Annotated in this window: 53 protein-coding genes and 2 tRNA genes (2 of these 55 running past the window's edge); 25 read left to right on the top strand and 30 right to left on the bottom strand. The window is 68.1% G+C overall.

Annotated features, from left to right (window positions below):
• From DI276_RS50585 to tig, 6 genes are all read right to left on the bottom strand, one after another.
• A protein-coding gene (locus DI276_RS50585) for a serine hydrolase domain-containing protein (protein WP_157985347.1) crosses the window boundary here: on the bottom strand, positions 1-910 show its beginning. It extends 1,667 nt beyond the left edge of the window; 910 of the gene's 2,577 nt are visible here — the first part of the coding sequence; its start codon is at positions 908-910; the stop codon falls past the left edge of the window.
• Positions 911-934: 24 nt separating this feature from the next.
• Positions 935-1,513, bottom strand: a complete 579-nt coding sequence (locus DI276_RS44835; protein WP_112275595.1) for an RBBP9/YdeN family alpha/beta hydrolase — start codon at positions 1,511-1,513, stop codon at positions 935-937.
• A 64-nt stretch (positions 1,514-1,577) separates the two neighbouring features.
• A complete protein-coding gene (gene clpX, locus DI276_RS44830) occupies positions 1,578-2,858 on the bottom strand; it encodes an ATP-dependent Clp protease ATP-binding subunit ClpX (protein WP_112275593.1) in 1,281 nt (426 codons plus the stop codon).
• A gap of 243 nt (positions 2,859-3,101) precedes the next feature.
• Positions 3,102-3,716, bottom strand: coding sequence for an ATP-dependent Clp protease proteolytic subunit (locus DI276_RS44825; RefSeq protein ID WP_112275787.1), 615 nt, complete (start codon positions 3,714-3,716; stop codon positions 3,102-3,104).
• A 35-nt stretch (positions 3,717-3,751) separates the two neighbouring features.
• Positions 3,752-4,339 carry an ATP-dependent Clp protease proteolytic subunit gene (locus DI276_RS44820; RefSeq protein ID WP_112275785.1) on the bottom strand — a complete coding sequence of 196 codons (588 nt, stop codon included), beginning with the start codon at positions 4,337-4,339 and terminating at the stop codon, positions 3,752-3,754.
• Between the two features lie 177 nt (positions 4,340-4,516).
• The gene (gene tig / locus DI276_RS44815; RefSeq protein ID WP_112275591.1) at positions 4,517-5,857 is read right to left on the bottom strand and encodes a trigger factor; all 1,341 of its coding nucleotides are present in this window, start codon (positions 5,855-5,857) and stop codon (positions 4,517-4,519) included.
• A gap of 232 nt (positions 5,858-6,089) precedes the next feature.
• On the opposite strand from tig, the gene DI276_RS44810 reads away from it, so the two are divergent.
• Together DI276_RS44810 and DI276_RS44805 are read left to right on the top strand one after the other, a co-directional pair.
• A complete protein-coding gene (locus DI276_RS44810) occupies positions 6,090-6,833 on the top strand; it encodes a hypothetical protein (RefSeq protein ID WP_112275589.1) in 744 nt (247 codons plus the stop codon).
• Positions 6,834-7,120: 287 nt separating this feature from the next.
• Positions 7,121-8,020 carry a LysR family transcriptional regulator gene (locus tag DI276_RS44805; protein ID WP_112275587.1) on the top strand — a complete coding sequence of 300 codons (900 nt, stop codon included), beginning with the start codon at positions 7,121-7,123 and terminating at the stop codon, positions 8,018-8,020.
• 108 nt (positions 8,021-8,128) lie between these two features.
• Here DI276_RS44805 and DI276_RS44800 read toward each other — a convergent pair whose 3' ends face one another.
• A complete protein-coding gene (locus tag DI276_RS44800) occupies positions 8,129-9,154 on the bottom strand; it encodes a LacI family DNA-binding transcriptional regulator (RefSeq protein WP_112275585.1) in 1,026 nt (341 codons plus the stop codon).
• A 113-nt stretch (positions 9,155-9,267) separates the two neighbouring features.
• On the opposite strand from DI276_RS44800, the gene DI276_RS44795 reads away from it, so the two are divergent.
• From DI276_RS44795 to DI276_RS44775, 5 genes are read left to right on the top strand one after another with little or no spacing between them, the layout of a single operon-like run.
• Positions 9,268-10,536: an ABC transporter substrate-binding protein gene (locus DI276_RS44795; RefSeq protein WP_112275583.1), complete on the top strand. Its 1,269-nt coding sequence runs from the start codon at positions 9,268-9,270 to the stop codon at positions 10,534-10,536.
• A 10-nt stretch (positions 10,537-10,546) separates the two neighbouring features.
• Positions 10,547-11,416, top strand: coding sequence for a carbohydrate ABC transporter permease (locus DI276_RS44790; RefSeq protein WP_112275581.1), 870 nt, complete (start codon positions 10,547-10,549; stop codon positions 11,414-11,416).
• Positions 11,413-12,219 carry a carbohydrate ABC transporter permease gene (locus tag DI276_RS44785; RefSeq protein ID WP_112275579.1) on the top strand — a complete coding sequence of 269 codons (807 nt, stop codon included), beginning with the start codon at positions 11,413-11,415 and terminating at the stop codon, positions 12,217-12,219. Before DI276_RS44790 ends, DI276_RS44785 begins: the two co-directional genes overlap by 4 nt.
• A 16-nt stretch (positions 12,220-12,235) precedes the next feature.
• Positions 12,236-13,357, top strand: a complete 1,122-nt coding sequence (locus DI276_RS44780; protein WP_198681292.1) for a glycoside hydrolase 5 family protein — start codon at positions 12,236-12,238, stop codon at positions 13,355-13,357.
• 4 nt (positions 13,358-13,361) lie between these two features.
• Positions 13,362-16,271 carry an alpha-mannosidase gene (locus DI276_RS44775; RefSeq protein ID WP_112275575.1) on the top strand — a complete coding sequence of 970 codons (2,910 nt, stop codon included), beginning with the start codon at positions 13,362-13,364 and terminating at the stop codon, positions 16,269-16,271.
• Here DI276_RS44775 and DI276_RS44770 read toward each other — a convergent pair.
• Entirely contained in the window at positions 16,268-17,404 is a 1,137-nt protein-coding gene (locus tag DI276_RS44770) for a cytochrome P450 (protein ID WP_112275573.1), read from the bottom strand. The genes DI276_RS44775 and DI276_RS44770 overlap by 4 nt on opposite strands.
• Positions 17,405-17,572: 168 nt before the next feature.
• On the opposite strand from DI276_RS44770, the gene DI276_RS50580 reads away from it, so the two are divergent.
• Positions 17,573-17,749, top strand: a complete 177-nt coding sequence (locus tag DI276_RS50580; protein WP_157985346.1) for a hypothetical protein — start codon at positions 17,573-17,575, stop codon at positions 17,747-17,749.
• Positions 17,750-17,821: 72 nt separating this feature from the next.
• On the opposite strand, the gene DI276_RS44765 is transcribed toward DI276_RS50580, so the two are convergent.
• The 3 genes from DI276_RS44765 to DI276_RS44755 are packed head-to-tail and all read right to left on the bottom strand — an operon-like array spanning position 17,822 to position 21,733.
• Positions 17,822-18,775, bottom strand: coding sequence for an ABC transporter substrate-binding protein (locus DI276_RS44765; RefSeq protein ID WP_198681291.1), 954 nt, complete (start codon positions 18,773-18,775; stop codon positions 17,822-17,824).
• Positions 18,776-18,786: 11 nt separating this feature from the next.
• Complete coding sequence (locus tag DI276_RS44760; RefSeq protein WP_112275571.1) at positions 18,787-20,709, bottom strand: ABC transporter permease; 1,923 nt, start codon at positions 20,707-20,709, stop codon at positions 18,787-18,789.
• Between the two features lies 1 nt (position 20,710).
• Positions 20,711-21,733, bottom strand: coding sequence for a quaternary amine ABC transporter ATP-binding protein (locus DI276_RS44755; protein ID WP_232837352.1), 1,023 nt, complete (start codon positions 21,731-21,733; stop codon positions 20,711-20,713).
• Between the two features lie 252 nt (positions 21,734-21,985).
• Here DI276_RS44755 and DI276_RS44750 point away from each other — a divergent pair, with 252 nt between their 5' ends.
• Positions 21,986-22,927, top strand: a complete 942-nt coding sequence (locus DI276_RS44750) for an ABC transporter substrate-binding protein (RefSeq protein WP_112275567.1) — start codon at positions 21,986-21,988, stop codon at positions 22,925-22,927.
• 12 nt (positions 22,928-22,939) lie between these two features.
• Here DI276_RS44750 and DI276_RS44745 read toward each other — a convergent pair whose 3' ends face one another.
• Complete coding sequence (locus DI276_RS44745) at positions 22,940-24,697, bottom strand: hypothetical protein (RefSeq protein ID WP_112275565.1); 1,758 nt, start codon at positions 24,695-24,697, stop codon at positions 22,940-22,942.
• Between the two features lie 19 nt (positions 24,698-24,716).
• On the opposite strand from DI276_RS44745, the gene DI276_RS44740 reads away from it, so the two are divergent.
• Complete coding sequence (locus DI276_RS44740; protein WP_112275563.1) at positions 24,717-25,478, top strand: alpha/beta hydrolase family protein; 762 nt, start codon at positions 24,717-24,719, stop codon at positions 25,476-25,478.
• Positions 25,479-25,525: 47 nt separating this feature from the next.
• Here DI276_RS44740 and DI276_RS44735 read toward each other — a convergent pair.
• Positions 25,526-25,599, bottom strand: a tRNA-Pro gene (locus DI276_RS44735).
• 61 nt (positions 25,600-25,660) lie between these two features.
• On the opposite strand from DI276_RS44735, the gene DI276_RS44730 reads away from it, so the two are divergent.
• Positions 25,661-25,731: transfer RNA gene (locus DI276_RS44730), tRNA-Gly, on the top strand.
• 191 nt (positions 25,732-25,922) lie between these two features.
• Here DI276_RS44730 and DI276_RS44725 read toward each other — a convergent pair.
• A complete protein-coding gene (locus DI276_RS44725) occupies positions 25,923-26,477 on the bottom strand; it encodes an NAD(P)-dependent oxidoreductase (protein WP_112275561.1) in 555 nt (184 codons plus the stop codon).
• Positions 26,478-26,534: 57 nt separating this feature from the next.
• Here DI276_RS44725 and DI276_RS44720 point away from each other — a divergent pair, with 57 nt between their 5' ends.
• The 3 genes from DI276_RS44720 to DI276_RS44710 all read left to right on the top strand — a co-directional run bounded on the left by DI276_RS44720 (position 26,535) and on the right by DI276_RS44710 (position 27,803).
• The gene (locus DI276_RS44720; RefSeq protein ID WP_232837351.1) at positions 26,535-26,849 is read left to right on the top strand and encodes a winged helix-turn-helix transcriptional regulator; all 315 of its coding nucleotides are present in this window, start codon (positions 26,535-26,537) and stop codon (positions 26,847-26,849) included.
• Positions 26,846-27,181, top strand: coding sequence for a VOC family protein (locus DI276_RS44715; RefSeq protein WP_112275557.1), 336 nt, complete (start codon positions 26,846-26,848; stop codon positions 27,179-27,181). Before DI276_RS44720 ends, DI276_RS44715 begins: the two co-directional genes overlap by 4 nt.
• Before the next feature lie 253 nt (positions 27,182-27,434).
• A complete protein-coding gene (locus DI276_RS44710; protein WP_232837350.1) occupies positions 27,435-27,803 on the top strand; it encodes a histidine triad nucleotide-binding protein in 369 nt (122 codons plus the stop codon).
• Here the strand turns inward: DI276_RS44710 and DI276_RS44705 are convergent, their stop codons facing one another.
• Both DI276_RS44705 and DI276_RS44700 read right to left on the bottom strand, forming a co-directional pair.
• Positions 27,804-28,424, bottom strand: coding sequence for an MBL fold metallo-hydrolase (locus tag DI276_RS44705; RefSeq protein ID WP_112275555.1), 621 nt, complete (start codon positions 28,422-28,424; stop codon positions 27,804-27,806).
• On the bottom strand, positions 28,421-29,101 hold the full coding sequence (locus DI276_RS44700) for a 2-phosphosulfolactate phosphatase (protein WP_112275779.1): 681 nt from the start codon (positions 29,099-29,101) through the stop codon (positions 28,421-28,423). Before DI276_RS44700 ends, DI276_RS44705 begins: the two co-directional genes overlap by 4 nt.
• 27 nt (positions 29,102-29,128) lie before the next feature.
• Here DI276_RS44700 and DI276_RS44695 point away from each other — a divergent pair, with 27 nt between their 5' ends.
• Entirely contained in the window at positions 29,129-29,581 is a 453-nt protein-coding gene (locus tag DI276_RS44695) for a ribose-5-phosphate isomerase (RefSeq protein WP_112275553.1), read from the top strand.
• Positions 29,574-30,374: an Fpg/Nei family DNA glycosylase gene (locus DI276_RS44690; protein ID WP_112275551.1), complete on the top strand. Its 801-nt coding sequence runs from the start codon at positions 29,574-29,576 to the stop codon at positions 30,372-30,374. Before DI276_RS44695 ends, DI276_RS44690 begins: the two co-directional genes overlap by 8 nt.
• A gap of 57 nt (positions 30,375-30,431) precedes the next feature.
• Here the strand turns inward: DI276_RS44690 and DI276_RS44680 are convergent, their stop codons facing one another.
• From DI276_RS44680 to DI276_RS44660, 5 genes are all read right to left on the bottom strand, one after another.
• Positions 30,432-31,163 (bottom strand): hypothetical protein, encoded by a 732-nt coding sequence (locus DI276_RS44680; RefSeq protein WP_198681290.1) that lies wholly within the window; start codon positions 31,161-31,163, stop codon positions 30,432-30,434.
• 56 nt (positions 31,164-31,219) lie between these two features.
• Complete coding sequence (locus tag DI276_RS44675; protein ID WP_112275549.1) at positions 31,220-32,437, bottom strand: GNAT family N-acetyltransferase; 1,218 nt, start codon at positions 32,435-32,437, stop codon at positions 31,220-31,222.
• A 41-nt stretch (positions 32,438-32,478) separates the two neighbouring features.
• Positions 32,479-33,831, bottom strand: coding sequence for an aldehyde dehydrogenase family protein (locus tag DI276_RS44670; protein WP_112275546.1), 1,353 nt, complete (start codon positions 33,829-33,831; stop codon positions 32,479-32,481).
• 221 nt (positions 33,832-34,052) lie between these two features.
• Entirely contained in the window at positions 34,053-34,898 is an 846-nt protein-coding gene (locus DI276_RS44665; protein ID WP_112275543.1) for a DNA-3-methyladenine glycosylase family protein, read from the bottom strand.
• 36 nt (positions 34,899-34,934) lie between these two features.
• Entirely contained in the window at positions 34,935-35,543 is a 609-nt protein-coding gene (locus tag DI276_RS44660) for a mycothiol-dependent nitroreductase Rv2466c family protein (protein WP_112275541.1), read from the bottom strand.
• Between the two features lie 164 nt (positions 35,544-35,707).
• On the opposite strand from DI276_RS44660, the gene pepN reads away from it, so the two are divergent.
• The 3 genes from pepN (at position 35,708) to DI276_RS51660 (ending at position 40,388) form a co-directional block, all read left to right on the top strand.
• A complete protein-coding gene (pepN, locus tag DI276_RS44655) occupies positions 35,708-38,269 on the top strand; it encodes an aminopeptidase N (RefSeq protein ID WP_112275539.1) in 2,562 nt (853 codons plus the stop codon).
• 71 nt (positions 38,270-38,340) lie between these two features.
• Entirely contained in the window at positions 38,341-39,750 is a 1,410-nt protein-coding gene (locus DI276_RS44650) for a barstar family protein (RefSeq protein ID WP_112275537.1), read from the top strand.
• Positions 39,747-40,388: a GNAT family N-acetyltransferase gene (locus tag DI276_RS51660; RefSeq protein WP_198681288.1), complete on the top strand. Its 642-nt coding sequence runs from the start codon at positions 39,747-39,749 to the stop codon at positions 40,386-40,388. Before DI276_RS44650 ends, DI276_RS51660 begins: the two co-directional genes overlap by 4 nt.
• Before the next feature lie 25 nt (positions 40,389-40,413).
• On the opposite strand, the gene DI276_RS44640 is transcribed toward DI276_RS51660, so the two are convergent.
• From DI276_RS44640 to DI276_RS44630, 3 genes are read right to left on the bottom strand one after another with little or no spacing between them, the layout of a single operon-like run.
• Complete coding sequence (locus DI276_RS44640; RefSeq protein ID WP_112275535.1) at positions 40,414-40,893, bottom strand: DUF5130 family protein; 480 nt, start codon at positions 40,891-40,893, stop codon at positions 40,414-40,416.
• On the bottom strand, positions 40,880-41,125 hold the full coding sequence (gene ctaJ / locus DI276_RS44635) for an aa3-type cytochrome oxidase subunit CtaJ (RefSeq protein WP_112275532.1): 246 nt from the start codon (positions 41,123-41,125) through the stop codon (positions 40,880-40,882). Before ctaJ ends, DI276_RS44640 begins: the two co-directional genes overlap by 14 nt.
• 20 nt (positions 41,126-41,145) lie before the next feature.
• Entirely contained in the window at positions 41,146-42,315 is a 1,170-nt protein-coding gene (locus DI276_RS44630) for an MFS transporter (RefSeq protein WP_157985345.1), read from the bottom strand.
• A 12-nt stretch (positions 42,316-42,327) separates the two neighbouring features.
• Between DI276_RS44630 and DI276_RS44625 the strand changes: the two genes are divergently transcribed.
• Positions 42,328-43,044, top strand: coding sequence for a DUF2345 domain-containing protein (locus DI276_RS44625; protein WP_332874761.1), 717 nt, complete (start codon positions 42,328-42,330; stop codon positions 43,042-43,044).
• 15 nt (positions 43,045-43,059) lie between these two features.
• Here the strand turns inward: DI276_RS44625 and DI276_RS44620 are convergent, their stop codons facing one another.
• Complete coding sequence (locus DI276_RS44620; RefSeq protein WP_112275528.1) at positions 43,060-43,632, bottom strand: HNH endonuclease; 573 nt, start codon at positions 43,630-43,632, stop codon at positions 43,060-43,062.
• Positions 43,633-43,879: 247 nt separating this feature from the next.
• Here DI276_RS44620 and DI276_RS44615 point away from each other — a divergent pair, with 247 nt between their 5' ends.
• The 4 genes from DI276_RS44615 to DI276_RS44600 all read left to right on the top strand — a co-directional run bounded on the left by DI276_RS44615 (position 43,880) and on the right by DI276_RS44600 (position 49,023).
• Positions 43,880-45,976: a prolyl oligopeptidase family serine peptidase gene (locus DI276_RS44615; protein ID WP_112275526.1), complete on the top strand. Its 2,097-nt coding sequence runs from the start codon at positions 43,880-43,882 to the stop codon at positions 45,974-45,976.
• Between the two features lie 74 nt (positions 45,977-46,050).
• Positions 46,051-46,902 (top strand): mechanosensitive ion channel family protein, encoded by an 852-nt coding sequence (locus DI276_RS44610; protein ID WP_112275773.1) that lies wholly within the window; start codon positions 46,051-46,053, stop codon positions 46,900-46,902.
• A gap of 87 nt (positions 46,903-46,989) precedes the next feature.
• Entirely contained in the window at positions 46,990-47,373 is a 384-nt protein-coding gene (locus tag DI276_RS44605) for a globin (RefSeq protein WP_112275524.1), read from the top strand.
• Positions 47,374-47,430: 57 nt separating this feature from the next.
• On the top strand, positions 47,431-49,023 hold the full coding sequence (locus tag DI276_RS44600; protein WP_112275522.1) for a glycoside hydrolase family 13 protein: 1,593 nt from the start codon (positions 47,431-47,433) through the stop codon (positions 49,021-49,023).
• Positions 49,024-49,027: 4 nt separating this feature from the next.
• Here DI276_RS44600 and DI276_RS44595 read toward each other — a convergent pair whose 3' ends face one another.
• From DI276_RS44595 to DI276_RS44585, 3 genes are read right to left on the bottom strand one after another with little or no spacing between them, the layout of a single operon-like run.
• Positions 49,028-50,149: a low temperature requirement protein A gene (locus DI276_RS44595; protein WP_198681285.1), complete on the bottom strand. Its 1,122-nt coding sequence runs from the start codon at positions 50,147-50,149 to the stop codon at positions 49,028-49,030.
• A 33-nt stretch (positions 50,150-50,182) separates the two neighbouring features.
• Entirely contained in the window at positions 50,183-50,809 is a 627-nt protein-coding gene (locus tag DI276_RS44590; protein ID WP_112275771.1) for a hypothetical protein, read from the bottom strand.
• Positions 50,802-51,233, bottom strand: coding sequence for an acyl-CoA thioesterase (locus DI276_RS44585; RefSeq protein ID WP_112275518.1), 432 nt, complete (start codon positions 51,231-51,233; stop codon positions 50,802-50,804). The genes DI276_RS44590 and DI276_RS44585 overlap by 8 nt, the downstream gene beginning before the upstream one ends.
• A gap of 370 nt (positions 51,234-51,603) precedes the next feature.
• On the opposite strand from DI276_RS44585, the gene DI276_RS44580 reads away from it, so the two are divergent.
• Positions 51,604-52,101, top strand: coding sequence for a DUF2975 domain-containing protein (locus DI276_RS44580; RefSeq protein WP_112275516.1), 498 nt, complete (start codon positions 51,604-51,606; stop codon positions 52,099-52,101).
• 19 nt (positions 52,102-52,120) lie between these two features.
• On the opposite strand, the gene DI276_RS44575 is transcribed toward DI276_RS44580, so the two are convergent.
• Positions 52,121-57,064 carry an NAD-glutamate dehydrogenase gene (locus DI276_RS44575; protein ID WP_112275514.1) on the bottom strand — a complete coding sequence of 1,648 codons (4,944 nt, stop codon included), beginning with the start codon at positions 57,062-57,064 and terminating at the stop codon, positions 52,121-52,123.
• A 314-nt stretch (positions 57,065-57,378) separates the two neighbouring features.
• Positions 57,379-57,671, bottom strand: the end of a protein-coding gene (locus DI276_RS44570) for an ATP-binding protein (protein WP_112275513.1). It continues 3,757 nt past the right edge of the window; only the last 293 of its 4,050 coding nucleotides appear in the window; its start codon lies beyond the right edge, outside the window — the gene reads right to left on this strand; the stop codon is at positions 57,379-57,381.

The raw sequence follows: 57,671 nt of genomic DNA, 5'->3' as shown, positions 1-57,671 counted from the left end.
CCGCCACGCCGGTCTCCGGCACAACGCACAGGTTCGACTCGAAGCCCTTGTTGCCGCCGTTGTGGCCGATCACGGTGGTGTCCACGGCGTCGACCAGCTTCCAGCCGAGGCCCCACGAGGAGTGCTCACCGACGTCGGGCAGCTGGACCTGCGGCTCGCGCATCGCGGCTAGACCGGGCGTGCCGAGGTGCATGCGGACGAACGCGAGCAGGTCGCGCGCGCTCGTGGCCAGTGATGCGCCGGCCGGGAAGTCGGACACCGGGCCGTAGTCGGTCACCGGCTTCATCACGTCGTCTTCCCGCACGTGGCCGTCAGCCATGTGTGGCCCCGGAACGATGGTCGTCTCGACGGTGAGGCCCAGCGGGACGGCCAGACGTTCGCGGAGGACCGTGTTGAACGGCTTGCCGCGCAACACTTCCACGATCCGGCCGAGCACCGAGAAGCCGCTGTTGCAGTACGACCAGAGCTCGCCCGGCGGACTGACCTGCTGGGCGTCGGCGAGCAGCGCCACGAACTTCTCGAGGGCGTCGTCGCCCGTGCCGGTGTCGAAGAAGAGGTCGCCGTCGAAGCCCGCGGTGTGGGTCAGCAGCTGGCGAGGTGTGACTCTGCCGGCTGCCCGCTCGTCGGCGAGCCGGAAATCCGGCAGGACGTCGCGCACCGGCCGGTCGAGGTCCAGCAGGCCCCCGTTCACCAGCTCCTGCACGAGCGTCGCCGTCCAGATCTTGGTGATGGACGCGATCTGGAACGTCGAGTCCGCCGTGACCGGCGCGCCGGTCTCGACGTTGAGGACGCCCGCGGACGCCTCGATGATCTCGCCGTCGGTCAGCACGGCCGCCTGGGCGCCGACGACGCCGTGTTCGGCCAGGAGTTCGGGCAGCCTGCGGTTCAGCCAGGCGGCTGTGGTGTTCACGTTCCCCCCAGAAGTGAAGCTCCGTCAGCGTGGTGAGAGCGGCACCGTCTTCGACCGCACCCACTTGAGCACCGCGGGCCACTCCCCGTAGCCCGCGTCGGTGTTGATGTGCGCCGCGCCGGGCAGCACGTCGATCTCGATCCGCAACGCCTCGGCGAGCTGCTTGGCGACCGGCATCGAGCAGTACGGGTCGGCATCGCCCACGACCAGCCGGGTGTCGGTGGCGGCACGACGCAGGCCGGCCGGGTCGAGCGGGGCCGGGAAGAACGACTTGATGGCTCGCTCCGGGTAGTCCGGCGCGGGCGGAGCCACCAGCAGCACGCGGTCGACGTGGCCGATGCTCTGCCGGGCGGCGTGGTGCAGCCACAGGTAGCAGCCGAGCGAATGGGCGACCACGACCCGTTCGCGGTCGGTCGGCGCCGCTTCGAGGTGCGTGTCCAGCTCGCGCAGCCACGTGGTCAGGTCAGGCTCGTCCGGGTCGCTGAAGTGCGGCATGTCCGCGAGGCCGCCGTGCTCCGAGACCGTGCGGGCGAGCAAGCTCTGCCAGTGGTCCGGGCCGGAGCCGGTCCAGCCGTGGAGGATGAGCACGTGAGGCAGCGACATGTCTCCACCTTAGAACGCCGAAAGGGCGCCGGTGTGATCACCGACGCCCTTTCGGAAAGATCGCTTACGCCGACTTTTCTCGACGCTCCCGGCGCGAGGGCTGCCGGGCCACGATCGTCGGGTTCACGTTCTCCTTCACCGTCTGCTCGGTGATGACGACCTTGGCGACGTCCGTGCGGCTCGGGATGTCGTACATCACCGGGAGCAGGACCTCTTCCATGATCGCGCGCAGACCGCGGGCACCGGTTCCGCGCAGGATCGCCTGGTCGGCGACCGCCTCGAGCGCGGTCTTGGTGAACTCCAGCTCGACGCCGTCCATCTCGAACAGCTTCTGGTACTGCTTGACCAGCGCGTTCTTCGGCTCGGTGAGGATCTGCACCAGCGACGGCTTGTCGAGGTTCGTCACGGAGGCGACCATCGGCAGACGCCCGATGAACTCGGGGATCAGGCCGAACTTGATCAGATCCTCCGGCATGGAGTCGGAGAAGAAGTCCGACGCCTCCACCTCGGCCTTGGAGCGAACCTCGGCACCGAAGCCCAGGCCGCGCTTGCCGACCCGGTCCTGAATGATCTTCTCCAGGCCCGCGAAGGCACCGGCCACGATGAACAGCACGTTCGTCGTGTCGATCTGGATGAACTCCTGGTGCGGGTGCTTGCGGCCGCCCTGCGGGGGCACCGATGCGGTGGTGCCTTCCAGGATCTTGAGCAACGCCTGCTGAACGCCCTCACCGGACACGTCGCGCGTGATCGACGGGTTTTCACTCTTTCGAGCGATCTTGTCGACCTCGTCGATGTAGATGATGCCCGTCTCGGCGCGCTTCACGTCGTAGTCGGCGGCCTGGATGAGCTTCAGGAGGATGTTCTCGACGTCCTCACCGACGTACCCGGCCTCCGTCAGCGCGGTCGCGTCGGCGATGGCGAACGGCACGTTCAGCATCTTCGCGAGCGTCTGCGCGAGGTAGGTCTTGCCGCAGCCCGTGGGGCCCAGCATGAGGATGTTCGACTTCGCCAGCTCGACACCGTCGTCCCTACCCTCGCGTCCGCGGTCGCCCGCCTGGATGCGCTTGTAGTGGTTGTAGACGGCGACGGAGAGGGTGCGCTTGGCATCACTCTGGCCGATGACGTACTGGTCGAGGAACTCGTGGATCTCGGCGGGCTTCGGCAGCTCGTCGAGCTTCACGTCGCCGGCTTCGGCCAGCTCCTCCTCGATGATCTCGTTGCAGAGATCGATGCACTCATCGCAGATGTAGACGCCGGGGCCGGCGATGAGTTTCTTCACCTGCTTCTGGCTCTTTCCGCAGAAAGAGCACTTCAGCAAGTCGCCGCCGTCACCGATACGCGCCATGACCGCTGACCTATGTCCCCTCCGGCGCACACCTGCTGTAGTGCGCCTGCTGACTTGCTGTGGCAGTCCCACTGGCTGTGGGTGCTGAGCCCGTTCTCCTGACGGTACCTGGCCTACCCCGTTTCAGGGGAGGACCAGCGTCCCCCCGACGCGCCGATCAGGCCAGTTAACCGGTCACATCGGCGTGTCGGGTGGGTCTGCGATGCCCGGACTCTGGGGTTTCCCACAGTCCGGACATTCGCATCAGGACTTGGCCGAGAGCTTGCGGTAGGGCAGCACCGAGTCGACGATGCCGTACTCCTTGGCCTCCTCGGCCGTGAGGATCCGGTCGCGCTCGATGCTCTCGCGGACCTCCTCTGCCGTCCGGTTCGTGTGCCGCGCGAGGGTGGACTCCATCAGGCGGCGCACACGCTGGATCTCGTTCGACTGGATCTCCAGGTCGGACACCTGACCGTACGCGCCCTCCATCGAAGGCTGGTGGATCAGGATTCGCGCGTTCGGCAGCGCGTGGCGCTTGCCGGGCGTGCCGGCGGCCAGCAGCACCGCGGCGGCCGAGGCGGCCTGGCCGAGGCAGTACGTCTGGATGTCCGGACGCACGAACTGCATGGTGTCGTAGATGGCCATCAGCGAGGTGAACGAGCCACCCGGCGAGTTGATGTACATCAGGATGTCGCGGTCCGGGTCCTCGGACTCGAGCACCAGCAGCTGCGCCATGACGTCGTTGGCCGAGGCGTCGTCAACCTGCACGCCGAGGAAGATGATGCGCTCCTCGAACAGCTTGTTGTACGGGTTCGACTCCTTCATGCCGTAGCTCGTGCGCTCGACGAAGGACGGCAGCACGTACCGCGACTGAGGCATGTGGAACTGGCTCACTTCAGGTCTCCTAGCTGACGTCAGATGTTCGAGTCGCCGACGGGCTGCGACCGCGTGACGACCTTGTCGACGAAGCCGTACTCCAGCGCTTCCTGCGCCGTGAACCAGCGGTCGCGGTCGGAGTCCTGGATGATGCGCTCGACCGGCTGACCGGTGTGCTCGGCGATCAACTCGGCCATCTCGCGCTTGGTGCGCGTCAGCATGTCCGCCTGGATCGCGATGTCCGCGGCGGTACCACCGACACCGGCCGACGGCTGGTGCATGAGGATGCGTGCGTGCGGGAGCGCCTGGCGCTTGCCGGGGGCACCCGCGGAGAGCAGGAACTGCCCCATCGAGGCCGCGAGACCCATCGCCACCGTCGCCACGTCCGGCTCGATGAGCTGCATCGTGTCGTAGATGGCCATGCCCGCCGTGACGGAGCCACCCGGCGAGTTGATGTAGAGGGTGATGTCCTTCTCGGGGTCCTCAGCGGCCAGCAGCAGCAGCTGCGCGGTGATCTGGTTGGCGATGCCCTCTTCGACCTGCGATCCCAGGACGATGATCCGCTCGCGGAGCAGCCGCTCGTACACCGAGTCGTTGAGGTTCATCCCGGCGGTGGCCGACCGCATCTCGGGGGTCGGGAAGGAGTGCTGCGTCACGTCTGCCTGCCTAACTCCAGGTGGAACGAATCTGGATGCCAAAACCTTCTGCAACCGACCTTAACGAAGGCGGGCGGCGTCAGATGCCCGACACCGCCCGCGTTCGCTCAGGGCTGTATTTCCGGTGTTCGCCAGCTCACGCGGCGACTACTCGGAGTCGTCCGCCTTCGTCTCGCCGAAGAGCTCGTCGAGGTCCAGCTTGGTGCCCGAGGTGTCGGACACCGAAGCCTGCCGCACGACGCTCGCGAGCGCCTTGCCCCTGCGGACGTCGGCGAAGATCGCGCCGAGCTGACCCGACTGCTGGGCGCGCTTGACGTACTCGTCCGGGCTGATGCCGAAGCGCTGGGCCTGGTAGATGATCCGCTCGGTCAGCTCGCCGTCGGACACCGTGACCTGCTCGGCGTCGGCGATCGAGTCGAGCACCAGCTGCGTCTTGACGGCCTGCTCGGCCGCCTTGCGCAGCTCGGCGTCGAACTCCTCCTCCGACTGCCCCTGCTCGGTCAGCCACTCGGCGAACTTCGCCTCGTCGTGGTCGAAGGCGTGGACGGCGTCGTGCTTCCGCGCGTCGATCTCGCCCTGGACGATGCCCTCGGGCAGCGGGACCTCGGTGGTCTCGAGCAGCGCCTCGAGGACCTTGTCGCGCGCCTGGACGCCCTGCTGCATCTTCTTGACGCGACCCAGGCGGGTCTGCAGGTCGGCCTTGAGCTCGTCGAGCGTGTCGAACTCGCTGGCGAGCTGGGCGAACTCGTCGTCCAGCTCGGGGAGCTGACGCTCCTTGACGGTGTTCAGCACCACGGTGACCTCGGCCTCGCGGCCCTGGTGCTCACCGGCGACCAGCGTGGTGTTGAAGGTCTTGGTCTCACCCTCGGACGCGCCGACGAGCGCGTCGTCGATGCCCTCGACGAGCTGGCCGGAGCCGATCTCGTAGGACAGGCCGGCGGTGCGCGCCTCCTCGACCTCTTCGCCGTCGACCGTGGCGGACAGGTCGACGATGACGAAGTCGCCGGTCTCGGCCGGGCGGGTGACGCCGGTCAGCGTGCCGAAGCGGGCCCGCAGCTCGTCGAGCTGCGTGGTCACGTCCTCGTCGGTGACCTCCTGCTCGTCGACCGTGACCTCGAGCTCGCCGAACGCGGGCACGGTGATCTCGGGACGAACGTCGACCTCGGCGGTGAACTCGAGCGTCTCGCCGTCCTCGATCTTGGTGACCTCGAAGTCGGGACGGCCGAGCGTGCGCACCTCACCGGCGTTGACCGCCTCCAGGTACTTGGCCGGGATGGCCTCCTGGATGACCTCGTCCAGCACCGGAGCGCGGCCGATGCGGCTCTCCAGCACCTTGGCGGGGGCCTTGCCCGGACGGAAACCGGGGATGCGGACCTGCTTCGCGAGCTTCCGGTACGCCTGGTCGAAGTTCGACTTGAGCTCGTCGAACGGCACCTCGACGTTGATCCGGACCCTCGTCGGGCTCAGGTGCTCGACGGTGCTCTTCAACGTGGACTCCTCGTAACGAACAAGAACGTGCAGACAGCCGGTACCGCCTTAGCTGGCGCCCGGATTCCCAGCGAGTCTAGGCGAGACCCGCGCTGTGACCGCCGCCACCCCTGCCAGCCGGACCTGTTCCCCACCACGTGACCGAACCGTGAGCCTCACCCGGTTGACTCCCCGGCGGTGCTGGCCGACACGACCACCACCGCTGGGGATTCGACTTCACTTGGGGATCACGATGTTGCGCAAGGACGCAAGACTTCTCGCCGCTGCGGCCACGAGCGCGGCGCTGCTCGGTGTCATCACCACGCCCGCACTCGCCGCACCGGCACCGGAAGCCACCGTCATGGCCTACTTGTTCGAGAGCGCCGGAAGCCCCGAATGGCTCCGCGGCCAGAACGCCGAGTACCGCCAGCCGCAGTACGTGTCGGGCCTCACGTCCGCACACCCCGGCTGGAGCGTGCACCTGTCCGACGAGACGGTGGGCGCGGGCCTGCCGAAGCAGGAGATCCGCGTCGCCGCCAAGCACGACGAGACGAGCGCCTCCGCTGCGACCTCCGGTTTCCTCTCGCTGACCGACCAGGACCCGCGCGAGGTCCCGTTCCTCGTGCTGAAGATGGGCAGCTCCAGTGTGTCCTGCACGATCGACGGCCCGGTCTGGCGCAACGGCAGCAGCCCCACCCGCCTGTTCGTCCGCCAGCAGGCGGGCGAGCTGTACGAGGTCGACATCACCCAGGAGGCCGGCACGCAGGGCGTGGCGGCGGCCGACCGCGGCACCCGCGACGGCCTCCTGCCCACCACGGTGAAGGCCACCCGGATCAACTCGATCGACCAGCTCGCCCAGTACGACCACTTCGCGCGCTACCAGGGCCGTGAGAAGTCGGGCGCGATCGGCTACGAGCTCACCATCACCCAGACCGAACGCGACGGTGCCGCGAAGACCTACCGCGTCCTCGCCGGAGTCTCCGCTGCCTCCTGCTGACCCCCGCTCAAGGCGCCGTCGCACCCGCGTGCGACGGCGCCTTTTGTTTCGCCAGGCGAACAACTTCACCGAAAAGAGTCACCCAACTACCGCCCGTAAAAGCACCCGTCTCAATTTCACTCTTTCGGCCGCAACGACCTTTCGCGACCGATCAAGTTGACTCCATAAGCACCAATCGGCGCCGCGCAGCAGACAGGTAGCGTTACTGCTCCCGCACCATCCGTAACAGGACCACGGGAACGAACGAGAAAAAGTCGTCGCACTGTTTTACCCCGAGGATCCGCCTGATGGAGACACGCCAGCTTCTCGCGTTCACGACCGTGGTTCAGACAGGGAGCTTCACCAAGGCCGCTGCCACGCTCAACTGCTCGCAGCCGACCATCACGACCCGCATCAAGGCGCTGGAGGAGGCCCTGGGGGTCGTCCTTTTCCGCAGGCTCCCCCGAGGTATCCAGATGACGTCAGCGGGCGTGGAACTGCTCCCGTTCGCGCGAAACATCATCAACCTCACCGAAAAGGCCCGAAAAGCCATAACGATGAACGGCGAGCCACACGGCAAACTAGTCATCGGCTCCGCACAGAGTTTGACCGACTACCGTCTGCTACCACTCATCGAATACATGTGCTGGCGCTACCCGTCGGTCCAACTCTCACTGCACTCGCGGAACACGCTCAACAACCTGAACTCAGTCCGCGACGGAACACTCGACTGCGCCTTCTTCATCGGCGCCATCGAACCAAGAGACGGCCTCGAAACAACGGTCCTGTGCCCAGAGCCCCTGGTGATGGTCGCGGGCCCGAACCACATGCTCACGCAACGCCAGTCCCTCTCCGAGGACGACCTCACCAGCAGCACCCTGATCCGAGCCGAGAACGGCGCCTCCTACCACGAACTCTTCGAACACCAACTCGGCTACGACGACACCCGCGCCCCCGTCCTGGAACTCGACTCGGTGGACGCCGCCAAACGCGCCGTCGCCTCAGGCCTGGGCATCGCTCTGATGCCCGAGGTGACCGTGGCCAGCGAGCTCTCCGACGGCAGGTTGGTCCGCTTGCCCTGGTCCCCGACCTTCCGCGTCTACACGCAGTTCGGCTGGCGCCAGGACAACTCGACGAACCCGGCGGTGACCGCCCTGGTCTCGGCAGCGGCCCAAGTGGTGAGCGACCAGGTCGCCTCGCTGACCTGACGAAGCCGAACTGCTTTGGCGACGCCGTAGGCGAGCTGCTCGAACGCTTGAAACGCGGTGCGGGCGGGTCGCCGTCACGGACCGCACCATCTACGCAACAGGGGAACGCTACGAAACCGAAGCGCCCGCCGAAGGCGGCACACCCCCAGTACTCCCCCGAACCACCAACTCAGGCAACACATCCTCAACGTCAGTAGGCGATGCCCCCTCCAACACCGCCAACAAAGCCCGAGCAGCCCGAGCCCCAAACGCAAACGTGTCCCGAGACAACGCAGTCAACCGCCCGTGCTGACACAACACCGAGTCGTCCCAAGCCACGATCGACAGCTCACCAGGCACAGCAACCCCAAGCGAAGCAGCCACCTCAGCCCCAGCGACAGCCATCACATCGTTGTCGTAAACGATCGCCGTGGGCGGCTCCCCACCCCACCCCGACAACTCCCCGGACAACAGTGACCGAGTAGCCAAGGCTCCAGCCTCAGCCGTGTAATCCCCAGCCACGATCACACCGTCCACAACAGACGACAAGAACGCTTGATCCCGCCGCACCGTGTGCAACAACGAAGACAACCCAGCCACCCGGGCAATCCGCCGATGCCCCAACGACTTCAGATACAACACCACCGAAGTCATGGCCGCGTAGTCATCAGCCCACACCGAAGCCAGCGACCCGTGGTGCCCAGCTCCACCCACGACAACAGCCGGCAACCCGAGCGACGACATCAACGAGACCCGAGGATCATCCACCAGCAGATCCACGAGGAACACCCCGTCAACCCGGTGCTCGGCCCACCACCGCCGATACAACTCGATCTCGTCCGACCGAGAAGAAACCACCTGCAGCAACAAAGCGGACGACATCTCCGACTGTATACCGGCGATCAGCTGGAAGAAGAACGCCTCGTCCCCCAACGCCCGCGGCGGCCGCACCAGCACCAGCCCCACCGCGTCGGCAGACGCTGACGACAGCGCCCGAGCGGTGACAGAAGGCCGGTACCCCAACGAGGAAGCCACCGCCAGAACACGCGCGCGGGTCTCCTCCGACACCCCGGACCGCCCGTTCAACGCCAACGACACAGCACCTTTGGACACGCCCGCCGCAGCCGCGATGTCCTTGATCGTTGGCCTCTTCACCCAGCGCCCTTCCGCAACCCGCTCCCTGTCCGGAACGAGACAACAAGACGTTCGGAGGCTAGCCGGAGATAAACCGGTTTAGCTAGGGTCCGCGACCAAGGAGGTGGGTGTCAATGAAGAGGCGCACGTTCCTCGCGGGCCTGGCAGCACTCCCGGTCGCAGGGCCCCTCGCCGGCTGCGGACTGGGCGGCAGCACCGGGTCGGGCTCATCGGCGAGCGGGCAGGTCACCGGCGAGATCACGTTCCAGACGTGGTCGCTGAAGCCCAAGTACACCGACTACGTCAACGGTGTCATCGACGCGTTCCAGAAGCAGCACCAGGGCACCTCGGTGAAGTGGGTCGACCAGCCCGCGGACGGGTACCTGGCCAAGGTCATGGCCGACGCGAGCGCGGGCAGCCTGCCCGACGTCATCAACGTGCCGCCGGATCTCAGCTTCCCGCTCGCCAAGGCCGGCCAGCTGGTCGACCTGGACCAGAATCTCAAGGAAGCCAAGCCCGAGTACCTGGAGAACGCCTGGCAGGCGTTCGAGATCCCCGGCAAGGGCGGCTGCTACGGCTTCCCCTGGTACCTCAACACCGGGCCGATCTTCTACAACAAGGCCCTGTTCACCCAGGCGGGCCTCGACCCGGACAAGCCGCCGAAGACGTTCAAGGAGCTCGAAGAGCAGGCGCTGAAGCTCGCCCAGAGCAAGAAGATCGCCATGCTCGGCCAGACGCCGACGATCGCCGACTTCGGGCTGTACGGCGTGAAGGTGTTCGAGAACGACAAGTTCACCTTCAACGACGCCAAGGGGGTCGAGTTCGTCGAGAGCTACAAGCGGATGTACGACGCGGGCGCGCTGATCCCCGAGGCGCTGACGCAGAACTACACCGGCGCCGGCGCCAAGTTCATGGCGCAGCAGACCGCGCTCAACCCCGGCAGCGCGTACGACCTCGGCAAGTTCAAGACCGACGCGCCCAGCCTCTACGCGAACATCGGCATCTCCACGCCCATCACGAACACCGGCAGCGCCAACATGTTCCTGCACGGCGTGAGCGTGCCGAGGAGCAGCAAGAACCAGGCGACGGCGCTCGCGTTCGGCCGGTTCGTCACCAACGCCGAGAACCAGGTGAAGTTCGCGAAGCTCGCGTCGATCTTCCCGAGCACCAGCAAGGGCGGCGACGACCCGTACTTCACCACGGAGGACGGCACCGACGAGGCGCGCGTGCGGGTCGCGGCGGCCAAGCAGCTCAAGACCGCGGTGAACTACACGCCGGTGCAGTTCAGCGACCAGATGCGCGAGGCGCTGCTGCAGCAGCTCGCGGACGCGATGCTCGGCAAGAAGTCCGCGAAGCAGGCGCTCGACGACGCCGTCGCCGAGTGCAACAGGCTCCTCAAGTGACCACGGAAAAATGACGCACAGGCCCTACACGCCGTGGCTGTTCCTGTTGCCAGGACTGGCCGTCTCCTTCATGTTCGTGATCTTCCCGTTCCTGAACATGATCGTGCTCTCGTTCACCGACGCGAGCGCGCTGGGCGGCGGCCAGTTCACCGGTGTGGACAACTTCGTGCGGATGGCGGAGGACCCGAAGTTCTGGCTGGCCGCCCGCAACAGCCTGCTCTACATGGTCGGCGTGGTACCGCCACTGGTGCTGTTGCCGCTGTTGATCGCGATGCTCGCGCAGAAGATCGTGCCGGGCATCGGGATCTTCCGCACGGCGTTCTTCACACCGGTGATCGCGTCCGCGGTCGTGGTCGGGCTCATCTGGACGTGGCTGCTCGACAGTCGCGGCCTGGTGAACAACGTGGTGGAAGCGTTGGGCGGCACCAGGATCGGGTTTCTCACCGACTCGACGCTGCTGTTGATCAGCTCGATGGTCGTGACGATCTGGCGCGGCCTCGGCTACTACATGGTGATCTACCTGGCCGCGCTCGCAAACGTGCCCAAGGACCTGCACGAGGCAGCGATGGTCGACGGCGCCGGTCCGATCAGGAGGTTCTGGTCGGTCACCGTGCCCGCACTGCGCCCGACCATGGTGCTCGTCGCGGCACTGAGCGCGGTCAACGGGTTCCGCGTGTTCTCCGAGATCTACCTGCTGTCGGGCGGATCCGGCGGGCCGGGCGGGGCGAGCACCACGATGGTGATGCTCATCCAGCTCACCGGCCGCGGCCTCACCGGTGAGGTCGGGTACGCCTCGGCGCTGAGCCTCGTGCTGTTCGTGATCCTGCTGGGGCTGCTGCTGATCACCCTCAAGCTCAACCGCAGGGAGGACCAGCTGTGAAACTCGCCCTCCGGTACATCGCACTGCTGGCCGTCCTGGCAATCAGCGTCGGGCCGTTCCTCTGGCAGTTCGCCACCAGCATCAAGGGACCGAACGAGGACGTCTTCGTCCCCGACTTCATCCCGAACGACCCGACCTTCGGCAACTACGCCGCCGTCGCGGACGTCGTGCCGGTCTGGACGTTCGCGCTCAACTCGCTGGGCGTCGCGAGCGTCAACGTCCTCACCAACTGCCTGGGTGCGGCCATGGCCGGCTATGCCTTGGCGCGGCTGAAGTTCAAGGGCCGCAGGTTCGCCGCGGTGATCTTCGCCAGCAGCATCCTGGTGCCGTTCGAGGCCATCCTCATCTCGCTGTTCCTGGTGATGCGCGGCCTCGGCCTCACCAACACCCTCACCGGCGTCGTGCTGCCCGGCTCGATCGCCGCGCTCAACGTCCTGTTGCTGCGCAACGCCTTCCTCGCACTCCCCGCCGAAGTCGAGGAAGCCGCGATCATCGACGGCGCCAACGCGTGGCAGCGGTTCACCCGCCTCGCGCTGCCGTCGGTGAAGGGCACGCTGGTCGTGGTGGCGCTGTTCTCGTTCATGTTCAGCTGGGACGACTTCCTCTGGCCGCTCGTCGTGCTGAGCGACCAGGAGAAGTACACGCTCACCATCGGCCTCGCGTACCTCCAGGGCACGTTCGTGCAGAACCAGCGGCTGGTGGCGGCGGGCACGATCATCGCCGTCCTCCCGCTGATCCTGCTGTTCCTGTTGCTGCAAAAGCACTTCTTCCGCGGAGTGGGAGAAGGCGCGATCAAGGGATAAACCATTGCGTTTCGGCGTGAACTACACCCCGTCGACCGGCTGGTTCCACCACTGGCTCGACTTCTCCATCGACGACGTCAAAGCCGACTTCGAGTCCGTTGCCGGGCTGGGCCTCGACCACGTGCGGATCTTCCCGCTGTGGCCGGTGTTCCAGCCCAACCGCGGCCTCGTCCGGCCCAAGGCCGTCGAGCAGCTGGCCCAGATGCTCGACGCCGCCCACGAGACCGGCCTGGACGTGCAGGTCGACGTGTTGCAGGGTCACCTGTCGAGCTTCGACTTCTACCCGTCGTGGGTGCAGACCTGGCACCGCCGCAACATCTTCACCGACCCCGACGTGATCAGCGGGCAGAAGTTCTACATCCGCACGCTCGCCGAAGCGCTCAAGGACAAACCCAACTTCCTCGGCTTCACCCTGGGCAACGAGGTCAACCTGCTCACCGAGTCGAACCCGTGCGCACCCCAACAGGCCGGCGAGTGGATCGACGCCCTGCTCGCCGAGTGCGAGACCGCCGCACCAGGCCTCCCGCACGTGCACTCCGAGTACGACGCCGTCTGGTACGAGAGCGAGCACGCGTTCCTGCCCGAACACGCGGCCAACAAGGGCGCAATGACCACCGTGCACTCCTGGGTCTTCAACGGCACCGCGCAGCGCTACGGGCCGATGTCGCCGGAGAGCGTCCACCACGCCGAATACCTCGTCGAACTGGCCAAGGCGCACGCGAAGGACCCGCAACGTCCCGTGTGGCTGCAGGAGGTCGGCGCCGCCCAGCCCGAGATCAGCGCCGAGCAGGCACCCGCGTTCGCCGAGCAAACGCTTGCGAACGTGCTCACCTGCGCGAACCTGTGGGGCGTCACGTGGTGGTGCTCGCACGACGTGGACCGCGCGCTGGTGGACTTCCCCGAACGCGAGTACGAGTTGGGACTGTTGACGACGGAACGCAAGGTCAAGCCGCTCGGGGAGGCGATCGCCCGGATCGTGCGCGAAGCACGATGTGGAACTTCTTGGCCGGCACCGGCCGAGCGCACGCCGATCAAGCTGCACGGCGACCGGCCGTCGTGGGGCCCTGGTGGCGCCTTCTTCGAAGAGTGGATGGCTCTCGCGCACAACGGCGTGCGGGCCTCGATCGAGCTGGGGTGACGACGTGCACGACGAACGCGAGCTGCTGGAAGAACGCCTCAACCGCACGCTGAAGGAACGCATCCGCCCGGCGATCTACGGCGAGACCGCACCACTCGAACTGGCCGTGTGGCACGTGCCGGACGAGCCCGTCCCGGTCGCCGAAGCCCTCCAGGCCACGTACGAACCGGCCCAGGTCGGCGACGCCTGGGGCGCGCCGTGGAGCACCAGCTGGTTCAAGCTCACCGGCACGGTCCCCGAAGCCTGGCAGGGCGAGCAGGTCGAGGTGGTGCTGGACCTCGGCTTCACCCACCCCGGCCCCGGCTTCCAGTCCGAAGGCCTCGCCTACAACGCGGCCGGTGAGCCCATCAAGGGCATCGAACCGCGCAACACCTACCTGCCGGTCCAAGGTGACGAGGTCCTCTACTACCTGGAGGCCGCGGGCAACCCGACCATCCTCGACTTCCACCCGTTCCTGCCGACCCGGCTGGGCGACAAGGAAACGGCGGGCACCGACCCGTTGTACAAGATCCTCAAGGCCGAGCTCGCGGTGTTCCAGCCGCAGGTCTGGCACCTGATGCTCGACATCGAGGTCCTGCAGAGCCTGATGAAGGAGCTGCCGGCGCACGACCCGCGCCGACACAAGATCCTGCACGCGCTGGACCGGGCGATGGACGCGCTGGACCTCAACGAGGTCGCCGCCACCGCCGACCTGGCCCGCGCGGAGCTCGAACATGTCCTGTCACTGCCCGCCACGGCCTCCGCGCACAAGGTCTCCGCGATCGGCCACGCGCACATCGACAGCGCCTGGCTGTGGCCGCTGCGGGAAACCGTCCGCAAGTGCGCCAGGACGTTCTCGAACGTCACGAAGCTGATGGACGAGTACCCGGACTTCTACTTCGCCTGCTCCCAGGCCCAGCAGTACGCCTGGATGAAGGAGCACCACCCGCACGTCTGGGACCGGGTCCGCGAAAAGGTCCGCAGTGGACAGTTCGTGCCGGTCGGCGGCATGTGGGTCGAGTCGGACACGAACATGCCCGGCGGCGAGGCGATGGCCCGCCAGCTCGTGCACGGCAAGCGCTTCTTCCTGGACAACTTCGGCGTGGAGACCGAGGAGGTCTGGCTGCCGGACTCCTTCGGCTACAGCGCCGCACTCCCCCAGCTGATCAAGCTGAGCGACTCACGCTGGTTCCTCACCCAGAAGCTGTCGTGGAACCAGATCAACAAGTTCCCGCACCACACCTTCTGGTGGGAGGGCATCGACGGCACCCGGATCTTCACGCACTTCCCACCGGTCGACACCTACAACTCCTCGCTGTCCGGCGAAGAGCTCGCGCGGGCGTCCCGCCAGTTCGCCGAGCACGCCAAGGCTTCCCGCTCGCTGGTGCCGTTCGGCTACGGCGACGGCGGTGGCGGCCCCACCCGCGAGATGATGGAGACCGCGCACCGCGTCGCGAACCTCGAAGGCTCCCCGACCGTCAAGGTCGAGCCGCCCCGCGACTTCTTCCAGGCCGCGCAGGACGAGTACCCGGACGCACCGGTGTGGGCGGGCGAGCTGTACCTGGAGAAGCACCGCGCCACCTACACCACGCAGGCCAAGACCAAGCAGGGCAACCGCCGCAGCGAACACCTGCTGCGCGAGGCCGAGCACTGGTCGACCGCGGCCGCCCTCCAGGGCCACGACTACCCCTACGACGAGCTCGACCGGTTGTGGAAGACCGTGCTGCTGCACCAGTTCCACGACATCCTGCCGGGCAGCTCGATCGCCTGGGTGCACCGCGAGGCCGAGGCCACCTACGCCCGCGTGGCGGCCGAGCTGAAAGCCCTGACCGCCAAGGCGATCGACGCGATCAAGGGCGACGGCGCCGACGAGCTCACGTTCGACGTGCTCGGCAACAGCGCACCGATGCCTCACGTCGCACCGCAGGACGGCGTGCTCGACAACGGCCGGCTCCGCGTCACGACCGACGCCGACGGCATCGTGCTGTCCGTGCTGGACCTGGAGAACGACCGCGAGGTCCTGCCACCGCACGGGTTCGCCGGCATGCCGCAGCTGCACCGCGACAACCCGAACCAGTGGGACGCCTGGGACATCGACCCGTTCTACCGCAACTGGAAGGCCGACCTGATCCCGTCCGAACGGGTCGACGCCGAGGACGGCGTCGTGGTGCGGGCCAAGTTCGGCAACTCGGTGCTGACCCAGACCATCCGGCTGCGCGAGGGCGCCAAGCAGGTCGACTTCGAAACCGAGGTCGACTGGCAGGAACGCGAGAAGCTGCTCAAGATCGCCTTCCCGCTCGACCTGCGCGCCGAGGTCTCCACCGCCGAGACCCAGTTCGGCCACCTGCACCGCCCGGTGCACACCAACACCTCGTGGGAGGCCGCGAAGTTCGAGATCTGCGCCCACCGCTTCCTGCACGTCGGCGAGCCCGGCTACGGCGTCGCGGTGGTCAACGACTCGACCTACGGCCACGAGGTCACCCGCACGACCCGCGAGGACGGCGGCACCACCACGACCGTGCGGCTGTCCCTGCTGCGCGCGCCGCGGTTCCCCGACCCCGAGACCGACCAGGGCGAGCACCGCTTCCGCTACGCCCTGGTCATCGGAGACCTGCCGGCAGCCATCGACGCCGGCTACCGCATCAACCTGCCGCCGCAGTCCGTCCGCGGCGCCCAGGCACCGGAACCGTTGGTGCGCACCGACAACCCGGCGGTCCGGGTCGAGGCCGTCAAACTGGCCGACGACCGGTCCGGCGACGTCGTCGTCCGGCTCTACGAGGCGCACGGCGGCCGGGCCCGCACCTCGATCAGCACGTCGTTCGACCACCAGGGCGTCCAGGAGACCGACCTGCTCGAACGGCCTCTCGCCGACACAACGCCAGAGCTGGTGCTGCGCCCGTTCCAGGTGCTCACGCTGCGGTTCCGGCGGACCTAGTCGAAGCGGAAGGTGGCCGACTCGAGGTTGTCGAGCATCCACTCACGCCGCACGAGCGGTGCATCGGTGTCCCTGCGCAGCAGCGGAAGCCGGTGCACCGCCTCCTCGAGCAGCACCCGCAGCTCCAGCCGGGCCAGGCCTGCACCGAGGCAGTAGTGCACTCCGTGCCCGAACGCCATGGAGCGCGTCTGGCGCCGGATGTCGAACGTGTCCGGCTCGGGATAGCGCTCCGGATCGCGGCTGGCCGCGGTCAGCCACCCGGTGACCCATTGCCCGGCCTTGATCTCCTGGCCGCCCAGCGAGACGTCGAAGCGCGCCAGCCTGCGCACACCGGGGAAGACCGGATACCAGCGCGTGGTCTCCTCGATCGCACCGGGCAGCAACGACGGGTCCGCGCGCAACGAGTCCCAGCAGCCGTATTCGGTCAGGAACAGCAGCGCGTTGGAGGCGGTCGCGTCGACCGTGTCGACTCCGGCGCCGAGCAGCATCGCGCAGTACCCGACGAGGTCGCCGTCCGACATCGGCCGGCCGTCCACCAGGTAGCCGGTCTCCTGCACGTCGAGCAGCTCCGCGATGAGCCCTCCGCCGGGCGTCGCGCGCTGCCGGTCCAGCTCGTCGGCGAAGAACTTCGCCATCTCGGCCTGCTGCGGCACGGTGTTGGTGGAGTTCGCGGTCCCGAGCCAGTCGTCGATCCACTCGGTCATCCGCTCCTCGGCGGTGACGTCGAGGCCGAGCACGCGGCAGATCACCCGCGCGGGCAACGGACGGGACAGGCGCGGAACGACGTCGAAGCCGTCCGGGGCCAGCTCGTCGATCAGCTCGACCACGATGGCGCGGATCTGCTGCTCCAGCCGCGACAGCACCCGCGGGCTGAACGGGTCGGCGACGGCGGCCCTCAGGTCGCGGTGGCGTTGCCCGTCCGCGGCCCACATGCCGCTGAACATCGGGTTGGCGAGCGGCCTGGTCTCGTCCGTGAGGCCGAACCCCGCCGAGAAGTGCTCCTCGTCGGACAGCACGCGCTGGACGTCCGTAAGGGAGAAGACGTGCCAGCTGTCGAGTTGCTCGTCGAAGTGGACCTCGGTGGTGGGATCGAAGAACAGCGCAGGTCGCGTGGGTAAGTGGGCGACAGTCATGCCCTCGATCGTGGCCCCTTACCCGAGCCCGCGGCATCGGCTGAATCAGCTATTGGAGGGCGGCGTAAGGGGTCTCGCGGCGCGACCTTAGGTGATCTTCCGATGTGAGGGGCCACCCCTCAGCAGCAATCTCACTCTCGTCAGCGAACGACCTGAGGAGTGAGTCAGATGGAATGGACGCCCGAGGCGATCAAGGCGGAGATGGACTACCGGCAGGCTGCCCTGCGGGAGGACGCCCGCCGCGTCCAGGAGTACTACCGCAACGGCGGGAAGCCGCGGTCGTGGTGGCACCGCATGACGCACCGCCACGAGCCTGAGGTCCCCAACGGGCAACAGGCTGCGTGATGCCGGGGGTAAGCAGCAGGGGTGGTTCCTCTCGTCCGGGAACCACCCCTGCTGCTTGTTGCCGTGCAAAACTCAGGCCTTGGCCGTCCAGGCCTTGACCTTGTCCGCGTTGGCCTCGACCCACTTCTTGGCCGCGTCCTCGGGCTTCATCTTGTCCTCGGCGATGTACTTGGCGACCGTGTTCTGGTCCTCGTTGGTCCACTTGAAGTTCTTGACCAGCTGGAACGCCGGGCCGTTCCCGTCGGCGAACTTCTTGGACACGATCTTGTCGAGGTCGTAGTCCGGGTAGTCGCAGGCGACCTTCTCGGTGTCGGCGTCACAGCCCGCCTTGTACTCGGGCAGCTTCACCTTCTCGAGCTTGATCTCGTTGAGCAGCCACTGCGGCGAGTAGAAGTAGCCGATGACCCACTTCTTGTCCTTCTCCGCCTGGCGGAAGGCCTGGATCAGCGCGGTCTCGGAGCCGCCGTAGACGACCTTGTAGTTGAGGTTCAGGTTCTTCACCAGAGCCTCGTCGTTGGTCACGAACGACGGGTCGCCGTCGAGCAGCTGGCCCTTGTCACCGGACTCGGACGTCTTGAACTTGTCCGCGTACTTGTTGAGGTTGTTCCAGTCCAGGATGTCGGGGTGCTCCTTGGCGAGCCACGGCGGCACGTACCAGCCGATCTGGCCCTTCACACCCGTCGAGCCCGCGCTGACGGCGGTCTTCTGCTCGTCGATGTACTTCTTGCGCAGGTCGTCGTGACCCCAGTTCTCGACGACGGCGTCGACCTCACCGGTGCCGAAGCCCTGCCAGGCCACCTCTTCCTTGAGCTCCTTCTTGGTGACCTTGCACTTGAGCTCCTTCTCGGCCACGTACGCGAGCACCGCCGCGTTTGCCTCGTAACCGACCCACGGGTTGATCGCGAGGTTGAACGTGCCGCAGTCGCCGGTAGCACCCGAAGAAGAGTCACCGACCTTGGCGCCACTGCAACCGGCCAGCGCGAGTGCTCCCACGAGCACCGCTCCCAGCACGTTGTGCCTTGCCACTTCCAGACCTCCTAGTTGGTCCACCGCTTGGCGGCCGCCTGGGTGAGGCGGTCGAGCATCACGCCCAGCACGACGATCGCGACACCGGCCGCGAGCCCCTTGCCGTACAACTGGCCCTGCGAGAAACCGGCCACCACGTCGTAGCCGAGCGCGCCGGCGCCGACGAGACCGCCGACGACGACCATCGAGAGCACGTAGATCAGCCCCTGGTTGGCGGCGAGCGTCAACGCCCCGCGCGCCATCGGCAGCTGCACCTTCACGATCGTCTGCCACGAGCTGGACCCGAGCGCCGTGGACGCCTCGACCGTCGTGGGCGACACCGCGCGGATCCCGTCCGCGATGATCTTGATGGCGACCGGCGCCGCGAACACCACGGCCGCGATGATCGCCGTGAACCTGCTCGCGGCGAACAACGCCAGGAACGGCACCAGGTACACGAACGCGGGCATGACCTGGCCGGCGTCGAGGATCGGCCGGATGAACCGGTCCGCGCGCCTGCTGCGGCCCATCCACACGCCGACCACGATCCCGAGGATCATCACCATGATCGTGGCGACCAGCGTGGACGCCAGCGTGATCATCGAGTCCTGCCACAGCCCCGTCGCGACCAGCAGGCCGAGGCACACCGCGGACACGATCGCGGACCGGACCCCGCCGATCAGGAACGACACCGCGACGATCACCAGCGCCACCAGGAACCACGGCGACTCGGCCAGCAGCGCCTGCAGCGGGTTGATCAACGCGAACGTGACGAAATCCTTGAAGCCACCGGTGATGAACGGCAGCGTGTCCTGCGCCCACTCCGTCACGGCCGTCGCGCCCTGCCGGATCGAGCTGCCGATCTCCACGTCCGACTGGAACTCCGCGGCCCACAGGTAGGTGTAGGAGAGGTAGACGCAGACACCCGTGACACCGAGCCCGCCGAACAACGCCCAGCGCGGCAGCTTGCGGCGTTCGGTCGCGGCGGTCGTCACGCGGTCCAGCACGATCGCCAGCACCACGATCGCCAGACCGGCGTTGAACGCCGTGCCGACGTCGAGCGTCTGCAACGCCTTCACGACCGTCTTGCCCAGCCCCGGCGCGTCGATCAGCGCGGCGATCGTGACCATGGACAGCGCGGCCATGATCGTCTGGTTGACGCCGAGCACGATCGTCTTGCGCGCGGACGGCAGCAGCACCTTCAGCAACGTCTGCTTCCGCGTCGCGCCAAGGGACTCCGACGCCTCAACTGTGTTGTGCGGCACCGACCGGATGGCGTGCGCGGTGATCCGGATCGCCGGCGGCGCCGCGTAGATCAGCGTGGCGATCGTCGCCGACGCCGGCCCGATCAGGAAGAACAACGTCAACGGTGCCAAGTAGACGAACGTCGGCATGGTCTGCATGAAGTCGAGCACCGGCTGCATGACCCGGTTCGCCCGGTCCGACAAGCCGGCCCAGATCCCCAGCGGAATGCCGAAGAGCAAGGAGATCACGACCGCGGCCAGCGTCAGCGAGAGCGTGTCCATGCTCTCCTGCCACAGCCCCTGCAGGCCGAGGAACACGAAGCCCGCGACGGCGAGCAGCGCGACCCGCCAGCCGGCGACCACGAGGCTGACGAAACCGGCGATCGCGACCACGCCGAGCCAGCCGATCACCGGCACCGGCCGGCCGAACGACGGCTGCGCGATCAACGCCTGCACGAAGGTCACGAACTCGTCGATGACGAGCCGGATCTCGTTGAAGAAGTACAGGAACAGCGGGTTGGAGTTCCTGGACGCGCCAACGGCGTCGTTGAGCTCGTTGATCATCCGGTGCAACGGCGTGAGCGCGGAGGCGTCGAGCGGCAGCGTCCCGACGTTGCGGAACACCAGCCACAGCACCAGCCAGGCCAGCACGATGCCGGCCAGAATCAGCGGCTTGCGCGGAAGTTGCCGAGGGGCGGCGACGGCAACCATGTCACGCCTCCCCGGCTACGACCCCGAGGATCTCCTCGTCCGCCACGACGCCGAGCAGCTCACCGTTCTGCACGACCTTCACCGGCTTGTCCGCGCTGAGCACACTGCGCACGGCTTCCCGCACAACGGTTTCCGGCGCCAGTTCAGGCCCGTCCAGCTCCTCGTCCGGCCGCGGCGGGCGCATGATCCACTTCAGCGTCAGCACGTGCGAACGCGGCACGTCCTTCACGAAGTCGCGCACGTAGTCGTCCGCCGGCGCACCGACCAGCTCGTCACCCGTGCCGACCTGCACGACCTGACCGTCCCGCATGATCAGGATGCGGTCGCCGAGCTTGAGCGCCTCGCTCAGGTCGTGGGTGATGAAGACCATCGTCTTGCCGACCTCGCGGTGCAGCCGGATGACCTCGGACTGCATGTCGCGGCGGATCAACGGGTCGAGCGCCGAGAAAGGTTCATCGAAGAACAAAACATCGGGATCGCCGGCAAGTGCGCGCGCGAGACCGACACGTTGCTGCATACCGCCGGAGAGCTGGTCCGGATAGGACTTCTCGTAACCGGTGAGACCGACGAGATCGATCACTTCCTGTGACCGCTCCCCACGTTTCGCCCGCGGTACCCCGCGGATTTCCAGCCCGTAACCGACGTTGTCGGCCACCGTCCGATGAGGAAGCAACCCGAAGTGCTGGAACACCATGGAGAACTTGTTACGGCGCAGGTCACGCAGACGTTTCGCGTCCGCGTCAAGAATGTTCTCGCCTTCGAACATGATCGTGCCCGCGGTGGGCTCGACCAGTCTCGTGAGACAGCGGACCAGAGTGGACTTGCCCGAACCGGACAGTCCCATGACCACGAACATCTCACCCGGAGCGACGTCGAAGTCCACTCCGCGCACAGCTGCGACGGCGCCTGTGCGCTCCATCAGCTCCTGCCGTGGCAACGACTTCAGCTCGTCGGATGCCACCACTTGAGACGCATTGGAGCCAAATACTTTCCACAGGTTCCCGACCGAAATCACGGGATCCACGTCAAACCCACTCCGAACCTGTTGCGGCGGACTGTTGCGGACTGCGCACTCCGTTTCTCGATGCGCGACAGCATCAACCCTCACACGGATACGGTCAAGGGCTGATACAAATTTCGTCCTTTGTGGACAACCAATCATCCCATGACTTGACTGTAATCGTTCGGACGGGAAAAGCTGAACTGAGCGGTCTCCAGTACCGCCGTTACCCTCGACGAGGAGCTGTTCGTGCAAGCCCCCAGAATCGCTCTGGCAATGACGTTCGTGTTGACAGTTGCCGGTTGTGGCAGTGGGTCGACGTCGTCGTCACCGCGCTCCAGTTCGGCGGCACCCACCGAGCCCTGCGGCTCCATCACCATCGCGGTCAACCCGTGGGTCGGCTACGAGGCCAACGCGGCGGTCGTCGCGTACCTCGCCGAGAAGCGGCTCGGCTGCAAGGTGACCAAGAAGGAAGTGGACGAGCAGACGGCCTGGCAAGGCCTCGACTCCGGCGAGATCGACGTGATCCTGGAGAACTGGGGCCACGAAGACCTGAAGCAGAAGTACATCGACGAGAAGCGCACCGCCGTGCGGGTCGGCCCGTCCGGCAACAAGGGCGTGATCGGCTGGTACGTGCCACCGTGGATGAAGCGAGAGTTCCCGGACATCACGAACTGGCAGAACCTCAACAAGTACGCGGACAAGTTCCGGACCGCGCAGTCCGAGGGCAAGGGCCAGGTGCTCGACGGCGACCCGTCGTTCGTGACCAACGACGAGGCGCTGGTGAAGAACCTGGGCCTCAACTACAAGGTCACTTACGCGGGCAGCGAGCAGGCGCTGATCAAGGCGTTCCGCCAGGCCGAGGAGAAGAAGACGCCGCTGATCGGCTACTTCTTCGAGCCGCAGTGGCTGCACCTCGACATCGAGCTGGTCAAGGTCGACCTGCCCGCCTACACGGCCGGTTGCGACGCGGACGCGGCCAAGGTCGCCTGCGACTACCCGCGCTACGAGCTCGACAAGATCGCCTCCAAGAAGTTCATGGACAAGGGCGGCCCCGCGGCCCGGCTGGTCCAGAACTTCCAGTGGAGCAACGACGAGCAGGACACCGTCGCGTCGTTCATCGCGAAGTACAAGATGACGCCGAACGAGGCCGCCAAGCGCTGGATCGAGGCGAACCCCGACCGCGTCGACGACTGGCTGACCAAGGCGAAGCCCTGAGTTCTGTTGGTCTCAACTGTTTGTGCGGGACCACCACTTCTCGTCGGGGCCGGAGATGTCCTCGACGCTGAGCCTGCGGACGGACCCGGCTCGCTTGAGCCGGGCCTCCAGCTGGTCCTTCCGCTGGGCGAGCCGGCGGTAGATCTCCACCGCTGGGGTTTCCGGCTCACCCCGCTGCCGCTCCACAGTTCGCCAGTTGCCGAGGAACTCGAGCGTCAGGTCCGCGATGGCCTGCCCGGCGTGCGCGGTCAGCTCGTCGGCGGGCGTGGTGAACCGTCCCGCGTGGAACGCCAGGTTCCTCGTGACGTACAGCCATTCCAGGGCCGCCGCCGCGGTGTCCTCCAGTTCGCGCAACCAGCCCGCGAGCGTCGTGGAGTCCGCGAGCCTGGTCCGCCAGATCTCGACCAGGTCCTGGACCAGCCCGCCCTCGTGCTCAGCCAACGCGGTGACGGCCTCCTGGGCGGCCTTGAGCTGTTCCTTCGGGCGGTTGTGCCTGATCAGCACTTCCAGCCAGGCGTCCACCGACTTCAGGTGGTGCTTCACGCCGGTCGTCGGCACGTGCGTGCTCAACGCTTGAGCCGTCCCGCGGTGGGTGAGCACGACGTGCAGGCTGATCAGGTGCTGCCGCAACATCTGCAGCGCGCACGCCTTCGCCAGCCACGGAATCTTGCTCGGGTCCAGCCCTGTCGCCTCCAGCGCACTCCACGCGAGCCCGGCGCTGGCCATCGGAGCCGTGCTTGCCTGGACCTGGCGCGCCAGGTTCGCCACCCGCATCGCGCTGCGCAGCTCCGCCGGCCAGTACGGGGTCAACGGGTAGGCGTTGTTGACCGTGCGCTGGTGCTCGGTGCCGCGCGTGACACGTCCACTCGGGCCGCTGACCTGCCAGAGCGGCGCGATGTCCAGCTCGGTGAGCCGCTCCCCCGCCGCGTACTGGTCGAGCGCCTCGCTGAGGATCCGCCTGCCCCGCAACGCCGCCGTGTGCGCGTCCGCCGCGTTGACCGGCAGCCGCACCAGCACCGATGAGCCGGCCACAGCGTCCTTGAGGAAGTCGTCCTTCGGCAACCTGTTGCGGTGCAACGGCTCCTGCCTGGCCTGTGGCAGGAACTGGTCCAAATGCCGCAGCACCCGCGCACCTCTCACCACCAGCGCCACGACGTGCCGGCGCGGTTCCGGCCAGAGGACCTCTTGGAGATCGGTAGGCTTTTTGAGCCACCGCAACAGGTCCGAACGGAGGTGTCTGCCGTCCCGCCCGTGCGCCGCCACGACCACCGCCACCTCGCCGATCATCCTGGCGCGCAACGGAAGTTCCACACCGCTCCACAGTGGAGTGATCCACTGCTGGACGGCTGCGCTGATCGCCGCCGGGTCGAGCTCCTGCGCGGCTTCGGCCGTCACCTGCGGGTCGAGCTTCTGGCCATCAGCCGCGATGGCCGCGTCGACTTTCAACAGAGTCCGGCGCGCCTCAGCGAGTTCCTTCGCACCACCGTGGACATAGGCGGGTGCGGCAGCATCCATGCACGCCAGCGAAGTGGCGGTGATGCGCCTTAGCAGGTTCCACCGCGGCTGATCCTCGGTGGCATGACTCTCGAGCGCGGTCTGTGCGCGAGTGACAGCCAGGAACGCGCTGTTGAGCCCAGCCACGTGCTCGCCGAGGTGCGCGTCGGGGTCGAGTGCGCGCAGCACCCCCTGCAACAACGCGCGCTGGCCGCGATCGAGCCCGGCGTCGTCGAAAGCCTGCCGCAGCCGGGCGTCGAGGTACTGGTAGCGCACTTGACGCACCATAGACGGCATGGACAACAGGAAAGCGGTCTTCGCGGGCGTCGACGGCCAGTCGCTGGCAGGCCGGCTCGAACTGCCCGCTGGTGACGTGGTCGCGACCGCGGTGTTCGCCCACTGCTTCACCTGCGGCAAGGACTCGGTGGCCGCCTCCCGCATCTCCCGCTCGTTGGCGGCCCGCGGCGTGGCGGTGCTGCGCTTCGACTTCACCGGTCTCGGCGAGTCCGACGGCGACTTCGCGAACACGACCTTCACGTCCAACGTCGACGACCTGGTGTGCGCCGCCAACCACCTGCGCGACACCATCGGCGCCCCGAGCGTCCTCATCGGACACTCACTGGGCGGCGCCGCCGTACTGGCCGCCGCCCACCGCGTGCCGTCGGTCCGCGCAGTCGTCACCATCGGCGCACCCGCCGACACCACCCACGTCGAGCACCTGCTCGGCTCGTCAACCGCCGAAATCGAGTCGGCCGGCGTCGCCGAGGTGCTGCTGGCCGGGCGACCGTTCCGCATCAGCACCGGCTTCCTGACCGACATCAAGCAGCAGAACCAGGCCGCGTGCATCGCGGGCCTCGGCCGCGCACTGCTGGTCATGCACTCGCCACAAGACGACCTGGTGGGCGTCTCCAACGCCCGGCTCGTCTTCGACGCGGCGCGGCACCCCAAGTCGTTCGTGTCGCTGGACGGCGCGGACCACCTGCTGACCGACCGCGCGGACGCCGCCTACGTGGCGGAGGTGCTGGCGGCCTGGGCCAGCCGGTACCTGAGGCCCTAGACGCGCGAAAACCCGCAGCGGGAGTCGCTGCGGGTTTTCGTCAACCGTCGGGGCGACAGGATTTGAACCTGCGACCCCCCGCTCCCAAAGCGGGTGCGCTACCAAACTGCGCCACGCCCCGGTTGGAACCAGCTTACCGCCCTCCGCTAAGGTATTAACCGCAGCCCCTCAAGGGCGGCAACGCGGGCGTAGCTCAATGGTAGAGCCCTAGTCTTCCAAACTAGCTACGCGGGTTCGATTCCCGTCGCCCGCTCGTGACGAGGGGCGAGGTGTGCCGACGGAAAGCGTCGGCCTCACCTCGCCCCTCGGTTTTTATCTGGGGGCCGAGCCCCCAGACCCCCAGCCGGGGGCACGCCCCCGGACCCCCATCTCCCGTATCGAGGCTTGCGGGCGGTGCCGCTTTGTCGATGCTCGTGAGGTAGCTCACATCGGGACCGCGTGGGGTCAGGCTGAGGCGACTCCTACCTGAGTTCGGTGGTGGGTTGGGCGTTCGATTTCGTCCATCACGGCCAGCGCGAAGTCCTCGTAGGTCAGCTCGTCGGCCGGGTTGACCGGGGTGAGGCGGTACTTCCCGGTGCTGGTGCCGCCGAAGTTGCCGACCGGGCTCATCACGAGCCAGTTCGCGGTGGAGTTGGCCAGTACGTCCACGCCGGCCGCGTGGCCGAGGCAGAACGGGCGGTGTTCGGCCGGGAAGTCCGGCGCGTCGACCACGCGGGTGCCGGGCGAGGTTTCCAGCAGCGGGTAGATGCCGATCACGATGATCCGGCCGACGCCCGACGCCACCAGTGCGCGGGCCGCTTCCGCGTAGAACTCCGCCGGGTCGCGGGACAAGTCCACCACCGCGCTCACCGCCACGTCGTGGCCGACCGCCACCTCTGCCGCCGCTTGGACGCCAGGAGTGCGGCCGATCTTCGTGACGTCGTGGCCGCGGGCTTCCGCTGCTGCCGCGATCTGGCGTCCTGCCTGGCCGGACGCGCCGAAAACAACGATCTTCGTCATGAGCGCGAAGGTAGGGTGCGGGTGTCCGGTTTCCGCAACGATACTGGGGGTGAGCTGGTGGAATGCCGGCATGGCGACCAACAGGTGGAGCTGCCCTACCGCGTTGGTGACAAGTGGACGGCGCACGTGTTGCGGGCGTTGCAGCACGGGCGGCGACGGTTCACGGAAGTGCGCGCCGAGATGCCTGGCGTGACGGCCAAAGTGCTCACCGAGACGTTGCGGGCGATGGAGCGCGACGGCACAGTCACGCGCACCGAGTACGACGAGAACCCGCCGCGCGTGGAGTACGAGCTGACCGGGCAGGGGCACAAGCTGCTGGGGTTGCTCGACCTCTGCTGCGACTGGGCCCGAGAGAACCTGGTGGAGACGTGAGGCTGCAACAGATCGTCCTCGACAGCAACGATCCCGCTCGCCTCGTGCGGTTCTGGGCCGAGCTGCTCGGTGGCGAACCCGTTGAGCGCGAGCACGGCTGGGCCCACGTCGAACCGTCCGGTGGCGTGCGGATGTCGTTCCAGCCGGTGCCCGAGCGCAAGGACGTGAAGAACCGGCTGCACCTCGACTTCGAGGTCGAGGACATCGAGGCCGCCGTGGTGAAGGCGGTCAACCTGGGCGCGACGCGCGAAGGCGTGGTCGTCACCGACGAGCAGGGCAGCTTCCAGGTGATGCGCGCCCCGGAGGGGAACGAGTTCTGTCTGGTCCGCTGAACTGGTCCGCTGAACTGGTCCGCTGAACTGGTCCGCTGAACTGGTCCACAGCTGGTTCGTCCATTGAGGAACTACTGGACTGCTCGCCAGAGCGCCTCACCGAAGCGGATCGCGAGGACCACGAGCAGCACGCCGATCGCGAAACTGATGAGGCACCGCACGATGACCAGCAGTTTGGCGCCCTTCACCCGGCCATGATTTATCGGTGGCAGGCAGGAAGAACAGAGCCCAACGGAACCAATACGATGACAAAGTGACCGCTGGCCCGACCGTTAGCCTGACTGACTGCCTGTTCTGCCGCATCGTCGCGGGCGAGATCCCGGCGACCGTGGTGACGGAGACCGACACGACGCTCGCTTTCCGCGACATCGACCCCAAGGCGCCCACGCACGTGCTGGTGATCCCCAAGGAACACCACCAGGCGATCGGCGACGTCGTGCAGAGCGATCCGGTGCTCGCGGGGCAACTCCTCGCCACCGCGCACCAGGTCGCGAAGCAGGAGGGGATCGACGAGTCCGGCTACCGGCTCGTGTTCAACACCGGCAAGCACGGCGGCCAGACCGTCTTCCACGTGCACTGCCACGTCCTGGGCGGACGCGGCCTCACGTGGCCACCCGGTTGATCACCCACCCACAGGGATAGCCATATCCCGCACGAACTGAGCGTCGACCGGATTGCCGTGGCCTGGTACGACAATGCGCGGGTTCAGCTCCAGCATCCGGTCCAGGACGTGCCGCCAGTTCGACGGCGTCGCGTCCGAACCGGCCTGGGCAGGAGCGCCTTCCTCGACGAGGTCGCCCGCGAACACCACGCCGACGTCCGGCACGTGCACGATCACGTCGTGCGAGGTGTGCGCGGGTCCGAAGTGGTGCAGGTCGACCCTGCGTCCGCCGACGTCGAGCGTGACGGTGTCGCGGAACGTGTGCGTGGGCGCGATGATCGTGCCCTCGAACGGGTCCGAGTAGTACTTGGCGCGGGTTTCGAGCAGGCTTTCGCGGACGCTTTCGTCCAGCACGCAGTCCTCGTGCGCCCACACCTCGCACGGCAGGAACGCCTCGGTCGCCAGCACGTGGTCGAAGTGGTTGTGCGTCAACACGATTCGCGACGGATGGATCTCCGCGGCCAGCGTCGGGTCCATGCCGGAGTCGACGAGCAGCGAGTCACCCGATCCGGTGATGAGCCCCAATGTGAGGTCGAGCTCGGTGTGGCGGCGGATGAACACACCAGTAGCGATCTCGATCACGTGAGCAGCCCGTCGACCAGCACGGGCACGGCCTTGCTGACGCCGATCTCCAGCGCGAGATCCACGTCCGCCGCATGGCCGTTCGCGATGAGCTCGCGCCCCGACCCGCACTCCCTGACCGCCGTCCCGACATCCGTGTTCCGGAACGCCGTGGCAGCGAGCTGAGCCTCAGGAGAGGCACTACCAGAGAGCGCGGCGAGCACGGCGCCGGCGCCCAGGTAGTCCTCGACGCACGGCCGCAGCGGACCGAACTCCCGCGGCCCGGAGTTCAGGATGTCGAGCCCCCACCGCTCGCCTCCGGGAATCACGCCGATGGTCTCCCCCAACTCCGCGGCACGCTTGGCGACCGCCTCGGCGTTGCGCAGGCACGCGGCGAGCACGTGGGCCCCGGTCTCGGCGGCGAGGAAGCAGAGGTTCGAGCCGTTCGGCGACGGCAGCTCGACCAATCCCGTGGCCCCGACGAATGATGCTGGGACGAGTGATGCTGGTCGCAGCGTCTTGCCCGACTCGGGTCGCCAGCGCGACGGGCGCACCTGGCCGCCGTTGCCGACCACCAGGTCGACGGACGTCGTGAACGACAGCACGTCAACGACAATCAGCACGTCACAGGCCTTGAGCGCGTTGACCCCCTCAGGTCCCCACTCCAGCCGCAGCTGGTACCCCTCCTGAGCAAACATGCCGCCCAGCGTGTCAGACTCCCGCACGTGCGCGTTTATCTGGCAGCAGACCACGCGGGCTTCGAGCTGAAGTCCCACCTGTCCACGGCTCTCAAGGAGCAGGGTTACGAGGTCGTCGACGTCGGCGCCCACGAGTACGACGCCCAGGACGACTACGTGTCGTTCTGCACTGACGCAGCCGAGCGGGTCGTCGGAGACCCCGGCAGCCTCGGCGTCGTGATCGGCGGCTCGGGCAACGGCGAGCAGATCGCCGCGAACAAGGTGAAGGGCGCCCGCGCCGCACTGGCGTGGAACGTCGACACCGCGCAGCTGGCCCGCGAGCACAACGACGCCAACCTGGTCGGCATCGGTGCCCGTCAGCACAGCACCGAGGAGGCGACCGCGATCGTCTCGGCGTTCCTCGAGACGAAGTTCTCGGGCGAACCCAGGCACCAGCGCCGCATCGACAAGGTCGGCGCCTACGAGAACGCGCGTGCCTGAGGGCCACACGCTGCACCGCCTGGCGCGGCTGCACCAGCGCCGGTACGCGGGCAAGCCCGTGTCCGTCACGAGTCCACAGGGACGCTTCGCGGCGTCCCTTGTGGACGGACGCAAGCTCGTCCGCGCCGAGGCGCACGGCAAGCACCTGTTCCACGTCTACGGCCCGGACGCGATCGTGCACGTGCACCTCGGCCTGTACGGGACGTTCACCGAGTCACCCCTGCCGGTGCTGCTGCCCATCGGCCAGGTCCGGATGCGGATGGTCGGCGAGACGCACTGGACGGACCTGCGCGGCCCGACCGCGTGTGAAGTGCTCAACAAAGACGAGGTCAAGGCCATCCGCGAGCGCCTGGGCCCCGACCCGTTGCGGAAAGACGCCGACTCCGACCGAGCCTACGAGCGGATCATCCGATCGAAGCAGCCGCTGGCCGTGCTGCTGATGGACCAGAAGATCCTCGCGGGCGTCGGCAACGTCTACCGCGCCGAGGTGCTGTTCCGGCACAACGTGAACCCGCTGCTGGTCGGCAACAAGGTCAGCCGCGAGCTGTGGGACGCGCTGTGGGACGACCTGGTCGTGCTGATGAAGGACGGCGTGAAGGTCGGCCAGATCAACACCGTCCGCCCGGAGCACCTGCCCAAGGCCATGGGCCGTGCGCCGCGCGTGGATCGGCACGGCGGCGAGGTGTACGTCTACCGCCGCGCCGGTGAGCCGTGCCTGATCTGCGGCACCGAGGTCATGACCACGGAACTGGCGGCGCGCAACCTGTTCTGGTGCCCTGCCTGCCAGCCCTGAAAATTTTTGGTCGGCGGCTTTTCGGGTCCGGCTGGAAAGTGCTCAGTTGATGAGCACTTAAAAGTCGAACCCGCCCATGTCGCCGAAGTCGAAGCCACCACCGGCGTCGCCCACGTCCGCGGCGCCGCCCATGTCGCCCATGCCGACGTCGCCCATGCCCATGTCCCCCATGCCGTAGTCACCGATGCCGTGCATCCCGGAGAACATGGCGTCCATCAGCAGGAATGTGCCCACACCCCACGCACCGGCCACGAGCGCGGGCTTCCACCACGGCTCGGAGTACCAGCCACGCGGCACCGGGCGTCCGGCGACCATGCCACCGGGGTAGTAGTAGGGCGTGCCCGCACCGGACTGCGGCGACGCGGCGTACTGGTGGCCCTCGACCGTGACCTGGCGGTCCTCGCTGACGGAACCCGCCTGCTTCTGGCCGGCGATCTCGGGCAGCGCGGGTCCGGGGTCCATGCCCATGGCCTCACGCGCGGCGCGCACGTAGTGCAGGCCCTCCATCGCGGTCTGGGTGACCAGCCGCGCCTGCGGGATCGTGCGCGCCTGCTCCATCTGCGACCCGGCCGCGGTGAAGCGCTCGGACGCATCGGCCAGCGCCTGCGTGGACGCGGCGTTCGAGCCCGTGAGGCTCATCACCTGCCCGCCCAGCCGCTCGACCCACCGGCGCGCCTCCGCCTTGGCGTCGTCGAGCTCGCGCGCCTTGCGCGCGTTGCTCTGACTGACCAGGTAGAACACCCCTGCGACGAGCAATACGAGTACAACCACCCACACGATGGTGCCCACGGCTTACCTCCCACACCAGGTAAACCGTCAACGTGTGAACGCCGGTCGTAGTTCCGTCAGAACACCTCTGGGCAATGCGGGTCGTACGTGCCGAGGAACGCCAACGAGAGCGCATCGACGTGACCGGGCGTGTGTTCGACCACGCGGTGTGCACGCCTGAGCACGGAAAGCCTTGCGCCACCGAGGTATGTACTGCCGAGCGCGGCGATGTCGAGCGACACGTCCGCCAGGTCCTCGGTGCGCGTCACCACGGCCTCCCCGCCCTTGACGGTGAGACGCCAGCGGCCGGAGTTCCACGGGCAGAGGGAGTCCTCGACCTCAATCACACTGTCCACATCGGACTGGTAGCGCCGCAGCGGCAGCGCTCGTTCGAGGTCGACGATCCGCAGCCACAGCGCGTCGGCCAGCTCCTGCCGCACCTTCCGCGGGTTGTCGACCATGTGCATGATCGGGTCGTCGGTGGCGGTGTAGAAGGAGATCGTGCTCGCGAGGTCGACGTCCAGCAGGAACCGGTACAGGTCCACGTACGCCTGCTCGGTCTCGCACACCAGCTCGCGCACGTGCAGCTCGTTCTGCGGCCCGCTGTTGTTCCACTCGTGCTTCACCCGGAACACCACATAACCCTGCGGGTGCAGGCAGTAGCGGTAGGCGGAGAGGCCGTCGCGGTCGCTCTCCGCGTCGGCGAGGTGGACGTCCCACGTCTTCTCCACGCGGCTCAGCCAGCCCGTGCGCGTGCGGCGCACCCGGTCGTGCACCTCGCGCATGAACGGCATCGCCTCGTCGCGCGTCACCTGGCGGATCCGCGCGTCGCTCACGGACACGCCGGAGTGGAACGGCATCCGCGTCGGCATCGTCAGCATCGACAGGCTCGACGCGTGCTCGCCGTAGCCGAACCGCCGGTAGATCGCTCCCTCCGAGGCCCAGAGGATCCCGATCGGGTCGCCGGCCTCGTGCATGGCGTCCAGCTGCGTCTTCATCAGCAGTGACGCCACGCCCCGGCGGCGATGGCCAGGTTTCACACCCACGACGGTCACCGCGCCGGCCGGTACCTGACCACCGCCGGGAACCGTGAGCTCGCGGCTGAGAATGCCCCCGGTGCCCACCATCTCGTCGCCGTCGAACACCGCGTGCGTCCGGTCGAGCTCCAGGACCTTCATCCAGCGGTGCTCGCCGTCGTCGGCGGGTTCGGTGAGGAACGCCCAGGAGAACACCCTCCCGAACTCGGAGAGGTCCTCGCGGTCGATGGTCCTGATGCTCAGCGCCGAGTCAGCCATGCCAGCAGTGATACGCCGCCATGGCCGCTCTCGCAGCTCAATTACCGCTGGATCGACTTGATCTCGCAGAACTCGTCGAGCCCGAACCTGCCGAACTCACGGCCGTTGCCCGACTGGCGGTAGCCGCCGAACGGCGCGCTTGTGTTGAACGCGGCGGCGTTGATGTCGACCTGGCCGGTGCGCAGCCGCTTGGCCACCCGCAGCGCTCGGTCGGCATCGGCGGAGAACACGCCGCCCGCCAGGCCGTAGATCGTGGAGTTCGCGATGCGCACCGCGTCGTCCTCGTCGGCGTACGGCATGACCGCGAGGACGGGGCCGAAGATCTCCTCCTGGGCGATGGTCATCTCCGGGGTGACGCCGCCGAACACCGTCGGTGCGACGTAGAAGCCCTGGGGCAGCGGCGCTTCCGGCCCACCGGCGGCCAGCTGGGCGCCTTCCTCGACACCCTTGCGGATGTAGCTCACGACGCGATCCCGCTGCGCCCTGGACACCGCCGGCCCGATGCGCGTCGACGGATCGCTCGGATCGGCCGACGTGTACTTGCTCGCGGCGGCCGCGGCGAGCTGCACGGCCTCGTCGTGCCGGTCCGCGGGCACCAGCAAGCGCGTCCAGGCGCTGCACGCCTGGCCGTTGTTCATGAACGCGTTGGCGACCGCGATCTTCACCGCGCGCCCGAAGTCGGCATCGTCGAGCACGATGCACGCCGACTTGCCGCCCAGCTCCAGCGCGACCCGCTTGACCGTCTCGGACGCCACCGCCGACACCCGTCGGCCGGCGCGCGTGGACCCGGTGAACGACACCATGTCCACGTCCGGGTGCGCCGCCAACGCCTCGCCGACGACCGGCCCGGTGCCGTGGACGAGGTGGAACACGCCCTCCGGGGTGGCCGCGGTGATGATCTCGGCGAGCAGGTCGGCCGTCTTCGGCGCGAGCTCGCTCGGCTTGAGCACGACGGTGTTGCCCGCGGCGAGCGCCGGCACGACCTTCGCGACCATCTGCTGCAGCGGGAAGTTCCACGGCGTGATGGCCGCGACGACCCCGACCGGCTCGCGGAAGACCAGTGAGTTGCCGATCTCCTCCGGCTCGAAGTAGCCGCGTTCCAGCACGTCCGCGACACCCTCCGCGATCGAGACGGGGTTCGCGACCTGCACCTTCCGGCTGAACGTGATGGGCGTGCCCATCTCGGCCGTCATCGCTTCGGCGAGCTCGTCCGAGCGGTCCTTGAGGCCGTCGATGATCGTTCGGACGACCTTCGCCCGCTCCTCCACCGAGGTCTGCGACCACGCCGGGAAGGCGGCGACGGCTGCGGCCACGGCCGTGTCGACGTCGGCCGGTGTGCCTTCGGCGAGCGTGCCGATGACTTCCTCGGTGGCGGGGTTGACGACCTCGATCACGACGACCCTCCAGGCAGATGTGACACCCAATGCGCTGACGGGGTCCAGACTGTCACATCGACTGGTGGTGGTCACGTCGGAGAGGGGCGGAAGGCGAGTGACGGGGGTGGGTGCGACGGGGTGGGGGCGGACGTGCGAACGCGGACGTGCGGCCCCAGACGCGAGAGCACGGCGCGAGGACGCTGAGCACACCCCGACGATGCCACCGACCTGCCGGCAGCTCACCGGCCCGAAGCTGCCATCGCACCCCCAAGCCGCCGCTCCCGCAGCACGCGCAGGTGCACCGCCGCCCACGTCCGATACGGCCGCCACGCCTCGGACACCTCGGCCAACGGCCTGCCGTACCGGTGAGCGACCTCGTCGGCGAGCCTGGACTCGTTGTGCGGCACGGCATCCGGCGCGTTCGCCCCGCGCAGCACCACCAGCTCGGCCGCGAACGGTCCCAGCCCCTTGACCTGCTGCACCGCCAGCACGGCGGCAGCGGGTTTCATCGAACGCAACGCCACTGCGTCCAGCACGCCGTCCAACGCCGCCTCAGCCACCGCACGCAGGTACTCGGGCTTGCGGCCAGGCAGGTCCAGGTCCATCGACCGCAGCTCCGCCGGTGCCGGGAACACGCCGTCCCGGAGCAGCGACGTCTTCAACGATGCCGCCTGCGACACGCGAACCCGCTGCGACAGCACCGACCACGCCGCCGCTTCGTACGGCGAGTAGAAGCCGCACGGCCGTAAGCCGGGCAGTTCCGACTGCGCCGCGGCGATCACCGGATCCCGCAGACCGACCGCAGGCCAGCCCCGGCCGTCGACGTCCAGCGAGAGGAACCGGCACACCTGGGCCGCCGCCAGGTCGAGATCACCGTCGCCGGTCAAGGCCAGCACGGCAGTGGCGCCGCGCTGGGTCACGGAGACCGAAGCACGACGCCACTCACCCTCGACCAGGAACGTCGCCCGCAGCGCCTCGCCCTCCACAAGCGGCAGCGCGGACGGCGTGAAGCCCTCCCAGAAGGCCCGGGACGTGTCCAGCGACCAGGGCCCCTGAACTACGACTTCGACGTGGTGGTGTGCCATGTCCAGTGACGTTAGCGAGCACCACCGACAAAAAACTCAGCTGAAGTCCAGCTCGCCCGTGCGGGTGCGCTTGAGCTCGAAGAAGTACGGGAAGCCGGCCAGCATCCGGGCGCCGTCGAAGATCGTGCCGGCCTCCTCACCGCGCGGGATCTTGGTCAGCACCGGGCCGAAGAATGCGACGCCGTCGATGTGGATCGTCGGGGTGCCGACGTCCATGCCGACCGGGTCCATGCCGCGGTGGTGCGAAGCCTTGAGCTCCTCGTCGTAGTCGGTCGAGTGCGCCGCCTCTGCCAGCTCGGCCGGCAGGTCGGCGTCGGCCAGCGCCAGCTTGATGACCTCGTCGAAGTCCTTGTTGCCCTCGTTGTGGATGCGCGTGCCCATCGCGGTGTACAGGCGCGGCAACACCTCGTTGCCGAACTTCTGCTCGGCGGCGATGGCGACGCGGACCGGGCCCCAGCCCTTGGTCATGAGCTCCTTGTACTGCTCGGGCAGGTCGCGGCCCTCGTTGAGCACGGCGAGGCTCATGACGTGGAAGCTCAGGTCGATGTCGCGGACCTTCTCGACCTCGAGGATCCACCTGGAGGTGATCCACGCGAACGGACAAAGCGGGTCGAAGTAGAAGTCGACCTTGGCCTTCTCAGCCATTGGTGCCCCTTCAGTCACGGTAGGTGGGGTCGTCGCCCCAATCAGCCCAACCAGATCACCCCGTCATCTCTTCCCGTACGCCGGTTCCGTGATTGGATGCGGGAGTCATAACCATTCCCGACGACGTCAGCGCGTAACCAAACGCGTGGCAGACGAGGTGACCAGTGGCCGCGCCCAACCTCACCCGCGACCAGGCTCAGGAACGTGCTGAGCTGCTGGAAGTGGAGTCCTACCGGATCGAGCTGGACCTGACCGACGGCGGCGGAAAGCCGGGTTCGGACACGTTCCGCTCCACCACCACCGTGGTGTTCCGCAGCCGGACTCCGGGTGCTTCCTCGTGGATCGACATCGTGGCGGCGACCGTGCACCGCGCTGTGCTGAACGGCAGCGAGCTCGACGTCTCCGAGTACCGCGAGGAGGACGGCGTCAAGCTGCCGGACCTCGCGGAGACCAACGAGCTCACCATCGAGGCCGACTGCCGGTACATGAACACCGGCGAGGGCCTGCACCGGTTCGTCGACCCGGTCGACGGCGGCGTGTACCTGTACTCGCAGTTCGAGACCGCCGACGCCAAGCGCATGTTCGCGTGCTTCGACCAGCCGGACCTGAAGTCCGTCTACTCGATGAAGGTGACGGCTCCGCACGACTGGAAGGTCATCTCGAACGGCGAGATCATCGCCACCGAGGACGGCGAGGGCGGCGCGGACGTGCACACGTTCGCCACCACCAAGCCGATGTCGACCTACATCGTGGCGCTGGTCGCCGGGCCGTACGCGGAGTGGCGCGACGAGTTCGTCGAGGGCGACTTCAAGATCCCGCTGGGCATCTACTGCCGCGCCTCGCTCGCTCCGCACATGGACGCCGAGCGGCTCTTCACGGAGACCAAGCAGGGCTTCGGGTTCTTCCACAAGGCGTTCGGGGTGCAGTACCCGTTCGGCAAGTACGACCAGTGCTTCGTGCCGGAGTTCAACGCGGGCGCGATGGAGAACGCGGGCTGCGTCACGTTCCTGGAGGACTACGTCTTCCGCAGCCGCGTCACCCGCTACCTCTACGAGCGGCGCGCCGAGACCGTGCTGCACGAGATGGCGCACATGTGGTTCGGCGACCTCGTGACCATGCGCTGGTGGGACGACCTGTGGCTGAACGAGTCGTTCGCCACCTGGGCCTCGGTGCTCGCGCAGGCGGAGGCCACCGAGTACCGCCAGGCGTGGACGACGTTCGCCAAGATCGAGAAGTCGTGGGCCTACCGCCAAGACCAGCTGCCGTCGACGCACCCGGTCGCCGCGGACATCTCCGACGTGCAGGCGGTCGAGGTCAACTTCGACGGCATCACCTACGCCAAGGGCGCTTCCGTGCTGAAGCAGCTCGTCGCGTACGTCGGGCTGGAGAACTTCCTGGCGGGTCTGCGGGTCTACTTCGCCAAGCACGCCTGGAGCAACGCGACGCTGGCCGACCTGCTGGGCGCGCTGGAGGAGGCGTCCGGCCGCGACCTGTCGTGGTGGAGCGCGCAGTGGCTGGAGACGACCGGCCTGAACCTGTTGCGCCCCAAGTTCACCGTTGACGCTGCCGGGAAGTTCACGGAGTTCGCCGTGCTGCAGGGTGGTGCGCGTCCGGGCGCCGGAGAACTGCGCACGCACCGCATCGCGATCGGTGTCTACGACGCCGACGAGACCGGCAAGCTCGTCCGCACGCACCGGCACGAGCTGGACGTCACCGGCGACCGCACCGAGGTGCCCGAACTGGTCGGCGTGCACCGCGGCAAGATCGTGCTGGTCAACGACGACGACCTCACGTACTGCACGATGCGCCTCGACCCCGACTCGCTGGCCGCGCTGATCGACCACATCTCCGACATCGCCGAGCCGCTGCCGCGCACGCTGTGCTGGTCGGCCGCGTGGGAGATGACCCGCGAGGCCGAGCTGAAGGCTCGCGACTTCGTGAACCTGGTGCTCGGCGGGCTGCACTCCGAGTCGGAGGTCGGTGTGGTGCAACGGCTTCTGCTGCAGGCCCAGACCTCGCTGTCGTCCTACGCGGACGACTCGTGGCGAGCGGAGGGCTGGCGCCGGTTCGTGGCGAAGGCGCTGGAACTGGCAGTCGCAGCCGAGCCGGGTTCGGACCACCAGCTCGCGTTCGTGAACGCGCTGGCGTCCTCGGTGCTGGACGAGTCCACTTTGGACGTGCTGCGCGGCTGGTACGACGGAAGCGCCGTCCTGGAAGGCCTGGACGTCGACACCGACCTGCGCTGGCGACTGCTGCAGGCCCTCGTCGCACACGGCAAGGCCGACCTGGCGGAGATCAACGCCGAGGAGGAGCGCGACCCGACCGCCACCGGCCACCGCCGCGCGCAGCAGGCGCGTGCGCTGCGCCCGACGATCGAGGCCAAGGACGAGGCGTGGGACCGCGCGGTGAACGACGACGACCTGCCGAACGCGGTCAGTGAGGCGATCATCGCGGGCATCTCGCACCCCGGTCAGAAGGAGCTGCTCGCACCGTACGTCGAGCGCTACTTCGCTGACGTGAAGAGCGTCTGGGACCGGCGGACGTCCGAGCGGGCGCAGTCCATGGTGGTCGGCATGTTCCCGGCGTGGTCGATCGCTCGGTCCACTGTGGAGGCTGCGGACGCCTGGCTCGCCGACGAGCACCCGCCGGCGTTGCGCCGCCTGGTTTCCGAGGGACGTGCGGGCATCGTGCGCGCGTTGGCCGCGCAGGAGTTCGACCGCTCCTGAAATCGCTTGGTGGTGACGGCCCCGTGACGCTTTGATGGCGGCACGGGGCTTTCCCGTCTCCTGGGGGTGTTTTGTTCCGCTACGAGATCGTGCACTGGTACGAGACCGAAGACAGCTACGACGCGGTCACGGAGGTGCTGACGCGCGCTGTCGACGTCGACGGGTTGTTCAGCGACCCGCTGCTGCGCGGGTGCCCACCGGTGACGTTGATCGGTGTCGAGAATCCCGCACGCGTCCAGCCGCTGGAGCGGGGCAAGCACCCGTACGCCTGCGGTGAGCGCCTGCACGCGTTGGATCGGCACGGCCGGGTGATGGCCAAGGTGCCCATCGCACTGGACGTCGTGTCCGTGGCGCCGTCCGCGCTGGGCGACGGGCTCTTCGACGTCGTGCTCGCCCAGTCGCCGTCGCGCAACCCGGTGAGATGGCGAGATCGCCCAGCCCCGTCGGCACGTGCCGTGTGGGACCTGTGGCGCGAGGGTGTTCCGGCGGAACGGAACCTCTGGGGCCCGTTCGACGAAGAGGGCCGCGAGGCTTGGGGCCATCTCACCTTCCTGGCGCGCAAGGAGTTCGAAGCCGACGAGGTGGGCGGTGTGTACGAGCTCGACGGCCGCCACGCCACGGATGTGCCTGGTCTGCACCTCGCGATGAGCGAGGCGTTGGTGGGACCTGGCGGCTACTTCGGCCGGGAGTTCAACGCGTTCAAGGACTGCCTGGGCGGCGGGTGGGGCGTCAAGCCGGGGTTCACGCTGGTGTGGCACGACGCGCAGGTGGCGCACGAGGCGATCCCGGACTACTTCCAGGACGTCCTGAAGTTGTTGAGGCAGCGCGGCGTTGCCGTCGAACTGAAGTCTTCCAGGCGCACGGCACTCGGCGAGCTCGCAGCCCGGTGGGCCGCCGGCTGGGCCAAGGCCGCCGGCCTGTCCGCCGAGTCGTTCCCCGACTCCCTGCAGGTGAGCGTGGACCAGCACGTCGAGCACGTGCTCACCGACGAAGGCCAGGCGGCTTGGCACCTCACGCAACTGCGGGACGGCGACTGGATCACCGTGGCGACGACCGCCCCGGACGAGGTCACCGCCCTCTTCACCGGCGCGGGACTGGAGATGCGGCTGCGCGAGACGTTGATGCGGCGCGCACTCGCCGATCATCCGGCGCCGGAACCACCTGAGGGCTTCGAAGTGCGGGTGACGCCGGGAGACGTGATCGAGGTCGTGCTGAGCGCCGACGGAGCAGAAGCCGCGAGCGGGTTGATGGCCGTGATCGGCGAAGACGCTGTGCCGCACCGCATCCGGACCTCGCCAGAGCACCGGCGGCACGGGCTCGGCAGCGTGGTCATGGGCCTGCTCGCCCGAGAAGCGGTCAAGGCCGGCGCCGAGGACGGGCTGCTGTTCGCGACCGGGGACGGTCTGCACCTCTACCGGAAGCTGGGCTGGACAACCGTTTCCGACGTCGTCATCGCGTCCAGGACCAAGGGGGAAGCATGATCGGTGAACTGGCGGAGCGCTGGCACCGCGGCTGGATCGCGGCCGACGGGCTGACGTCCGAGCGTCGAGACGGCCACCTGGTCGTCCACGTGAACCGGCCGCATCGCGTGCACGAGTGGATCATCACCGACGAGGCCGACGTCACCGAGGTCGCCGGAATCGTCGCCGCCGGCGCGGAACCGAACTGGCTCAGCGTGTTGACGCACGCTCCGGCGAAAGTGACCGCGGAGATCGAGGCGGCCGGGATGATCGTGGCCAGGCCGGACGAGACGTTCATGCGGTGTGCGCTCACCGAGCATCCGGCGTTCGACGTGCCCGCGGGCTATGTCGTGGAGGTGCGGCGGAATCCGGTCATCGGGGTGCAGGTGCTGAAGGACGGCGAGGAAGCGGCGAGCGGGCTGATGGCCGTCGTCGGCGAAGACGCTGTGGCGCACCGCATCTGGACCGACGACGCGCACCGGCGGCGTGGGCTCGGCAGCGTCGTGATGGGAACGCTGGTGCGCGAAGCGGTGCGGGACGGCGCCAAGACCGGGTTGCTGTTCTCCTCGACCGACGGCGTGCACCTCTACGGCAAGCTCGGCTGGGAGAAGATCTCCGACCTCGTCGTGGCGCGAAACGCGAAGGCCCCCGGCGAGTAAACCGGGGGCCTGTCGACAACCTGAGTCAGGAACGCGGTGCGTTGCCGGCCTGGTCGGTCAGCATGCGCAGGCCCGACAGGAGGCCGCCCGCGAGGTCGCCCTCCTTGAAGGACGCCACCATGCTCATCACGGCGAGCTTGGCACCGCGGTCGGCGACGCGGCGGTGCGACTCCTCGCCCGTCACGATCTCGACGACGCGCTCGCCCGGCGACACGGCCAGCAGGACGTGGTGCGACGGACGGTCGGTGGAGGCGTGCAGCTCCTCGGCGCGCTCACGCGAAGCAGAGCCCAGCTCGCCCAGGTACACGCTGAAGTCGAGGCCCGTCGTGCGGCTGGAGAGCGTCACCGCCTCGTCCAGCTGCGCGAGCTGGGCCGGCGTGAACGGCAGCTCCGGCGCGTGCGGCTCGTACATCTTCGCAGCGGAGACACGGCCGCTGTTCGTCACGACTGCGCCGACGGGCAGCGTCGACGGGTCGACGGTCTCGATCGCCTTACCAGTTGCCACGGGCGCCTCCCTTGGCAGTCGAACCCGTAGCAGCGGGCTCGGCGGTGCTGTGGTGGTCCGAGCTCAACCCGGCCGGGTTCGCGCTCCACCACACCGGGGCGTAGCCCCACTCCTGGCCGGGCCGGTACCGGGGAATCCGGGTGGCCTTTGGCCTCACCGTCAGCAGCGCGATCACGCCGTACAGAGCCAGCGGGATCAGCGCGAAGACGAGGACGGTCTCCACGATGGTCACGGCGGGTACGGTAGCCGAACTCAGCCGCGCGTGAGCGGCCGGGCCAGCGTGATCGCGGTCAATCCCACGATCGTGCCCGCCACGACGTAGACGGCCCCCAGTGACGCCACCGCCGCCAGCGGTCCGGCGAGGCCCGCACCCAGCGGCGACAGACCCCACGCGAGCACTCGGTAAGCGCTTGTCACGCGGCCCATCATCGAGCCGGGCGTGAGGCGTTGGCGGCGGGTCGCGGACAGCACGTTCCACCCGGCGGACGCCACGCCGAACAGCACGCACGCGGTCACGGCCACCACCAGCCAGGGCACCAGACCGAACAACGCGAACGCCGCGCCCAGCAACGCCAGGAACCCGACCATCACCCGGCCGGCACCCCAGCGCGCCGCGAGCCGAGGGGACAGCCAGGCACCTAGCAGAGCGCCGGCCGCCATGCACACGACCAGACCGGGAACCACCGGTTCGGCGAGGCCGAGCACCTGGATGGAGTAGAGCGCCAGCATGGCGTTGACCGCGGCCGCACAGACAGCTGTGATTGCGACGGCAACTACCAGTGACCGCAGGCCAGGGGTCCGCACGACGAGCCGCGCGCCCTCCACCAGTTGCCGACGAAGATCGCCTCGAGAACGTTCGGGAGCCACGTCTGGCACGCGGAACACCAGCATCGCGGCGATCACGAACGAGGCCGCGTCCAGCGCGAAACAGGCCGCCGGAGCCCACCAGAACAGCACCGCGGCGGCCAGCGGACCGGCGAGGTCCATGCCGACCGTCTCGACCGCGACGAACCTGCTGTTCGCCGCCTCCAGCTCGTCCTGGCCGGCCAGCTCGACCAGCAGCACCTGCGCCGCCGAGTCCGCGAACGTCTCGACAGAGGTCAGTACAAAAGCCGTGGCGCACAAGACGACGACCGTCGCGTGTCCGGTGTGGACCGCCAGCGCGAGCACTCCGGTCACCCCGGCGCGCAGCCAATGTGCCACCACGACAACGGTTCTCGGTCTCCACCGGTCCACCAGCGCGCCGGCGGGCAGCGCGACGACCAACCACGGCAGAGTTGTCGCGACGGCCACAGCGGACACCGCGAGCGGACTGCGAGTGTTCGCGGCGGTGAACAACGGCAACGCGACGATGCGCACGCCGTCACCGACGAGCGACACCGCCCACGCGGCGGTGAGTGCCCGAAAACCGCCTCCGCGCACGCTTCCAAGCGTATGACGCACGTCACGTTCCACCAGTTTGAACGCTACAGAGCGTGTCCATACCGGCCAGTAGAGGCAATGAGTGCTCTCGTGCGGCGCAGCGGTTACACCCGGTCAGGCCTCACCCGGTCGGATGCGAACGGGTGCCGGTTTGGGGTCTTGTTCCCGGAACACCCACCTCTTAGCTTTTCACCTATACGGCTCTTGCGCAGCCGCCCCGAGCGTCCTGGAGGACACAAAATGTTGAACATGACCCGCCCCCAGGCCCTGTCCATCACTCTTCCGAGCTACAAGGACGATTCAGTGCGTATCACGGCAAGTGACTCCGTTCGCATCACGGCGAGTGACTCCGTTCGGATCACTGCGGCCGATTCGGTGCGCATCACTGCCTCGGACTCGGTGCGCATCACGATGGCAGACTCGGTTCGCATCACTGCGAGCGATTCGGTCAGGATCACCATGTCCGACTCGGTGCGCATCACTGCCCGTGAGGACTCCGTCCGCATCACCGCCCAGCAGGATTCCGTCAGGATCACTGCCCGTGAGGACTCGGTCCGGATCACGGCTCACGACGACTCGGTCCGCATCACGGCTCACGACGACTCGGTCCGCATCACGATGGACGACTCCGTGCGCATCACCGCGCACGACGACTCGGTGCGCATCACGGCACACGACGACAGCGTCCGCATCACGGCCCGCCAGAACGACTTCTCCCTCGCGGCCTGACCTCTGCCAGAAAGATCAGGCCGCCGGTTCACCCAGGTACGGCAACCACTGCGGATCAGCCTCGGCCACCCCGGCGAGCAACCGCCAGTGCGGGCCACGCGGCGCCGCGGGCACGACGCGCAGCCGCCACCCCAGCTCGGACAACAGCTTGTCCGCCTTGCGGTGGTTGCACTTCGCGCAGCACGCGACGCAGTTGGTCCAGGTGTGAGGTCCGCCACGTGAGCGCGGCACGACGTGGTCGATCGTCTCGGCCCGCCCGCCGCAGTAGGCGCAGCGATAACGGTCGCGGTGCATGAGCCCGGCACGGGTCATCGGCACGCGACCGCGATAAGGCACGCGAACATAGGTGCTCAGCCGGATCACGGACGGCACGAGCACCTCGGACTTCGACGAGTGCAGCACCAGCCCGGAAGCGTCTCCGTGCACGACTTCGGCTTTGCCGCACACCACCAGCACGACCGCCCGGCGCAGCGACAGGGCCGTGAGCGGCTCGAACGTGGCGTTCAGCAGCAGGACTTTGCGTCTTCCCCAGGGGAAAACCGCCGGCGTCGGACCGGAACCTCCCCCATCTCGATCCCCATCGGGCACTGCCCGCAACTCGGCCTGTTTTCGGCATGGGGGGACCGTCGGCGCCGTCTCGCCTGGTAGCGAGGCGCCGATAGGGGTCGGTTGTCGGTCTGGCACGCGACCACCTCCACCGGTTCAGCCATAGGAGACCACACTTACCAGCAAAAAATCACGTGTGATAAGTGACGCGTCATGGATGTGTGATCAAACCTGGGGTAAACCAGCTCCCTAACGGAAGTGGTTTTCATCGCCCGCTACTCTTGACAAGGTGACTGAGGCTCCTTCCACACCACTGCCTGCGACGATCTCCTACCCGGTCGCCGAGCGGCTAAACCTCGTCGAGCAGATTCACGGTCGTGACGTCGCCGACCCGTACCGCTGGCTCGAGGACACGAGCGACCCGCGCACCGAGGAGTGGTCGCAGGCCCAGGACGTGCTCGCACGCTCCTGGTTGGACGCGATGCCCGGTCGCGAACGCCTCAGCGGCAGGCTGAAGGACCTGATGCGCACGGGGTCGGTGTCCACACCGTCCTGGCGCGCGGGCAGGGCGTTCTTCACCCGCCGCGGCCCGGAGCAGGACCACCCGGTCGTCATGGTGCGCGAGGTCGACGGCACCGAGCGCGTGCTGCTCGACGTCAGCGCGCTCGACCCGTCCGGCAGGACCACGCTGGACGGCTGGTCCCCGAGCCTCGAAGGCCGGCGCCTCGCCTACCAGGTGTCGATCGGCGGCAACGAGCACTCGCTGCTGCACGTCATCGACGTCGACTCCGGCGAGCTCATCGAGGGTCCGATCGACCGGTGCCGCTACTCCGCCATCGGCTGGCTGCCCGGCGGCGAGGAGTTCTACTACGTGCGCCAGCTCGACCCGGCGCTGCTGCCCGAGGACGAGAAGCTGTTCCACCGCCGCGTGTGGCGCCACCGCGTGGGCACGAACCCGGACACGGACCTCAACGTGCACGGCGACGGCCAGGCGCACACCTTCTACTACACGCTGAACGTCTCGCACGACGGCCGCTGGCTGGTCGTGAGCGGCGCGCCCAGCACGATGAAGCACGATTCCGTGTGGATCGCGGACCTGCACGGTGACGGCGAGCTCAAGCCGGTGATCCTGACCGAGGCCGGCGTGCAGTGCTCGGCGTCGGTCGCCCCCGACGGCAGGCTGTACCTGCACACCAACCACAACGCGCCCCGGCAGCGTCTGTGCGTCGCCGATCCCGCGAACCCCACCGAGTGGACCGAGCTCATCGGCGAGGAGCCGGACTCGGTGCTCGACGGCGTGCGCTGGCTGAACGGCGACCTGGTCGTCCTGCGCACCCGGCACGCGGTGTCCGAGCTGCACCTGCACGACGCGGAATCGGGCGCGCACAAGCAGGAGATCCCGCTGCCCGGCACGGGTTCGTTGCACGGCATGTCCGTCGTGGACACGGCGACCGACCACGACCAGGACACGGTGTGGTTCGGGTGGACGGACTTCGTGACGCCGCAGTCGGTGTTCCGCTTCTCCACGTCGACCGGCGAGACGGTGCTGCACGAAGCGGCGCCCGGACGCGTCGAGCTGCCGACCGTGACGACGCAGCAGATCGCGTACACGTCCAAGGACGGCACGACGGTCCGCATGTTCGTCGTCAGCGGCGAACAGAAGCCCGAGCTGCCACGTCCCGCGCTGCTCACCGGCTACGGCGGCTTCGCGATCGGCCGCGGTCCCGGCTACAGCGCGACCACGCTGGCCTGGGTCGAAGCGGGCGGCGTGTGGGTGCACGTGTCGTTGCGCGGAGGCGACGAGGAAGGCGAGGAGTGGCACGTCGCCGGCATGCGCGCCAACAAGCAGAACGTGTTCGACGACTTCCACGCCGCCGCCGAACGTCTGGTGCGCGACGGCTGGACCACGCCGCAGCAGCTCGCGATCATGGGCGGCTCCAACGGCGGCCTGCTCGTCGGTGCCGCTCTCACGCAACGCCCCGAGCTCTACGCGGCCGTGGTGTGCTCAGCGCCACTGCTCGACATGGTGCGCTACGAGAACTTCCTGCTCGGACGGTTGTGGGCCGACGAATACGGCAGCGCAAGCGTTTCCGAGGAGCTGGGCTGGCTGCTCTCCTACTCTCCTTATCACCGAGTGGTAACGGACGTTGAGTACCCTTCCGTGTTGTTCACGGTGTTCGAGTCGGACTCCCGCGTGGATCCCAACCACGCCAGGAAGATGTGCGCTGCGTTGCAGCACGCTTCGACGAGTGATCCGACCAAGCACCCCGTGCTGATCAGGCGCGAGACCGAGGTCGGTCACGCGGGCAGGTCGGTCAGCCGGACGGTCGCTCTCGCCGTGGACCAGCTGACTTTTCTCGCGAATGCCACCGGCATGGAGTTGTAGGAGGGCACGACCAGGTGCTGCAGACCAGTCCTGTGGATGACGTCACGAACAAGGCCGCCGAGGCGGTCAACTTCATGGACAAGTACGGGCCGACGATCCTCGCGGGCGCGATCAAGATCGTCGTGATCCTGATCGCCGCCTTCGTGATCAGGGCCCTGCTGCGCAAGGTCATCGACCGGATCACCACGCCCGGCAAGGAAGGCAAGAAGCCGGGCCTGCTCAAGCCGTTGCGCGAACGCGCTCCGCAGGCGCTCGGGAACCTGATCTCCGAACGCCGTGAGCAGCGGGCCAAGACCATCGGCTCGGTGCTGAAGTCCATCGTCACGATCCTGATCTTCGGAATCGCGTTCCTGGAGATCCTGCTCGTGCTGGGCATCAACATCACGCCGATCCTGACCTCGGCGGGCATCCTGGGCGTCGCCATCGGTTTCGGCGCCCAGAACCTGGTGAAGGACTTCCTGTCCGGCATGTTCATGCTGATGGAGGACCAGTACGGCGTGGGCGACGTCGTGGACCTCGGCCCGTCGATCACCGGCACCGTCGAGGCGGTCGCGCTGCGCACCACGACGATCCGGGACACCGGCGGCACGGTCTGGTACGTCCGCAACGGCGAGATCCTGCGCGTCGGCAACTCGTCGCAGGGCTTCGCCGTCGCGGTCGTCGACCTGCCGCTGAGCTACGGCGCGAACCTCGCGGAGGCGACCAAGGTGCTGGAGCGCAAGGTCGCCGAGGCGGCCGAGCTGGAGCCGGTCAAGACGGACATCACGGCCAAGCCCGAGGTGCTCGGTGTGGAGAAGTTCACACCGGACAACATCACGCTGCGAGTGATCGTGAAAACGCGGCCCGGCCGCCAGTGGGCGGTCCAGCGCAACCTCCGTGCGCAGCTCATGCCCGCTCTGGAAGAGGCAGGCTTCACGGCCAAGTGACGGCCGAGTGACGTCGAACACCCATTCGAGACGGCCAATCACCGGGGCGGCCTGCACGCGGTGGCTCGCGTGAGTCAGGATGGTCGGGTGGGCAACCCCGTGAGCTTCTTCGAACAGGTCGGTGGCGAGGAGACGTTCCACCGCATCGTCGCGCGCTTCTACAAAGAGGTGAAGGCCGACGAGGTCCTCCTGCCCCTGTACCCGGAAGAGGACCTCGGACCTGCGGAGGAGCGCCTGCGGCTGTTCCTGATGCAGTACTGGGGCGGCCCCCACACGTACTCGGAGAACCGCGGCCACCCGAGGCTGCGGATGCGGCACGCGCCGTTCAAGATCGGACCGATCGAACGCGACGCGTGGCTGCGCTGCATGCGGATCGCCGTCGACGAGGCCGGGCTTCCCGAGGCCCACCGCAAGCAGCTCTGGGACTACCTGGAGATGGCCGCGAACAGTCTGATGAACAGCTGGTCTTGATCGCCCATCACCCGATCGGGCCCAATCGCTGCGAGACGAATGGCAGGATGACCCCCCGTGCGACGATCCTCCGACCTCACTCCCGAGATCGCCGAAGAGTCCGCCTGGTGGCGTGACGCCGTCTTCTACCAGGTGTACGTGCGTTCCTTCGCCGACTCCAACGGCGACGGCGTGGGCGACCTCGACGGCATCCGATCCCGTCTCGGCTACCTGGAACTGCTCGGTGTCGACGCCCTGTGGCTCACCCCGTTCTACCGCTCCCCCATGGCCGACCACGGCTACGACGTGGCGGACCCGCGCAACGTGGACCCGCTGTTCGGCGACCTGGCCGCGTTCGACCGGCTGGTGGCGGACGCGCACGAGCACAACATCCGCGTGACGGTCGACCTGGTCCCGAACCACACGAGCGACCTGCACGAGTGGTTCCAGGAGGCGCTGCAGGCCGGTCCCGGCAGCATGGAGCGGTCCCGCTACATCTTCCGCGAGGGCCGCGGCTTCGACGGCTCCCAGCCGCCGAACAACTGGGTGTCCGTCTTCGGCGGCCCCGCCTGGACCCGCGTGCCCGACGGCCAGTGGTACCTGCACCTGTTCGCGCCAGAGCAGCCCGACCTGAACTGGGACCACCCCGAGGTCAGGGCTGACCTGGAGCACACGCTGCGCTTCTGGCTGGACCGCGGCGTCGACGGCTTCCGCATCGACGTGGCGCACGGCATGGCCAAGCCGGAGGGCCTGCCGGACATGGAGATCCGCGAGCAGGTCCCCGGCGTGCTGTCCGACGACGCGCACGACCCGCGGTTCGACAACGACGGCGTGCACGAGATCCACCGGATGATCCGCAAGGTCATGGACGGCTACCCCGGCACCATGGCCGTCGGCGAGATCTGGGTGAAGGACGACGAGCGCTTCGCCGCGTACGTCCGTCCCGACGAGCTGCACCTGGGCTTCAACTTCCGCCTGGTCGAGGCCGACTTCGACGCCGACGCCGTCCGTTCGGCGATCGAGCACTCGCTGGGCGCGGTCGCGTTGGCCGGCACGTCCGCCACGTGGACGTTGTCCAACCACGACGTCGTGCGGCACGTGACGCGCTACGGCGGCGGTGCGCTGGGCGAGCAGCGGGCCCGCGCGATGACGCTGGTCGAACTGGCGCTGCCGGGCGTGATCTACCTCTACAACGGCGAAGAGCTCGGCCTGCCGAACGTGGAGCTGCCGGACTGGGCCCTGCAGGACCCGACCTGGGAGCGTTCCGGCCACACCGAGCGCGGGCGCGACGGCTGCCGCGTGCCGATCCCGTGGGAGGGCACCTCGCCGCCGTTCGGGTTCTCGACGGCCGTCAACACGTGGCTGCCGCAGCCGAACGAGTGGGACCACCTCACGGCGGAGGCCCAGCTGGAAGACCCGGGTTCCATGCTGTCCCTGTACCGGGAGGCGCTGGAGCACCGGAAGTCCAACGCGGCGTTCGGCGGTGACGAGCTCGAGTGGTACGGCGCTCCGGCCGGCTGCTTCGCGTTCCGGCGCAAGGGTGGCGGGCTGATCTGCGCGCTGAACACGTCCGGTGCGTCCGTGCCGCTGCCTCCTGGTCAGGTGCTGCTGTCGTCCGGTCCGATGGACGGCGACCAGCTGCCGCCCGACACGGCCGTCTGGCTGGTCTGAGTCTTCAGGCGCGCTGCTTGCCTTCCAAGGCGAGCAGCGCGCCGAACACGGCCACCAGGGCCGCGACCTGGGCGATGGCCAGCCACAGCCCCACCGGGACGGTCGCGAGCGCGGCGACGGCGGCGATGATCCTGAACCGGTTGGCGCCGATCTTCATCCGATAGCGGAAGTAGATCTGCCCGGCGAGGAAGAGCGCGGCGCCGCCTCCGAGCGCCAGCGCCCCGCTGAGGTACAGGTGCTCGGTGGCGTGCCCGATGGTCTTCTTCACCCCGACGCACACCACGACGACGCCGAGCAGGATCGGCGCGTGCGCGAAGCCGAACGCCGAGAGCGCCGCGCGTGCCCGGTCCGCCGGGGTCATCGCCGCGAGGCTGTGCTCGGCTTTGAGGTCCTGCTCCCCGCCGAAGTGGCACCACCACAGCTGGTAGGCGAGCGCCAGGCCCAGCAGCGCCGCCACCACGAGCTGCAGGTTGAGCGGCAGCCCGGCCGCACCGACGCCGATCGCGATGATCGACTCGCCGATCGCGATGATCACCACCAGCCCGTGCCGCTCGACGAAGTGGGCCGGCCTGATCTGGAACTCCCCGTGCCGCCGGTTGACGTACGGCGACAGGATCATGAGCAGCACCGCCGCGATCCACGCGACGGCCCGCCAGGTGCTGGGCAGGAACCCGCCCACGAAGACCAGGCCCGCGGACCCGAGGTTGAACGGCGCCAGCCGCGCCATGGCCGCCGCGCTGCCGGGCCCGGCCGCCGAGATGAACAGCCCGGAGTGCACGAGGTTCACGATCAGGTAGCCGACCCCGAACGCGGCCCCGGCGGCGCCGAACGCGTTGGGGATCGCCAGCGCGATGACCAGGAACCCGCCCATGCCGGCCATGAGCAGCAACCGCCGCACCGTGGTGTTGGGCGGCACGGCGTTCGTGAGCCAGACGTACCCGAAGTACATCCACAGGATCACGAACAGCATGATCACGACCTGCGCGAACCCGAGCGGCGACGTGTCGTCCGCCAGGGTCTTCGTCAGCTGCGTGATCGTGAAGACGAAAACCAGGTCGAAGAAGAGCTCCAGCGTCGAGACGCGGTACTCGGTCTCCTCGTGTGTTTCGTGCGTTTCGGCGGGCACGCGCGACATCGTGCCACGTGCGTCCGCTCTACTTCAGACGATCAACGGCAGCATCGAGTGCCGCCGCCGGACCACCGCGCCGAACTTGGCGTCGATCCGCAGCCACGAGTCGGTCGCGGTCACCCGCACCTCGCCGTCGTCGCCGAGAAAACCCATGCCCGACAACGCGAACAGGCACCGCAGCGGGATCTTCACGTCCAACCCGGACCCGCTGACCGTGAGCACCGTCTGGTCGAGCAGCGAAGCGGGCGGAGTGCCTTGCGGCCCGGTGTTCTCCCGTGCCACGGCAACGCCTTCGTCGGCGAGCTTCGCCACGACCTCGACGGGCAGCCGGTCGACCAGGAGCCAGCCCTCCCAGGGCGGCAGGGCCGAGCGCCACATCAGGTCCTTGGCCGGTCCGGGGTCGATGCGTTCGTCGCGCATGACCGCAAGCCCCGTCAGCAGCTCCGAGCCCGACACCGTGACGTCGGCCGGATTCGCCTGTCCCGCAACGGTTCGCGTGGCCAACGTGTCGAACGGCGTGGCCACCCACGCGTCCAGCAGCTCCTCGTTGCGGTTGCGCAGCCGCACGACGGACTGCGCGTCCAGCCGCACCGCACGCGCGGCGAACGCCCCGAGGTCGTCTCTTTCGGCCGCGTCGGCCAACACCAGTTCAGGCACCATTACCCCCTGCCCGCCACCCGGCGAGAAAGTCGCGCTCGGCGTCGGTGAGGCGACGTGGCCGCGCGGTCGTCACGTTGTAGGGCACCATGAGCGTCTCCGCCCTGGTGACCACCGAACTGTCCGCCTCCCGGCTGCCGCGCACCACGTAGTCGAGCGTGAACGACGCGGACTTGAGCTCCCGCACCGACATCTCGACGACGATGTCCTCGCCGGTGAACACGATCGGCGCGAGGTAGTCGACGAAGAGCTTCGCCACGACCATCCCCTCGGCCATCTCCTTCACCCCGTGGCGGGCAGCCTCGGTGAACAGCAGCTCGATCCGGGCCTCTTCCAGCAACGTCACCGTGTTCGCGTGGTTGACGTGACCGAACGCATCCATGTCCGACCATCGCGGCCGGACACCAGTGACGAAGACACCCATGCAGGGACCCTACCCAGCGCCATGCGCCCGATACGAGCGAGTCCCACTCGGATTGGCCGCACCCGGTTCCGGTATAGCGCACCCGGTTCCGGTACAGCGGCACCCGGTTCCGGTACAGGCGCCGCGCCGAGCAGAGACAGAGGTGTGGTTTCAGCAGCACCGACTCGGTCGCCGCTGTGCACACACGCTCCCCCGCGCGTTTTCCTCCTGACGCAACGAACAAAAGGCGATTTCGGTTCCCGGCTCGCCCGAAATCCTGTGGACAACTCGGGCGGGGCGCCGGCGAGCGAGTCGTGGACTGGCTGAACCTTCACAGGATCTCCACGCCCAGCCGATTGAAAGTCGATAGCCAGCTCTCGATACTCGATCTATGTCTCGCGCATCGGTGATCTTCTTGCAGGCCCTGCTCGCCATCGCGTTCCTCGGCGGGCTGTTCGCGCAGGTCGTGGTGATCCCGACGACCGCTGCAGACGAGGTCGCGCTCTTCCCGCCCTACGAGTCCGTGCGGGTGCCGTTCGTGACCTCCGCGATCGTCTTCGTCGCGTGCCTCCAACTCCTTGCGGTGGCGTTGGGCGGAATGCTGCACCGAGCGGGCAAGGACACCGTGTTCGAGTCCGGCGCGCTCAGGTGGACGAACATCGCGATCGCCGCCGTCGCCGCCGGAGCCGTGGTGCTCGCCTGGCTGTTCGTCTACGTCACGTTCGCCGACATCCCCTCGCCCGCCGACGGCATGGACACGCTCGGCCTGTGGCTGGGGTCCGCGGTCGGCACGGTCGCGGCGGTCGGCGTGGCGTTGCTGCTCGTGGTCGGGCGGCACTGGCTGCGTCGCGCGATCGGTCAACGCGAAGAGCTGGAGCAGGTCGTCTGACCTGCTCCAGCTCCGCGTACTAGCGGACCATGCTCCGCACCTGACGGGCGGCGACGGACAGGGTGGCCAGGTCCAGTTGGTGGACTCGGTTGATCTCGTCCAGCGCGCCGCGGGAGCGGGCCAGGCGGGAGGCGTTGGCCTGCTCCCACTTGGCGATCTTCTCGCTCGCCGTGTCGCCCAGGTCGCTCGCCCTCAGCACGTCGAGGGTGATGGCCCGCAGCGACGAGTAGAAGTCGTCGCGGAGAGCCAGGCGGGCCAGGGCGTGCCAGCGGTTGCCGCGTTCCAGGCTCGTCACCGAGTCCAGCATGTGGTCGATGTCGAGGTGGTCGGACAGCGCGAAGTACAGCTCGGCGGTCTCCCGGTGCGAGTGCTCCGGGCCCATGCCGCCGGCCGGGCCGATCTCGCGTTCGGCCAGCTCGGCGATCTCGGTGACGTCGAGCAGGCCGTACATGTAGAGCAGCGCGGCGACCTTGCGGGCGAGCTCTGCCGGGACGCCCTGCTCCACGAACCTGTCCGCCTTGCCGGCGACCACGCCGTACTCCTTGCCCTGCAACAGGTCCAGGGCGAAGGGGCTGAGCTCGTCGACCACGCCGCGGAAGCGGTTGATCGTCGAGCCCACGGCGAGCGGCTGCGGGCGGTTGGAGAGCAGCCAGCGGGACGCGCGGTCCAGCAGGCGGCGAGTCTCCAGGACCATGTTGTCCTGGACCTCCGTCGGCACCACGTTGTCCAGCGCCTCGATCTCGCGCCAGATCGACGGCAGGTCGAAGACCTGGGTGACGACGGCGTAGGCGCGGACCGCGTCGGTCGCCGACGCGCTCATCTCCTCGGCCAGGCGGAAGGCGTAGGAGATGCCGCCACCGTCGACCACCTCGTTCACCACGACTGTCGTGATGATCTGGCGGGCCAGCGGGTGGTTCGGGATGGCCGCGCCGAACCGTTCGCGCAGCAGGCTCGGGAAGTAGTCCGGGAGCTTGCGGGTGAACGTGTCGATCGTCGGGATGTCGCTCTGCAGCAGCTCTTCCTTCAGCGTGAGCTTCGTGAAGGCGAGCAGCGTGGCAAGCTCCGGCGACGTGAGGCCCTCGCCGTTCTTCTCCAGCGCCTTGAACTCCGCGACGCTCGGCAGCGCCTCCAGCTTGCGGTTGAGCGCGCCGCGCGCCTCGAGGTCGGCCGTGAGACGCGCGTGCACCGACAACATCGGAGCGGCGTGCGCCCGGCTGACGCCGAGGACGTTGTTCTGCGAGTAGTTGTCGGCCAGCACGAGCTCGCCGACCTCGTCGGTCATCTCGGCGAGGACCTCGTTGCGCTGCTGCTGCTCCACCGCCCCTTCGCGGCACAGCTGGTCGAGCAGGATCTTGATGTTGACCTCGTGGTCGGAGCAGTCGACGCCGGCGGAGTTGTCGAGCGCGTCGGTGTTGACCTTGCCGCCGGTGCGCGCGAACTCGATGCGGCCGCGCTGGGTCAGGCCCAGGTTGCCGCCCTCACCGATGACCTTGACCCGCAGGTCGGCCCCGTTGACGCGGATCGCGTCGTTGGCCTTGTCGCCGACGTCGGCGTGCGACTCGGTCGACGCCTTGACGTAGGTGCCGATGCCGCCGTTCCAGAGCAGGTCGACCGGCGCGAGCAGGATGGCCTTCTTCAGCTCCGGCGGCGACAGCTTCTCGACGCCCTCCGGCAGCCCGAGCGCGACGCGGGCCTGCTCGCTCAGCGGGATCGACTTCGCGGTCAACGGGAAGATGCCACCGCCCTCGCTGATCAGCGAGCGGTCGTAGTCGTCCCACGACGAGCGCGGCACGTTGAACAGCCGCACGCGCTCGGCGAACGACGTCGCGGCGACCGGGTTCGGGTCGATGAAGATGTGCCGGTGGTCGAACGCGGCCACGAGGCGGATGTGCTCGGACAGCATCATGCCGTTGCCGAACACGTCACCGGACATGTCGCCGATGCCGACGACGGTGAACTCCTCGGACTGCGTGTCCACACCGAGCTCGCGGAACGAGCGCTTCACGCTCTCCCACGCGCCCTTGGCCGTGATGCCCATGGCCTTGTGGTCGTAGCCGATCGAGCCACCGGAGGCGAACGCGTCGCCCAGCCAGAAGCCGTAGCTCTGCGACACACCGTTCGCGATGTCCGAGAACGTCGCGGTGCCCTTGTCCGCGGCGACGACCAGGTAGGTGTCGTTGCCGTCGTAGCGCACGACCTGCGGCGCGGGCACGACCTCGTTGTTGATCAGGTTGTCGGTGAGGTCGAGCAGGCCGGAGATGAACATCTTGTAGCAGGCGATGCCCTCGGACATGAAGTTCTCGCGGTCGATGCCGGGGTCGCCGGTCGCCGGGATCGGGCGCTTGACGACGAACCCGCCCTTGGCGCCGACCGGCACGATCACCGCGTTCTTGACAGCCTGCGCCTTGACCAGGCCGAGGATCTCCGTGCGGAAGTCCTCGCGACGGTCGGACCAGCGCAGACCACCACGCGCGACGGAGCCGAAGCGCAGGTGCACGCCCTCGATCCGCGGCGAGTACACGAAGATCTCGAACTTCGGCCGCGGCGCCGGCAGGTCGGGGATCGCCTGCGGGTCGAGCTTGACCGACAGGTACGGCCGCGCGTTGCCGTTGGCGTCGCGGAAGAAGTAGTTCGTCCGCAGCGTGGCGTTGATCAGCGTGAGCAGGCTGCGCAGGATCCGGTCCGCGTCGAGGCTCGTCACGTCGTCGATCAGCTTGCCGGTCTCGACGACCATGGTCTCGGTGCGGTCGGCGCGCGTGGCGTCGTCGAGCCGCGGGTCGAACCGGGACTCGAACAGCGCCACCAGCGCGATCGCGACGCTCGTGTGGCCGAGCACCGCGTCCTCGATGTAGTCCTGCGAGTACGGCGTACCCGCCTGCCGCAGGTACTTCGCGTACGCGCGCAGCATCGCGGCCTGCTGCCAGGTGAGCCCGGCCCGCAGCACCAGCGAGTTGAACCGGTCGACCTCGGCCTCACCGCGCCAGACGGCGGCGAACGCGTCCTGGAACCGCACGCGCACGTTCTCGAGGTCGGACTCGGACAGCTGATCGAGAGACTTCTGGTCGATGCGCAGGCCGAAGTCGTAGATCCAGCACTGCACGCCGTCTTCGCGAGTGATCTCGTACGGCCGCTCGTCGACCACGATCACGCCCATGCGCTGCAGCATCGGCAGCACGTCGGACAGCGTGATGCCGTCGCCGGTCAGGAACAGCTTGAAGCGCCGCTCCCCCGGTTCGGCGTCCTCGGGCACGTAGAAGACCATGTCGAGGTCGCCCTCGGCGAGCGCCTCGATGCGGCGGAAGTCCCCGAGACCGGTGCTCGCCGGGAAGTCCTCCTTGTAGGCCTCCGGGAACACCGAGGCGAACCGCTGGCCCTGCTCGGTGGCCGACTCGGCACCCAGCTCACCGCTGTCGCCGACGACGGCCTCGACCATGCGGTCGTCCCAGCTGCGGACGGCCTCGGCGAGCTTCTGCTGGATCGCGTTCGTGTCGGGGTCGAGCGTGCGCGCCGGGTCGGTGTGCACCATGAAGTGCACGCGAGCCAGCGCCGACTCGCCGATCCGCGCGCTGTACTCGAGGTTCAGGCCGCCGAGCTCGGCGAGCAGCACCTCCTGCATCGCGAGGCGGCTCGTCGTCGTGTAGCGGTCGCGCGGCAGGTAGACCAGGCACGAGAAGAAGCGGCCGTACGGATCGCGACGCAGGAACAGCCGCAGCCTGCGCCGTTCCGCGAGAGCGATGACGCCCGTCGTGGTCTGGTACAGCGTCTCGCCGTCGACCGAGAACAGCTCGGTGCGCGGGTAGTTCTGGATCACCTCGAGCATCCGCTGCCCCGAGTAGGACTGCAGCGGGAAGCCGGCGCGGTGGATCACGTCGCGCACCCGGCGCTCGATCACCGGGATGTCGAGCACGTCCTCGTGCAGCGCCGTGGTGCTGAAGATGCCCAGGAACCGGTGCTCGCCGGAGACGTTGCCCTCGGCGTCGAACGTCTTCACGCCCACGTAGTAGGGGTAGACGCTGCGGTGCACGCTGCTCTGGGCGCTCGCCTGGGTCAGCACGAGCAGCTCGGGGCTGAGCGCCTGCGCGCCGTTGTCCGGGCCCGCCGTGAGGCTGCGCGCCGCGAGGCTGTCTTGCCTGAGAACACCCAGCCCGCTCGCGAGCACGGCCCGCAGCGCGGGCTCGCCGTCCTCCCGCACCAGCTCGTACTGCCGGTAGCCCATGAACGTGAAGTGCCCGTCCGCAAGCCACTTGAGGAGCTTCGCGGCGTCCGTGGTGGCCTCGGACGAGTCCTTCTCGAGCTCCTCGGCGAGCTGCGCAGCCGTGGTGATCATGCGGTCGGTGTCCTCGACGACCTCGCGGACGTCGTTGAGCACCGTCAGCAGCCGGGTCTCCAGCTCACGCGCCCGATCGGCGTCCGTGATGAGGTCGACCTCGATGTTCATCCACGACTCCGCCAGCGCGTCGGCAGGCGGATCGGCCGGGTCTGCCGTGGGCAGCACCTCGGTGCGCTCACCCGTCACCGGGTCGCGCCGCACGACGACGATCGGGTGCACAACTCGCTGCACCTGCACGCCACCACGCGTGAGCTCGGACGCGACCGAGTCGACGAGGTACGGCATGTCGTCCGTGACGACCTGAACCACCGTGACCGGACACTGCCACCCATCAGTGGCCCGTGTCGGGTTCAGGATGCGCACCGCGGCGCGTCCGGGAACGCGGCTCTCGGCGAGCTGGTAGTTCGACCGCACCGCTCCGACCAGGTCCACCGGGTCGTCGTCGTTGACTTCCTCGGCGGGCACGTGCCGGTAGAAGAGGCGGATCAGATCAGCGAGTTCGGGGGCATTGGCGGCGGCCCGTTCGATCAGCTCGTCACGGACCTGCTCAGGACTGGCCGGTCGACTTCCACCGTCCGCGGTCGGGGCCGCGGAGGCGTCGTCGGTTCGGGTCGGGGCTCCAGTCGAGGTCATCTTCAGGCGACTCCACGCTATCCGGCACCTCTGTGTGCCGGGTCCGCCCCCACCCTAGATGGGGTGGCGGCCGTCACCGGCAACGGGAGGGGCACTGTCGGACCACTGAATCGTGGGCTGAATCGAGTCACATCATCAGTGGCAGCAAGGCATTTCGCAGCACGGGCTCCGGTTGACTCCCGGGTCGGTTCCGGGGTGCGCAACCGCTGAGCGGCGCACCTGCCGCACCCGCCGCCCGCGGCGGGTGCTCCCGCGGGCGGGCTGGGCGAGACTTGGCGGGTTGGGCAAGGCTTGAGGTGTGGCGCTGGCCACCATCACACGCCCGGTAACGTCCAGCCGGGGGGACCGTCCGGCCGGACGGGACGGATGGGCCCGGTGGTCTCGCTGTCCGGCGCGGTGCCCACGGGGGCGATCGGACCGGTTCTCTCCTCCGGAGTCTCCGCGGACGTGCGAGCCGGCTGGTCCTGCCCGAAGGGGATCGACGGCTCCTGTCCGAACGGTGTCGGCTGGTCCTGCCCGAACGGGCTCAGCGGCTCCTGCCCGAAGGGACTCGACGGTTCCGCAGCGGGCTGCGCTGGGGTGAAGGGCTGGTCCGGGAGGAAGTAGG

Source organism: Lentzea terrae (assembly GCF_003265345.1).
GTDB lineage: Bacteria > Actinomycetota > Actinomycetes > Mycobacteriales > Pseudonocardiaceae > Lentzea > Lentzea terrae.
Note: the sequence above shows the minus strand (reverse complement) of the source record. Positions and strands in the feature narration are given on the sequence as shown.

Bases quoted from the DNA above. Each gene is read 5' to 3' on its own strand.
- DI276_RS44585 (WP_112275518.1), bottom strand. From the start codon at position 51,233: ATGGGTGTCTTCGTCACTGGTGTCCGGCCGCGATGGTCGGACATGGAT.
- DI276_RS44760 (WP_112275571.1), bottom strand. From the start codon at position 20,709: ATGGTTGCCGTCGCCGCCCCTCGGCAACTTCCGCGCAAGCCGCTGATT.
- DI276_RS50580 (WP_157985346.1), top strand. From the start codon at position 17,573: ATGGAATGGACGCCCGAGGCGATCAAGGCGGAGATGGACTACCGGCAG.
- DI276_RS44575 (WP_112275514.1), bottom strand. From the start codon at position 57,064: ATGACCTCGACTGGAGCCCCGACCCGAACCGACGACGCCTCCGCGGCC.
- DI276_RS44675 (WP_112275549.1), bottom strand. From the start codon at position 32,437: ATGGCTGACTCGGCGCTGAGCATCAGGACCATCGACCGCGAGGACCTC.
- DI276_RS51660 (WP_198681288.1), top strand. From the start codon at position 39,747: ATGATCGGTGAACTGGCGGAGCGCTGGCACCGCGGCTGGATCGCGGCC.
- DI276_RS44810 (WP_112275589.1), top strand. From the start codon at position 6,090: ATGTTGCGCAAGGACGCAAGACTTCTCGCCGCTGCGGCCACGAGCGCG.
- DI276_RS44795 (WP_112275583.1), top strand. From the start codon at position 9,268: ATGAAGAGGCGCACGTTCCTCGCGGGCCTGGCAGCACTCCCGGTCGCA.
- DI276_RS44725 (WP_112275561.1), bottom strand. From the start codon at position 26,477: ATGACGAAGATCGTTGTTTTCGGCGCGTCCGGCCAGGCAGGACGCCAG.
- DI276_RS44790 (WP_112275581.1), top strand. From the start codon at position 10,547: ATGACGCACAGGCCCTACACGCCGTGGCTGTTCCTGTTGCCAGGACTG.
- DI276_RS44770 (WP_112275573.1), bottom strand. From the start codon at position 17,404: ATGACTGTCGCCCACTTACCCACGCGACCTGCGCTGTTCTTCGATCCC.
- DI276_RS44835 (WP_112275595.1), bottom strand. From the start codon at position 1,513: ATGTCGCTGCCTCACGTGCTCATCCTCCACGGCTGGACCGGCTCCGGC.
- clpX (WP_112275593.1), bottom strand. From the start codon at position 2,858: ATGGCGCGTATCGGTGACGGCGGCGACTTGCTGAAGTGCTCTTTCTGC.
- DI276_RS44660 (WP_112275541.1), bottom strand. From the start codon at position 35,543: ATGGCTGAGAAGGCCAAGGTCGACTTCTACTTCGACCCGCTTTGTCCG.
- DI276_RS44625 (WP_332874761.1), top strand. From the start codon at position 42,328: ATGACGCACGTCACGTTCCACCAGTTTGAACGCTACAGAGCGTGTCCA.
- DI276_RS44610 (WP_112275773.1), top strand. From the start codon at position 46,051: ATGGACAAGTACGGGCCGACGATCCTCGCGGGCGCGATCAAGATCGTC.
- DI276_RS44665 (WP_112275543.1), bottom strand. From the start codon at position 34,898: ATGGCACACCACCACGTCGAAGTCGTAGTTCAGGGGCCCTGGTCGCTG.
- DI276_RS44580 (WP_112275516.1), top strand. From the start codon at position 51,604: ATGTCTCGCGCATCGGTGATCTTCTTGCAGGCCCTGCTCGCCATCGCG.
- DI276_RS44750 (WP_112275567.1), top strand. From the start codon at position 21,986: ATGACGTTCGTGTTGACAGTTGCCGGTTGTGGCAGTGGGTCGACGTCG.
- DI276_RS44820 (WP_112275785.1), bottom strand. From the start codon at position 4,339: ATGCGGTCGGCCACCGCCGGGATGAACCTCAACGACTCGGTGTACGAG.
- DI276_RS44805 (WP_112275587.1), top strand. From the start codon at position 7,121: ATGGAGACACGCCAGCTTCTCGCGTTCACGACCGTGGTTCAGACAGGG.
- DI276_RS44740 (WP_112275563.1), top strand. From the start codon at position 24,717: ATGGACAACAGGAAAGCGGTCTTCGCGGGCGTCGACGGCCAGTCGCTG.
- DI276_RS44825 (WP_112275787.1), bottom strand. From the start codon at position 3,716: ATGCCTCAGTCGCGGTACGTGCTGCCGTCCTTCGTCGAGCGCACGAGC.
- DI276_RS44700 (WP_112275779.1), bottom strand. From the start codon at position 29,101: ATGTTTGCTCAGGAGGGGTACCAGCTGCGGCTGGAGTGGGGACCTGAG.